This window comes from Burkholderiales bacterium, assembly GCA_035560005.1.
Classification (GTDB): Bacteria; Pseudomonadota; Gammaproteobacteria; order Burkholderiales; family Eutrophovitaceae; genus DASRFY01.
In genome coordinates, this window is sequence record DATMAN010000047.1 from 1 (window position 1) to 55,151 (window position 55,151).

The following is a 55,151-nucleotide window of genomic DNA, read 5'->3' on the forward strand; positions in this document are numbered from 1 at the left end:
GCAGGCGCAGCAGCTGCGCGACCCGACGCGCCCGCCTGCGTTCGTCGCGCCCTCGGGCCAGGCCGCGGCGCCCGATGGGCAATCCGGCCTTGTGTTGCAGACGGTGCTCATTTCGCAGCAGCGACGCAACGCCACGATCAGCGGCCGGCTGTTGCAGGTGGGCGAGAGCATCGGTGGCCTGCGCGTGGTTGAGATCCGGGAGAGCGCGGTCGTCCTGCAGAACGGCGGCGAGCGCCGCACGCTGGAACTGTTTCCGGCGGTGGGCAAACGCAGGGTCGAGGAAAGCTCACGGGAAGTGCAAGCGAGGCCGCAATAAGGGTGCGCGGACGCGCCCGTTGGACGACAGACGAAGGGACCACATGCCAAGAACTGCGTTGGTGATACTGGCGATGCTGGCTGCGGGCTGCTCCACGAGCGCCCACCGGCCGCCTTACGAGTCGGCGCAGCGCGAATTGGACAAGGCGGCCGGGCAACCGCTTCCCGCCGCTCAGCCGCCGGCCGTATCCGAAGCGCTCCTGCCGCCGATCGCAGTGCAGATGCCGAGCGTGGATGGCAAGCCGATCGAGCCGCGCTTCGATCTAGAGGTCAACAACGCACCGGCCAGCCAGGTCTTCATGGCGATCGTTTCGGGCACGCGCTACAGCATGGTCGTGCATCCGAGCGTCAAGGACGCGATCTCGCTCAATCTGAAGGACGTCACTGTGTTCGAGGCGCTGGATACGATCCGCGATCTCTACGGCTACGAGTACAAGGTGCAGGGCACCCGCATCCTGATCCAGCCGCTGGGGCTGCAGACCCGCGTGTTCGAGGTGAGCTATCTGCTCAGCCAGCGCAAGGGGCGAACCGAAGTACGGATCACTTCCGGCGCGATCTCCGATTCGACCCCGAGCGGCGTGCAGGGCTCGACCAATGTCCAGCTGCCCGGCACCACCACCAGCCGCGCGCTGGAGAGCAGCCGCGTGACCACGACCTCGGAAGCCGATTTCTGGGCCGAAATCGGCGCCGCCGTGCGCGCCTTGATCGGGACCGAAGGCGGTCGCAACGTCGTGGTCAGCCCGCAGGCGGGCGCGCTCGTGGTGCGCGCTTACCCGGCCGAGCTGCGCAGCGTCGAGGAGTTTCTCAACAGCATGTCCAGCGTCGTCGAGCGCCAGGTCATGCTCGAGGCGAAGATCATCGAAGTCCAGCTCTCCGACGAGTTCCAGACCGGCATCAACTGGGCGGCTTTCCGCTCCGGAGACAACAGCCGCGCCGCCGGCGGCGTGCTCGCTCCGGGCACGACCTTGCGGCCGACGGGCAGCTTGTCCGGATTTACCGCCTCCAACCCGGACGGCACGGTGAACGTGAACTCGGCGCTCACTTCCACACCCGGCGCGATCACCGGTTCGATTACGGCCGGCACCGGCACGCCCGGCACCTTGTTCGGGCTCGCCTTTCAGACCAGCAATTTCGCCACGCTGCTGTCGTTCCTCGAGACGCAAGGCAAGCTGCAGGTCCTGTCCAGCCCGCGCATCGCCACCATCAACAACCAGAAGGCCGTGCTCAAGGTCGGCACCGACGAATTCTTCGTCACCAACGTCACGACCAATGTGACCACGACCGGAACCACCAGCACCCAGTCGCCGACCATCACGGTGCAGCCGTTCTTCTCTGGCGTGGCGCTTGATGTCACACCCCAGATCGACAAGGACAACTTCATCACCCTGCACATCCATCCTTCGGTGAGCAACGTGATCGAGCGCACCAAGGACATCGATTTGGGCACGGCCGGCAATTTCCGCTTGCCGCTGGCTTCGAGCACCATCAGCGAGACCGACACCATCGTGCGCGTGGCGGATGGAAACCTGGTCGCGATCGGCGGCCTCATGAAAGAAACGCAGGTGCGCGACAAGGGTCAGGTACCGGGGCTGGGCGACGTGCCGATCGCCGGCAATCTGTTCCGCAATCAGCGGCGCCAGTCGGTGAAGAGCGAGCTGGTCATCCTGTTGAAGCCGACCGTAATCCAGGGCCCGGCGAGCTGGCGGCAGGATATACTCGACACCAAGCAGCGAATCGACTCCATCCAGCGCGGTGACTCTCCCGGCTCCGGCCCGAACGCCCCTGCGTCCAGTCCCGACGCCCGCTGACAGGCGCGGACTTCGCCCGCGCCTGTTGCCGCTGCAGTTGCGGGCGGCATGAACATGTATCGCGCCCATTTCGGACTGCGCGAACCTCCTTTCGGACTGACTCCGGACACCGCGTTTGCCTTTGCCTGCACGCCGCACCAGGAGGCGCTCAACGTGCTGCTGGTGGCGATCGAGAACGGCGAGGGCTTCATCAAGATCGTGGGAGAAGTCGGCCTGGGCAAGACGCTGCTCTGCCGGCGCTTTCTCGCCACCCTCGGCGCGGGATACATCACCGCGTACTTTCCCAATCCGATGCTCGACCCGCGCGGCCTGCTCCTGGCGCTGGCGGAAGAACTTCGGGTGCCGGTGGACCGTGAGGCCGATCAGCACGCGCTTATCAAGACGCTGAATCACGCACTGCTCGACTTCGCACGCTGCGGCAAGAAGGTCGTGGTCTGCCTGGACGAGGCGCAGGCGATTCCGGCGCAGACGCTGGAGGCGCTGCGCCTGCTCTCCAACCTCGAAACGGAAAAGCGCAAGCTGCTGCTGGTCGTGCTGTTCGGACAACCCGAACTCGATGCCAAGCTGTCCCAGCCCGACGTGCGTCAGCTCCTGCAGCGCATCACCTTCCACTACAACCTCTCGGCCCTCTCTGCAAAGGAGACCGAGTACTACGTCGCGCACCGCCTCAGGGTGGCCGGCTATGTCGGCGACCGCCTGTTCGACCGCGGCGCGGCTGCCGCCCTGTATCGGGCGACGCGCGGCGTGCCCAGGCTGATCAACATCGTGGCCCACAAGGCGATGCTTGCCGCGTACGGCGAGGGCAGCCACTACGTTGCGGCGCGCCACGTGCGCCGCGCGGTGAAGGACACACCGGCTGCCGCGCAAACGGCGCGCTGGCCATTCGCCGCCGTGACGGTCGCCGTCCTGGCGGTGGCCCTGGCGGCGTTCTGGTACGCGCTTACGTGAGCCTCATCAACCAGCTGCTGCAGGACCTGGAGCGGCGGCGGGCGATCGGACCCGAGAACCGCTCGCTTGCGCCCCCGGTGCGCGCGCTGCCGGCCCGCTCGCGTCGCGCCGTCGCGCTGCTGACGCTCCTGCTCAGTGCCGCGGTTGCGGCGGCGGGCGGCTGGCTGGTGCATACCGAGTTCTCCAGAGGCCGGAGGGCAGAGTCCGCGACGCAGTCCGTCGCGCCCCCCCGGGTCGCGCCACCCGCGCCTTCGGGGGTGCCGCCGGTTGCGGCGGCAGCGAGCGGTGCGCTGCCCGAGGAGGAAGCGGCGGCGCGCGCTGCGCTCACGGTGCCTGTCTTTCAGTTCGCCCAGGAACTGCGATTCGCGCCCAGCGTGGCGCCGAAAGGTGCGACTTCGACGCCACGGCGCGGCCAGAGGATGGCGGCTGTGCGCCCACCCGCCGCGTCAACCGCGTCGCTCGCTCGCGAGCGAGACCCTTCCCGGGCGGCACAGGCGGCAGCGCCTGCTTCCGATGCCGCGGTTGCTGCAGAGGCGAGCCCGGCAAGCGCGCCGGAAATTCAAGAGGTCGTGATCCCCGAGCTGCGAGCACCGGTGCCGGTGGAAAAACAGCTGCGCGAACCCACGGCTTATGAGCGCGCGGAGCTGGAGTTTCGCAACGCGGTTTCGCGGCTGCGCCAGGGCAGGGTCGGGGACGCCGAAGCCGGGTTGCGCGCCGCGTTGAATGAAGACCGCTCGCACTCCGCCGCGCGCCAGGCGCTGATCGCGCTGCTCATCGACTCGGGGCGCAACGCCGACGCCGAGCAGGTGCTGCGCGAAACGCTGGCCGTCAACCCGCGCCAGCCGCGCCACGCAATGCTGCTCGCGAGACTCGAGCTCGAGCGCGGCGATGCGGCTGCCGCGGCCGGCACCCTGGAAGCCGCCCGGCAGTATGCCGGCGTGGATGCCGAGTACTTCGCTTTTCTCGCCGCGGTCTATCAGCGTCTGGGACGCCATGAACCGGCGGTGCAGCTCTACACCGACGCACTCTCGGTCGCACCCGGCAATGCGATCTGGATGATGGGGCTCGGAATCAGCCTGCAGGCCCTGCAGCGCGCGGAGGAGGCGCGCAGCGCGTTTCGCAGCGCGGCCGAATCGAAAACCCTCAACCCCGAGCTGCAGGCGTTCGTCGAAGGACGCATTCGCGAACTGTCGGCGCTCAAGCGCTGAGCTGACTTCCGGTGCCGGGCTACAAAGTCCGGGCCGCGATCCAGCCGACGACCTCGATGGCGCCGCAGCGCTTCAACTCGGCAGCGAGCGCATCGAGGGTCGCACCGGTGGTCAGCACGTCATCGACCACCGCCACGCGGCGGCGCGCCAGGTCGGAGCTGCACAGGAACGCGCCACGCACGTTGCGCGCCCGCTCTTTCCAGGGCAGGGAAGCCTGCGGGACACCGGGGCGTACGCGTTGCACGACATCGTTTGCCGCCGCGATGCCGAACTCGCGGCAAACCAGGCGCGCGATCTCCGCGGCCTGATTGAATCCGCGGGCCGCGAGGCGCGACGGCGCGAGCGGCATGGCGAGAACCAGGTCCGGATAGGGTTCGGGCTCCAGCGCATAGGCCAGCGCCCAAGCCAGCGGTCGCGCGCTGGCCAGACTGCCGTCGTATTTCAGTGCCTGCACCAGGCTGTCCACCGGATGCGCATAGGCCAGGGCGGCAACCACACGGTCGAACCGCGGCGGGCTTTTGAGGCAGCGCCCGCAGACCTGTCCGGCGGGGGCCGGCGCGGCACAGATCGGGCAGCGCGCGCTGTCGAGGCGCGGGACAGCGCGCTCACAGCCCGCGCACAGGCCGGATTCGCGGGCGCGATCACCGCACAGCAGACAGGCGGGCGGCATGACCCTGCGCAACGCGGCGAAGCAGCTGTCAATCAATCCGGCGGGCAAGTTTGACAGACCTCCGGCTTTCTTCGACCATGCGCTGCGTCCTGCGCTGACATGTTCGACGACTCAAGGATTCCCATGACGCCTCCGCGGGCCGCGATCGACCACGCTGTCTCTGCGCGCTGGAGCGCAGAGCAGGTCGAAGCGCTGTTCGAACTGCCCTTTGCCGACCTGCTGTGGCGTGCCCAGCGCACCCACCGCGAGCATTTTCCCTCCAACGCGGTGCAGCTCTCGACGCTGCTGTCGATCAAGACCGGCGGCTGCCCGGAGGACTGCGCCTATTGTCCGCAGGCGGCGCGCTATCACACGGGCGTGGCGGACGAGCCCTTGCTCTCGCTCGAAGCGGTTGTCGGCGCCGCGCGCGCGGCCAAGCAGAAAGGTGCAACGCGCTTTTGCATGGGCGCGGCGTGGCGCGGCCCGAAGCAGCGCGACCTGGACAAGGTCGTCGAACTGGTCCGCGCCGTCAAGGCGCTCGGCCTGGAGACCTGTGCCACGCTGGGGTTGCTCAGGGACGGCCAGGCCGAGCAGCTCAAGGCTGCAGGGCTGGACTACTACAACCACAACATCGATACCGACGCGCGCTACTACGGCGAGATCATCCACACGCGCACCCAGGCCGACCGGCTCGACACGCTGAGGAAGGTGCGCGCCGCGGGAATCCGCGTTTGCTGCGGCGGAATCGTCGGCATGGGCGAGTCGCGCCGGTCGCGGGCCGCGCTGATCGCGCAGCTCGCGGCCATGGACCCTCAGCCGGAGAGCGTACCGATCAACAATCTGGTGCAGGTTCCGGGCACGCCGCTGCACGGCACGGAAAAACTCGATCCGTTCGAGTTCGTGCGCACCATCGCCTGCGCCCGCATCACGATGCCGAAGTCGATGGTGCGCCTTTCGGCCGGGCGCGAGGCGATGTCGGACGAGTTGCAGGCGCTGTGCTTTCTGGCGGGCGCCAATTCGATCTTCTACGGCGAGAAGCTGCTCACCACGGGCAATCCCCAGGTCACGCGCGACAGGGCGCTGTTCGACCGGCTGGGAATGCGCCCTATGCCGGCCGGGGAGCACTCTGGCGATCCCGGCGATTGTTGCTGACGGGCGCGTTCGCCCTTTCGCGCAGGGTCTGATCGTCGATGCGCGATCTGCATTCAGAGCTGCGGGAACTCGAGCGCAAAGGCCTGTTCCGACAGCGTCGCGTCCTGGAAAGCGCGCAGGGCGCGCGGGTCGAAGTCGACGGCCGCGAGTTTGTTTCCTTCGCCAGCAACGACTACCTGGGGCTCGCGTCCGATCCGCGGCTGGTCGAGGCGCTCGCCGAGGGCGCGCGCCGTTACGGCGTGGGCGCGGGCGCGTCGCACCTGCTGAGCGGGCACCACCGCCTGCATCAGCGCCTGGAAGAAAGACTCGCCGAGTTCACCGGCTTGCCGCGTGCGCTGCTCTTCGGTAGCGGGTACGCGGCGAATCTCGCGGTCGTGACGGTCCTGGCTTCGCGCCCGGCCGAGGTATTTGCCGACCGGCTCAATCACGCCTCGCTCAACGACGCCATGCTGCTGAGCGGCGCGCGCTTCCACCGCTATCGCCATCTGGATCTGTCCGCGCTTGCTCGCTTGCTGGAACGCTCGCGAGCACCATCGCGCGTGGTGCTGACCGACTCGGTGTTCAGCATGGACGGCGACCTCGCGCCGCTCGACGCGCTGGCGCGGCTGTGCGCCGCGCATGACGCCTGGCTGGTGGTCGACGACGCACACGGTTTCGGTGTGATCGGCCCCCAGGGCCGGGGCGCCGCGGCGCGCTTCGGCCTGTCGGGCGAGCGTGTGGCCTGCGTTGGCACGCTCGGCAAGGCAGCCGGGGTCAGCGGGGCCTTTGTCGCAGGGTCCACGGCCTTGATCGAAACCCTGGTGCAGCGTGCCCGCAGTTACATCTACACCACCGCCAGTCCGCCGGCGCTGGCGAGCGCGCTGCTCGCCGCCATCGACATCATCGAGCGCGAGGAGTGGCGGCGCGAGCGGCTTGCGGCGCTGATTGCACAGTTGCGCAAGGGGCTCGCCGGATGCCGCTGGCCGCTGGCGCCCTCCGAGACCGCCATACAGCCGCTGATGGTCGGCGAACCGGCGGCCGCCGTGGCGCTCGCAGCCGCACTTTCGGCGCATGGCTTGCTCGTGCCGGCAATCCGTCCGCCGACTGTGCCCGCCGGTTCTGCCCGGCTGCGCATCTCACTGTGCGCCGGGCATCGTCCGGAGGACGTCGAGCGGCTTGTCGCGACGCTCCACGCCATCGCGCGCGCCCGGCCGTGAACGACGCTTTTGCCTTCGACAAGCGCCAGCTGCGCCGCTCCTTCGAGAAGGCCGCGCGCAGCTACGACAGCGCGGCGGTGCTGCAGCGCGAAGTGTGCGATCGACTGCTGGAGCGGCTGCCGCTGCTGAAGATCGATCCAGAGCGCATCCTCGATGCCGGCAGCGGCACCGGGTACGCGGTGCCCGGCCTTCGGCGGCAGTTTCCCCGCGCTTCGGTGATCGAGCTGGACCTCGCAGTGTCCATGCTGCTCGCGGCCCGTGCCAAGGTTGCCTGGTGGCGCCGAGTGCTCGGCGCTGCGGGCGGCCGCCCGCAGGTGTGCGGCGACCTCGAGCACCTGCCGCTGCAGGCGGCTTCTATCGATCTCGTCTGGTCGAACCTCACGCTGCAGTGGTCCAACGATCTGCAGGCTTGGCTCGGCGAGTGCTTTCGCGTTCTGCGGCCAGGTGGAGTGCTGGCGTTTTCCTCCTTCGGCCCGGACACGCTCAAGGAACTGCGCACCGCCTTCGCTGCGGTCGACCGCGCGGTGCACGTCAATCGCTTCGTCGACATGCACGATGTCGGAGACTGCCTGGTGCAGACCGGATTCGCCGAGCCGGTCGTGGACATGGAACTCGTGACATTGAGCTATCGCGAACTGGGCGACCTGATGCGCGACCTGAAGGCGATCGGCGCGCACAACGTCAATGCCGGACGGCCCCGCGGGCTCGCCGGCCGCGCGCTGTTCCGGCGCGTGGCCGAGGAGTACGAACGCTGGCGCGATGCCCGGCACGGCCTTCCGGCAACGTTCGAGGTGCTCTACGGCGTGGCCTGGAAGCCGCAGCCGCGCACCGGGCCCTCCGGCCGTCCGGTGATCGACATCCGGCCAGCCATCTGAGGCAGCGCATGCGCGAGCCTGCGGTGCGCACGTCTCGCGGCCTGTTCGTGACTGGCACCGACACCGGCGTGGGCAAGACGCGGGTTGCGTGCATGCTGCTGCGCGCTTTCGCGGCGCGCGGCGAACGCGTGGTGGGCATGAAACCGGTGGCGACCGGCGCACAGTGGACCGGCGCGGGATTGCGCAACGAAGATGTCGCGCAGCTGTGCGCGGCATCCAATGCCGCCGCGCCGCTCGAGCTGGTCAATCCTTACTGCTTTGCCCCGGCCATCGCTCCGCATCTGGCCGCGGCCGAGGCTGGAGCGCGGATCGAGCTTGGCAGGATCGTCGACGCCTGTTCGAAGCTCGCCGCCCTCGCGGACCGCGTCGTCGTGGAAGGAGTGGGGGGCTTCGCCGTGCCGCTGGGCGAGGATTACGGGACAGCGGACCTTGCGCGCATGCTCGGCCTGCCCGTGGTGCTCGTGGTGGGCATGCGGCTGGGCTGCCTCAACCATGCGTTGCTCACCGTGCAGGCGATCGAGCGCTGCGGCCTGCGCCTGGCAGGATGGGTCGCCAACTGCATCGATCCCGAAATGCAGCGGCTCGAGGGCAACGTCGAAACGCTGCGCACGCGGCTATCGGCGCCCTTGCTTGGACTGGTGCCCCATGACCCGGTGCCCGGCGAGGCGGCGATGCCGGGTCTAGCGATCGAGAGGCTCTCTGCGTAGTGCGTCGGGCTGGCGCGAAACGCACCGCGCGACGTGCGCGGCTGTTTCCTTGCTAGCGTCCGGCGCGCTGTGCTACATTTCGGCCCGCGAAAATGAGGGTTGCACGTTCGCGGTCGACCGCGACTGCGGGCGCAGAACAGCATCTGCCATGTACGGCGGCGAGAGCGAGGAAGGGGGAGCGTTTCGGTGGTTCTCTCGACGGACCAGTTCTTTGTCCGCAACCGGCAGGCTTCTGGTGTTTGCTTCCCTGGCACTCGTCACTCTCGCAATCTCCCTCGGCTTTGCACTTCGCGGCGCCTGGCCCGTGCTGCCGTTCGCCGGCCTGGAGTGCGTGGGACTGTGGCTCGCGTATCGGTGGTTGAAACGGCACGAAGGGGACTACGAGTGCGTGATGGTCGATTGCGACAAGGTCGTGGTAGAGATCCGCGACGGGGGCGCGCTCGATAATCGCGAGTTCGTTCGACCGTGGGCCCAGGTCGTGGTCGAGCGCGGTCGAGACGGACGCCCGGCGATCTTCCTGCGGTCGCATGGGCGCGCGGTGCAGATCGGCAAGTGGCTGACCGACGAGGCGCGGGTGCAAACGGCGCAGCGGCTCAGACGGCAGATCTCGGAAGGCAGAACTCGAATTCAGGATTGAGAGCATTGGGGGGAAGTATGGGGTTTCTCACCTTTCTGCGTGCGGCGGGTTTCGGGGTGATCCTGGGCGCGTCGGGCGCCGCGGCCGCCGCCTGGCAGCTGAACCTGCAAACGCCCGCTACCGCTGTAGGGCAGGATATCTACGATCTGCACACGCTGATCATGTGGATCATCACGGTGATCTTCATCGGCGTGTTCGGATTCATGTTCTACGCGATCTTCAAGCACCGCAAGGCGGCGGGGCATCGGGCGGCGCATTTCCACGAGAACACGACGGTCGAGATCATCTGGACGATCGTGCCGTTCTTCATCTTGGTGGGCATGGCCTGGCCGGCCACCAGGACCCTGCTGGCCATGCGCGACGCCAGCGAGCCGGACATGACCATCAAGGCGACCGGCTACCAGTGGAAATGGGGATACGAATACTTGGACGAGGGCATCAAGTTCTACAGCGTGCTTGCCACCCCGCGCGATCAGATCGAAGCGGGTGCACCCAAGGCAGAACAGTATCTCCTGGAAGTGGACAACCCGGTCGTGGTGCCGGTCGGAAAGAAGGTCCGCGTCCTCACCACGGCGAACGACGTCCTGCACGCCTGGTACGTCCCCGCGCTGGCGGTGAAACAGGATGCCATTCCCGGTTTCATTCGGGATGCCTGGTTCCGCGCGGAAAAGACCGGCGTCTATCGCGGACAGTGCGCCGAGCTGTGCGGCAAGGAGCACGGCTTCATGCCCATCGTCGTCAAAGTCGTCACCGAGGACGAGTATCGGGCCTGGGTCGCGGAACAAAAGCAGAAGGCTGCGGCCGGAGAGGCGATCCAGGGCGCAGAGATGAAGACCGCGCGCAAGTAGGCGAGCGAGAAGCGAGCACCGGACAGAAATCCCAAGGAGACAGCTCAATGGAAGCGGTACACGGCCAGGCTCACGATCACAGCCACGAACACCATCCCGCCGGGATCATGCGCTGGGTGACCACGACCAACCACAAGGACATCGGCACGATGTATCTGTGGTTCAGTTTCATCATGTTCCTGGTCGGCGGCGTCATGGCGCTCACCATTCGGGCCGAGCTGTTCCAGCCCGGATTGCAGGTGGTCCATCCGGACTTCTTCAATCAAATGACCACGCTGCACGGGCTCATCATGGTGTTCGGCGCGATCATGCCGGCGTTCGTCGGGTTTGCGAACTGGCAGGTGCCGATGATGATCGGCGCGCCCGACATGGCCTTCCCGCGGCTCAACAACTGGAGCTTCTGGCTGGTGGTCCCGGCCTCCATCCTGCTGGTGCTGTCGCTGTTCGTGCCGGGCGGGGCCCCGGGCGTGGGCTGGACCATGTACGCGCCGCTCACCGTGCAGCAAGGAATGGGGATGGACCTGACGATCTTTGCCGTGCACCTGCTGGGCATGTCCTCGATCCTGGGCTCCATCAACATCATCACCACGATTCTGAACATGCGTGCGCCCGGCATGACGCTGATGAAGATGCCGCTGTTCGTGTGGACCTGGTTGATTACCGCCTATCTTCTGATCGCGGTGATGCCGGTCCTCGCCGGCGCGGTGACCATGACGCTGACCGATCGTCACTTCGACACACACTTCTTCAACGCGGCCGGCGGCGGCGATCCGGTTCTGTTCCAGCATATCTTCTGGTTCTTCGGTCATCCCGAGGTCTACATCATCGCCATTCCGGCCTTCGGGGTGGTCTCGCAAGTGATCCCGGCCTTCTCCAGAAAGCCGCTGTTCGGCTACACCTCGATGGTCTACGCCACCGCTTCGATCGCGATCCTCTCCTTCCTGGTGTGGGCGCATCACATGTACACAGTCGGGATGCCGGTCGAGGCCCAGCTCTACTACATGTTCGCCACCATGCTGATCGCAGTGCCGACCGGCGTGAAGGTGTTCAACTGGGTGGCCACCATGTGGAAGGGATCGCTTTCCTTCGAGACGCCGATGCTGTTCGCGATCGGCTTCCTGTTCCTGTTTACCCTGGGCGGGTTCACCGGCCTGGTACTGTCGCTCGTCCCGGTGGACGTGCAGCTGCACGACACCTACTACGTGGTGGCGCATTTCCATTACGTCATGGTGGCCGGCGCGTTGTTCTCGGCTTTCGCCGGGGTGTACTACTGGCTGCCGAAGTGGACCGGCCGGATGTATGACGAGCGGCTCGGCCAGTGGCATTTCTGGCTGTCGATCATCTTCTTCAACGTCACCTTCTTCGTGCAGCACTTCCTCGGGTTGGCCGGCATGCCACGCCGCATTCCGGACTACGCGTTGCAGTTCACCGACTTCAACATGATTTCTTCGATCGGGGCGTTCGGCTTCGGCCTGTCGCAGATCCTGTTCCTGTACATCGTGCTGAAGGCGATTCGCAGTGGAGAGAAGGCGCCGCAGCGGCCCTGGGAGGGCGCTGACACGCTCGAGTGGACGCATCTGCCCACCCCGGCTCCCTACCACAGCTTCGAGACGCCGCCGGTGGTGAAGTAGGGGGACGCGCGCGCCGTATCCGTCGACATGAATAGGAAGGAACTTGCATCCAGGAACACGCGCACCGCGCTCATCCTCGCCAGCGTGGCGGCCGCGTTCTTTCTAGGGTTCGTGCTCAGACGTTACCTTTTCGCATGAACGAGTCGACTCGGGCCAGGAACCGCGTGACGCTGCGCAAGCTGTCCGTCGTGGCGCTGGCGATGTTCGGCTTCGGTTTCGCCCTAGTCCCGCTCTACGAAAAGATCTGCCAGGTGACCGGGATCAACCAGCTGGTGAAGAGGGACGAGCCGAGCAGCACGCAGGTGGACACTTCGCGCCTGGTGACGGTCGAATTCGATTCCAATGTGCGCGGCGAGATCGCGTGGGAGCTGGTGCCGCTGGAGCGCAGGATCAAGGCGCATCCGGGCGAACTGATCCAGGTGGTCTACGAGCTGAAGAATCCAACTGCGATCTCGGCGGAGGGTCAGGCGATTCCGAGTTACGGCCCGCAGGTCGCCGCGCAGTACGTGAAGAAGCTCGACTGCTTCTGCTTCAGCAAGCAGTCGATTCCGGCGGGGCAGACGCGCCGGCTGCCGGTGGTGTTCGTGATCGATCCCTCCCTGCCGCGCGAGGTGAGCACGATCACCCTGTCCTACACCATGTTCGAGGTGGGGGGAACGCGCCGGCCGGCGCCGGGCGCAGTCGCAGGTTGAGATGGCCGGTGAGCGGGGTGCGCGGCCCAGCCCGCTCAGGGCCTTCAAGGCCGTGCTCTGGGCGTTTCTGGGCATCCGCAAGGGCGCGGCCTCGGAGCGCGATCTGGCCACCCTCAGGCCGTGGCAGGTCGTGCTGGCGGGCGTGATCGGCGCCGCGCTGTTCGTGACCGCGATCGTGACGCTGGTCCGGATCATTACGGGTTAGGCTGGACGAAGAACAACTTCAAGTCAGGATCAAGGAGAGGAGTGAAACTATGACCTCGCAACCGGGCGGCTACTATCTGCCGGCACCGTCGCACTGGCCCATCGTCGGATCGACCGGGCTGTTTTTCATGGCCATCGGCGCCGTGCTCCTCATGAACGGCGCGGGCGGCGCGGGCACCGCGATCCTGCTGATCGGTGCCGCGATCCTGGTGTACATGATGTTCGGCTGGTTCGGCACCGTCATCCGCGAGAGTGAAAGCGGCCTGCACAACAAGCAGGTGGACCTCTCGTTCCGCTGGGGGATGAGTTGGTTCATTTTCTCCGAAGTGATGTTCTTCGCCGCGTTCTTCGGCGCGTTGTTCTACATGCGCGTGCTGTCCGTGCCGTGGCTCGCCGAAGCCGAGACCGGCCAGTTGCTTTGGCCAGGCTTCTCGCCGGAATGGCCGGCGGCGGGACCGGCGATCAAGGAACAGTTCACCCCGATGGCGGCGTGGGGCATCCCGGCCATCAACACGCTGATCCTGCTCAGCTCGGGCGTGACAGTGACGATCGCGCACTGGGGACTGAAGAACAATAATCGCACGCAGCTCAATGTCTTCCTGTTCCTGACGATCGCGCTCGGCGCGCTGTTCCTCGGCCTGCAGGCCTACGAGTACGGACATGCCTACGCCGATCTCAATCTGACGCTGGAGAGCGGAGCCTACGGCGCCACCTTTTTCATGTTGACCGGTTTTCACGGCTTCCACGTCACGATCGGCACCATCATGCTGATCGTCATCTGGCTGCGCTGTCTGAAGGGGCATTTCAGTCCCGACCATCACTTCGGGTTCGAGGGCGTGTCCTGGTACTGGCACTTCGTCGACGTGGTCTGGCTCGGCCTGTTCGTGTTCGTCTACTGGCTCTGAAAACGACAGGAACGGCAAACAACGAGAATGGGAGGAGGGGCCCCGCGCGAGCGGGGAGACTGTCGCCGCACGCGCGATGCCGTGCGGCGAATTTTTTTGCGGAACGGGTGCGGGGCTACAGGCCCTGTCGCGGGATGATGCCGAAGTAGTAACCGGCCATCAGCAGCAGGAACAGCGTCACCGAGAGGCCGACTCTAAGGGTGAGCGCGCGCACGGTGCGGTTCGAACCGCCCCGGTCGCGCACCAGATAGAACAGGGCCGAGCCCAGACTGCCGACGATGGCGATCAGGAACAGAACGACGATGATCTTCATCACGGACCGCAGTGTAGCGCAGGCGTCCGCGCGTGGCCACGCACGAGGTTACGCGGCTCCGTGAGGTTGCGATGGCCGGGATGGCCCCTGACCGCGGCGGCGGTGGCCGGATTGGTGCTGACGCTATCGGCTGCCCACTGGCAGTTCAATCGCGCCGTTTACAAGAGCGAGCTTGCCGCCCGGTACGCCGCCCGCCAGGCGCAGCCGCCGATCCTCGTGGGGCGCGACGGCGAGCCGCGGGATATGGCGTACCGGCGCATCGAAGCCTTCGGCGAGTTCGACGCCCTCAGGGCGGTGTTGGTCGACAATCGGGTACGCGCCGGCCGAGCCGGGTTCGAGGTCATCATGCCCCTCAAGCTGGCAAACGGCTCCGGATTCCTGCTCGTCAATCGTGGTTGGGTGGCGGCGAGCGGCGACCGGCGCAGCCTCCCGCGCGTGATGACGCCGGCCGGCGTGGTGCGCGTGGCTGGAACCGCCGTGATTCCGAGCGAGCATCCGTACGAGCTTTCGTACCAGACCGTGCAGGGCCGTGTCTGGCAGAACTTCACGCTGTCGCGCTACCGTGCGGCCTACGACATCGCGGTGCGCGACTACCTCGTTCGGCAGGAGAACGACATCGGCGATGGGCTGGCCCGCGACTGGAGCGCGCCCGGGTTCGGCATTCAACGGCATCGCGCTTATGCGGCACAGTGGCTGATATTCGCCGCTTTGATCGTGGTCTTCTATGTCTACTTCGGTTGCGTCCGAGCGCGCGCGTCGCAGTAAGCTCACCCTCTGGCTCATCCTGACGGTGTGCCTGGCGCCGCTTGTCCTGTCCTATGCCCTGTATGCCTTGTGGCGCCCGCACAGCTTCGTCAACTACGGCGAGCTCATCGATCCGCCGATCGCCCTGGCCGGCGTCTCGCTACCGCGCGCGGCGGGTGCGCCACTGCGCTTTTCCGAGCTCGCCGGAAAGTGGGTCTTCCTGATCGTCGATTCGGGCGCTTGCGACGCGCGCTGCCGACGCAAGCTCTACTATGTTCGCCAAGTGCGTCTGGCGCAGGGCAAGGACCAGTCCCGCGTCGAGCGGCTTTGGCTTATCAGCGACCAGCAGGCGCCGGCCGCCGAGCTTGAACGGGAGTATCACGGAACCATTGCGGTGCGCTTGGCGGCAACCGACTTCCTGTCGCGCCTGCCTGCCCGGAACAGCGCCGCCGATCACATCTATCTACTCGATCCGCTTGGCAATCTCATGATGCGCTATCCAGCCGAACCTGATCCGAGCGCAATGAAGAAGGATCTGACCCGGCTGCTCAAGCTGTCGGCCGGCTGGATCCAGGCGAAATGACACTGCCGCTTTGCTGGTCGAGACAGCGCCTCCGAGCGCGGGCGGCACGCGCGTTACCGCCGCGTTCACCCGTGATGCTAAACTTCGCCCTTCCTCGACACCCCGCACTGATGTCGATCTCGGTTCAGCCCCCACTCAGTTCCTCGCGCGTTCAGCAGTTCTGGCTGCTTACCAAGCCGCGCGTGGTGTCACTGATCGTGTTCACCGCCATCATCGGCATGCTGCTCGCCGTTCCAGGCATGGTGCCGATCGACCGGCTGATTTTCGGCGCGCTCGGCATCTGGTTGGTGGCGGGGTCGGCGGCGGCCGTCAACTGCCTGGTCGAGCAGAGAATCGACGCGGTGATGGCGCGCACCCGGGCAAGACCCCTGCCCATGGGTACCATCAGTGCCCAGGAAACGCTAGTCTTCGCCGGCCTCGCCGGCGGGAGCGGACTTCTGGTCCTCTGGCTCTTGGTCAACCCGCTGACGATGTGGCTCACGCTCGCCACCTTCGTGGGCTACGCAATCATCTACACCGTGGTGTTGAAACCGCTCACGCCCCAGAACATCGTGATCGGCGGCGCTTCGGGGGCGATGCCCCCGGTGCTCGGCTGGGCGGCGATCACTGGACAGGTATCGCACGAGGCGCTGCTGCTGTTCTTGATCATCTTCGCCTGGACCCCGCCGCACTTCTGGGCGCTCGCCCTCTACCGCAAGAACGAGTACGCCAGGGCCGGGGTGCCGATGCTGCCGGTCACGCACGGCGACCGTTACACCCGGCTGCACGTGCTGCTCTACACCATCATCCTGTTCGCGGTGAGCTTGCTGCCGTTCGCCACGCGCATGAGCGGCGGGATCTATCTGGCGGGGGCGCTTCTGCTCGGCGGAGTTTTTCTGGGCTACGCGATCCGCATCCTCGTTGCGTACAGCGATCAGCTGGCGAGGCGCGTGTTTCGGTACTCGATCGTCTATCTTTCCGCGCTCTTCGGCTTCCTGCTGATGGATCATTACTGGTACGTCTGAACGAGCCATGCGGCTGCTGCGGCTCGTTCTTGTTGCCGGGCTTGTGTTGTTTGGCGGCTGCCAGAAGCCGGCCGAGGGCTTCCGCTCCACCGACGTGACTGGCGCCTCCTTCGGGCGCGATTTCGAGCTTGTGGGTCACGACGGCAAGCTGCGCCGGCTGGCGGACTTCCGCGGCAAGGTGGTTGTCGTGTTCTTCGGCTTTACCCACTGTCCGGACGTGTGCCCGACCACGCTCGCGGAACTGGCCGCGGCGCGCAGAATGCTGGGCGAGAGAGGCGAGCGCGTTCAAGTGTTGCTGGTGACGGTCGACCCGCAGCGCGACACCCCAGAGCTGTTGTCGCGCTACGTGACGGCGTTCGATCCGAGCTTTCTCGGCCTGACCGGCTCGCCGCAGCAGATCGCCGCGGTGGCTCGGGAGTTCAAGGTCATCTACCAGAAGGTGGCCGGCAAGAACCCCGCGGATTACACAATGGATCACTCCGCCGGCACCTACATCTTCGACCCGGCGGGGCGGCTGCGTCTGTACGTCGGTTACGGCCAGGGTGCGGAGGTGTTCGCCCACGACATCGGGCGCCTGCTCGAGGCCGGATAACACAACGCCCCGCAGCGCGGGGCGTTGTCCGTTGGCGGCGCGTCGGACCTCAGGCTTGAGCCGGCGCCATCAGAGCGCGCATTTTCTTCATCGACTGGGCCTCGATCTGGCGGATCCGTTCGGCAGATACTCCGAACTCGCTCGCCAGCTCGTGCAGGGTGGCGGGGTCCTTCTCACGCAACCAGCGCGCCTCGATGATGCGTCGGCTGCGCGGGTCAAGCGCTTCCAGCGCCCGCTCCAGGCCCTGAGAACGCACTCGCTCGTCTTCCTCGTGCTCGAGGATCCGGCCCGGCTCGTCTTCGGCGTTGGAAAGATAGGCGATCGGGGCGAAGCCGTCGTCTTCCTCCTCCGTCATCGGGTCGAGCGCGATATCCTGCCCGCTCATGCGGGTTTCCATCTCGACCACGTCTTGCGCCTTGACGTTGAGCTGTTTCGCGACCGCGTCCACTTCCTCGGGCGACAGGGTGTGGAACCCGGACTTCAGGCTGCGCAGGTTAAAAAACAGCTTGCGCTGAGCCTTGGTGGTGGCGACCTTGACCATGCGCCAGTTGCGCAGGATGAATTCATGGATTTCGGCGCGGATCCAGTGCACGGCAAAAGAAACCAGCCTCACCCCCCGATCCGGGTCGAAGCGTTTGACCGCCTTCATCAGGCCGATGTTGCCCTCCTGGATCAGGTCGGCATGGGGCAGGCCGTAGCCCAGATAGTTGCGTGCGATCGCGACCACGAGACGCAGATGCGACAGGACCAGCGTGCGGGCTGCCTCCAGGTCATTGTGTTCCCGGAAGCGCCGTGCCAGCCGCTGCTCCTCTTCCTGGCTCAGGATCGGAAAGCGGTTGGTCGCCTGGATGTACGCATCCAGGCTCGATGCCGACGGCAGCGGCATGGAGATAGTCAAAGCGTTGGACATACCCTCTTGGCCTCCTTGAGCGCGGATGATATTAGCACTTACAGCTTGAGAGTGCTAATCCCGAACAAAGTTTCGGCCCGAGAAGGCACTGCGCTACCGTGGCTCGATGTGCCACAAGTGGCGACTCACTGACAACCAAGCCCCTACCCAGCCCAAGCCCGCGGACAGCCCCAAAAGGAAACCCAACGCGCGCCCGGACAGCCCTGGCAGGTGCAGGCCGGAGCCATACAGCGCGGCCACTTCGGCCAGTCCCCAGTTCAGCACATGCACCCCAGCGCTGACCAGCGCCCAGGCAGCCAGGCCCCCTGCCAGCCCTTGCAGGGCACCGAAGTACAGGAACGGCCTGCGGATAAAGGGGTTGGTGGCTCCGATGAGCTTCGACACTTCGATCTCGTCGCGCCGCGTCAGGATCTGCAGCCGAATGGTGTTGAAAGTGATCGCGATCAGCGCCAGCCCCAGCAAGGCGCCGAGCATCAGGACCACCAAGCGCCCCAGGCCCAGGATGGCGTCGAGCTTGCGGGCCCAGTCGGAGTCGAGCTGAGCGCGCTCGACCTCCGGCCACTGGGTGGCCTCGGTCGCCAGCCGCTCGAGGCCGTCGGCCCCCCGGCGACGCACGGTGATCACGAAGGCGTCGGGTAGCGGGTTTTCCTGCAGCTCGTCGATCAGGTCGCCCAGCCCGGCGCTGCGCTGCAATCGTGCCAGCGCCTTGTCGCGCCCCACGAACTCGAACCGGGCCACGTCAGGATGGCTGCGCAGCCGCTCCTCGATGAGCATCACGTCCTGTTCGGTGGCGTCGAGGTTCATGAAGATGCTGACCTGTGGGTCGGCGGTGAACTGGCGCGAGAACCCGGCGATGCCTTCCAGCGCGACATAGAAGCCGGCCGGCAGCGCCAGCGCGATGCCGAAGACTGCGACGTTGAACGCCGTAGCCAGCGGCTGGCCGGCCAGCCGCGCCAGGGTTTCGCGCAGCGTGTCGAAATGGGCGAGCAGCCAGTTCATTCGGCGAGCCTGCCCTGTTCGAGGTGCAGCCGGCGCGCGCCCAGGCGGTCGATCAGGGACAGATCGTGGGTGGCGATCAACACGGTAACACCCACCTGATTGAAGGCTTTGAACATGCCGATGATCTCGTCGGCATAGGCGGCGTCCAGGTTGCCGGTCGGCTCGTCGGCCATGAGGATGGCTGGCCGGTTGACGATGGCGCGCGCGATACAGAGACGCTGCTGCTCGCCACCGGAGAGCGTGATGGGTCGTGCCCTTTCCCGGCCCAGCAGGCCTACCTTGTCCAGCGCCGCACGCACGCGGCGCGCGATTTCGCGGCGCGGGAAGCCGCTGATGGTCAGCGGCAGCGCCACGTTGTCGAACACGCTGCGGTCGAACAGCAGTTTGTGGTCCTGAAAGATCAATCCGAAATTGCGCCGCAGGAACGGGATCGCTCCCGCTCTCATGGCGCTGACGTTCTGGCCGTTGATGAGCACGCTGCCAGCGCTCGGCCGTTCGATGGCGGCGATCACCTTCAACAGAGTGCTTTTGCCGGCGCCGGAGCGACCGGTGACGAACACCATTTCCCCGGATTCGATGCGCAGGCTCACGTCCTGCAGCGCCTGATATCCGCCAAGGTAGCGCTTGGATACGTGGCTGACCGTGATCATGCGCTCAGTTGCGCGTCCTCCGGGCGACACGGCGCAAGAGCCGGCACCGTGCGGGCGTCATTCGAACAGCGCGTCGACGAATGCCCTGACGTCGAACGGCTGCAAGTCGTCGATACCCTCGCCCACGCCGACGAAGCGCAGGGGGATCGGCTTGTGGCGCGCAATTGCCGCGATCGCGCCGCCCTTGGCGGTACCATCGAGTTTGGTCACGATCAGCCCGGTCACGCCCAGCGCGGCATCGAATGCCTTGACCTGCGCGACCGCGTTCTGGCCGTTGTTGGCGTCGAGCACCAGCAACACTTCGTGCGGCGCGCCGGGCAGCGCCTTGCCGATCACGCGCTTGACCTTCTTGAGCTCCTCCATCAGGTGCGGCTGCGTGGGCAAGCGCCCGGCGGTATCGGCGATCACCACATCGATGTTTCTTGCCACCGCGGACTGTACCGCGTCGAAGATCACGGCCGCCGTATCGCCGTTGGTCTGCGCGACCACCGAGACGCCGCTGCGATCGCCCCACGCCTCGAGCTGTTCGCGTGCCGCCGCGCGGAAGGTGTCGCCGGCAGCGAGCAGCACCGACAGGCCCTGCGCGCCGAAGCGCCTGGCCAGCTTGCCGATGGAGGTCGTCTTTCCCGAGCCATTGACTCCGGCCATCAGGATCACGAACGGGTGCGAAGCCGCAACGTCGAGCGGCTGCTGCAACGGCGCGAGCAGCTCCAGCAGCACGGACTTCAGCGCCTCGCGCACCCGGACGGCATCATCCGTTCGATCGCGCTTGACGATCTCGCGTGTGCGTGCCAGCAAATAAGCGGTGGCGTCCACGCCGACGTCGCAGCTCACCAGCACGCTCTCCAATTCCTCGAACAGCGCTTCGTCGATGCGGCGACCGCCGGCGAGCAGCGTCGACAGTTGCCGGGACAGCCGGGCCCGAGTGGCGGCCAGTCCCTCGCGCAAGCGCGATGTCCAGTCGGTGGCGCGCTCCTGCTTGTCACGTTTCTGGAAACTAAACATACTGCGGCGCTGTCCACAAGAGCGCCCGCCATTCATGGAAGACCCGCGAATTCTAGAGCCTCCATCGATGATGGTCACGCGCCTCCTGCGCTGTGCGCACCTGCTTTGCGCCGTGTGGGCGATGGCAACCGCGAGGGCGGCAGCACCAGCGCCAGAAGTTCCGGTTCACCGGCACACGCTCGCCAACGGCCTTCAGGTCCTGGTGAAAGCCGACCGCCGCGCGCCGGTCGCGGTATCGATGATCTGGTATCGGGTCGGCAGCGCCGACGAAGGCAACGGCCAGACCGGAATTTCGCATGTGCTCGAGCACATGATGTTCAAAGGCACGAGCACGCTCGCGCCGGGCGAATTCTCCAGGAGAATCGCGCGCGCCGGCGGCCGCGACAACGCCTTCACCTCGAGGGACTACACCGTCTATCACCAGCGCTTGCCCAAGGAGCAGCTGCCGCTCGCGCTCTCTCTCGAAGCCGATCGCATGGCGAATCTCAGAATGAGTGAAGAGGAGTTCGCGAGGGAGATGCGCGTGGTGATGGAAGAGCGGCGTCAACGCGTGGAGGACAGCCCTCACGCGCTGCTGTTCGAGCAGCTTCTGGCAACCGCGCTGCTGGTGAACCCCGAGCGCCAGCCGATCATCGGCTGGATGCACGATCTGGAAAATCTGAGGCTTTCCGATACACAGCGCTGGTACGACAGCTGGTACGCTCCGAACAATGCCACGCTGGTGGTGGCGGGCGACGTCGATCCGGACGCGGTGTTCGATCTGGCCGAGCGGCACTTCGGCGCCCTTGCACCACGCACGCTGCCGCAACGCAAGGCCAGGCACGAGCCGGTCCAGCGCGGCATCCGGCGCATCGCGGTCAAGGCAAGCGCCGAGCTGGGGCAGGTGGTGCTGGCCTATCGCGTGCCGGTGCTCCGGGATCTCGACGGCGGTCAGGAGCCTTACGCGCTTTGGATGCTGTCGGAGATTCTGGACGGCCATGACGCCGCGCGTCTGCCGCGTGCGCTGGTGCGCGAAGCGCAGATCGCCAATCAGGTGAGCGCCAGTTACGACGGACTCGGGCGCGCCAGCGGGCTCTTCGTGGTGAGCGCCACGCTCGCACCCGGGCGCAGTCCACAGGAGTTCGAAGCAGCCTGGCGCGCCCAGTTGCGCCAGGTGATCGAGGCGGGCATTTCGCAGGCAGAGATGAAACGAGTCAAGGCGCAGGCGGTGGCCTCCCAGATCTATCAGCAGGATTCGGTGTTCGCCCAGGCCTCGCAGATCGGCCGTTTCAACGCGCTCGGCCTGCCGCTTGACGCCGCCACTCGTCTGATCCGCAAGCTGGAAACGGTGTCGCCCGAGCAGGTGCGCGAAGCCGCGCGCAGATACCTGCTCGACGACGTGCTGACCGTGGCCGTGCTCGAACCGCAGCCGATCGATCAGCCGCGCGCGCAGACCCTGCCCGAGCCAACCGATGAGCATCGCTGACGCAGCCCGATGCGCGCTCCTGGCGATCTTCTGCGGCCTCGCTCTGGAGGCACCGGCGGCATTGCCCATCGAGACCTGGCGTGCAGACAGCGGTGCCAAGGTTCTGTTCATGGAAGTGCGCGATCTGCCGATCATCGACGTTTCGGTGGAGTTTGCCGCCGGCACGAGCCGGGACCCGCGCGACAAGGCCGGGCTCGCGCGGCTGACCGTGCACATGATGCGATTGGGCGCGGGTTCGCTGAGCGAGTCGGGCGTTTCCGATCGCCTGGCTGACGTCGGGGCCCGGCTGGTGTCGCGACTCGATGTGGACCGTGCCGGCTACGCGTTGCGCACGCTGTCCGCACCGCAGGCCCGCGAAGCGGCTGTGTCCGTGCTCGAGGCGATCCTGGCCGAACCGGCTTTCGACGCCGGAATCTTCGAGCGCGAGAGAACACGCGCGCTGGCGGGACTGCGCGAAGCGCTGAGCCGTCCCGGCACGATCGCAGAAAGGCAGTTGCAGGCGCGCCTGTATCCGGGACACCCCTACGGTTTACCCGCGAGCGGCGATTTGGATTCGCTGGCCCGGCTCACGCGCGAGGACCTGCTCTGGTTCCACCGCCAGCACTACGTGGCCGACCGGGCGGTAGTGGCGATCATCGGCGATCTGTCGCGAACGCAGGCGCAGCACCTGGCACAGCGCTTGACCGCCCGCTTGCCGACTACCAGTGGCGTGCCGCGCGCCCTGCCGCCAGTGCCGCCGCTGGAAGCCGCCGTGGAAGCCTGGGTGGAGCATCCGGCCAGCCAGGCCTATCTGCGCATCGGCGCGCTTGGATTGCGACGCGGTGATCCGGACTTCTACGCCCTGTGGCTTGCCAACCAAGTGCTGGGCGGAGGCGGATGGACGTCACGGCTTACCGCCGAGCTGCGCGAGAAGCGCGGACTGACCTACAGCGCCGGCAGCTACTTCGCGCCCTCCGCGCTGGAAGGTCCGTTCGTGCTCGTGGCGCAGACCCAGCGCGCGCAGGCGGCCGAGGCCTTGGCGGTGATGCGCGAGACTTTGCGGCGTTTCGTGGAAGAAGGCCCGGGCAAGGAGGAGCTGGAGGCCGCGAAGCAAAACGTCATCGGCGGCTTCGTTTTGCGAGTGGACAGCAACGAGAAGATCCATGAATACCTCGGGCTGATCGGCTTCTACGATCTGCCGCTCGACTACATCGAGCGCTTTCCGCGAGAGATCGGCAAGCTTACCGTGCAGCAGGTGCGCGAGGCGGTGCGCCGGCGCATCGATCCGGCGCGCATGGTCACCGTGGTGGTGGGACCGCCTGCCGGCGGCTGAAGCTTGGGCGCGCATCGCATCCGCATCATCGGCGGGGCATGGCGAAGCCGGCGGCTGCGCTTCCCCGACTCGGGCGACCTGCGACCCACGCCCGATCGCATCCGTGAAACGCTGTTCAACTGGCTAAACCAGCGCCTCGACGGGCTTGCTTGCCTGGACCTGTTCGCGGGCAGCGGTGCGCTGGGGTTCGAGGCAGCTTCCCGCGGCGCGCGCGCGGTCACGATGGTCGAGCGCGACCCGCTCGCGTTCCGCGCGCTTCAAGAAAACAGCCGGTTGCTGGGGGCGGCGCATGTCGAGCTGCTGCGCGCGGACGCGCTGGCATTCCTGCAGTCCGATGCGCGCCGGTTCGACGTGGTGTTTCTCGACCCGCCTTACCGGCTGAAGCTGCTGCCCGTCCTGCTGCAGCGACTGCCCGCCCATCTAGAGCAGGGCGCCAAGGTCTACCTGGAAGCGCAGCGGCTACCCGATATGCCGCAGGGTTACGAGGTGCTGCGGCGCGCACGCGCCGGGGCCGTGCAATGCGCGCTGGTACAATGGCGGCCGCATGAAAGCGCGCTATAGCCGCGTGGTCTATCCCGGAACGTTCGACCCGCTGACGCGCGGCCACGAGGATCTGGTGCGCCGCGCGGCCAATCTGTTCGACGAGGTGATCGTCGCAGTGGCCGACAGCCGTGGCAAGCAGCCGTTCTTCTCGCTCGAGGAAAGGGTGGCGATGGCGAAGGACGTGCTCGCCGGGCACGACAACGTGCGGGTGGAAGGCTTCGCCGGGCTGCTGATGGATTTTCTGCGCCGCCAGGATGCCAAGGTCATCTTGCGCGGCCTGCGCGCCGTGTCGGACTTCGAGTACGAGTTCCAGATGGCGGGGATGAACCGGAATCTGTATCCCGACGTGGAAACCTTGTTCCTGACGCCAGCGGAGCAGTATCAGTTCATTTCCGCGACGATAGTGCGGGAAATCGCTTCCCTGGGCGGCGACATCTCGCCGTTCGTGAACCCGCGCATCGTCTCGCGCATCAAAGCCAAAGTCCGGGCCTGAGTCTTGCCGTCATGGCGCTGCTGATCACCGATGAATGCATCAACTGCGACGTCTGCGAGCCGGAATGTCCCAACGGCGCGATCTCGCAGGGCGAGGAGATCTACCAGATCGACCCGGCGAAATGCACCGAGTGCGCGGGGCACTTCGATCGTCCGCAGTGCCAGGAGGTCTGTCCGGTGGACTGTATCATCGTCGATCCGCAGCACGTCGAGTCGAAGGAGCAACTGCTGCTCAAATACAACGCGCTGACCGCGGCGAAGGCGCCGGCCGGTTGACCGCGCGCCTTCAGGGCACGCGATGCTCGACGTGATAGCGCGTGTAGATCTGCGCGAGCGTCCCCTCGGCGAGCAGCCGTTCCAGCACCCGATCGACCTCGCCACGCAACGCCTCGTCGGCGTTGCGCAGGGCCACTGACACCTGCCAGCTCAGCTCGGGCGTCGTCTCGTAAGCGTGCACCAGGCGCAGGCCGGCATCCGGGCGGCGCGCAGCGTGGTACGCGAAGGTGGCCGGGTTGACGGCGACGGCATCGAGCGCGCCACGCAACAGATCTTCGATCATGTCTTGCTCGAACGCGTACGGCGAGGTCCGGATTCCTTTCTTGCCCAGAACGACGCTGGCGAGCGAGCCTACCATCACGCCGACCTTGCGCCCGTCGCGCAGATCGTCGAATCCTAGGACCGCGGACGCATCGCCGCGCAGACCGAGCGCCACGCCGGTGCGGTGATACGGACGCGAAAGCAGCAACCGGCCCTCGTATACGGCCGGATCGTTGACGCTGTCGAGCAGCATGTCGCAGTTGACCTGCGAGATCCGGCGCCGCGCCACGATCCATTCGGTGGTCAGACCCACGCCCAGTCCCTCGGCGATCTTGCGCGCCAGCTCGAGCTGGAAGCCGGGCTCGTCAGGTCTGTTCGCCGCGTAAGGCAGCGCGTCGGGGTTGGCGCACACCGAGATCGTCCCGCGCGCCTTGATTTCCTCCAGGGTCCTGGCGTGCAGCAGCGGCGCTGCGAGCAGCAGCGCGGCAGTGCTGAGCCATAGCAGGATACGCGTGCTCATGGATGCTCCTCGGGTTTGAGGTTGCGGATGAATTTCACGATCTCCCAGATCTGTTCATCGGTGAACACACCGCCGAACGCCGCCATGCGGCCGGGTTTGCCGTTCTTGATCATGTTGAACAACTGCTGGTCGGTGCTGGACGAGTTCATCAGCTGCGGCCCCTTGCCCGCCTTGCGCCCGTAATCCTCGTGGCAGAAGCCGCAGATATTGCGGAAGGTACCCTTGACGTCGAACGGCTTCTTCGCCTCGTCAGCCCGGGCCGGCGTGGCGCCGGCCATGACCGCCAGCAACGCCGCCGTCGCCGCGGCCAACCTGAATCTTGTTGCGCTACTCGTCACTCGTCAGTCCTCTTGTTGCTCTGATAGATGCCATGCTGCGCTGGTTTCCTGGCGCAAGGCGCCGCTCATAACGCGCTGCACGCCGGTTGCGCCGACAAAAAAACGAGGGCGGGAACCACGGTTCCCGCCCTCTTGTTGTGGAGCGCCAGTATAACCGCTTTCGGCGCTCTTATGGCAGAGCGAACACCTTCAGCACGCCCGCGTCCTTGGGCATGCTGACCCAGGGCTCGCCCCACAGGTCGCCATAGCCATCACCGACCAGCGAGCCCCAGCCAGTCATGACCGCGACGTACTGCTTGCCCTTGGCCATGTAGCTGATGATGCCGCCGTTGTGGCCCGTGCCGTTGTTGTGGCTCCAGAGCTTGCGTCCGCTGCGGGCATCGTAGGCAACCAGCATGCCGTCGGCCTCGGGCACGAACAGCAGATCGCCGGCGGTGGTCAGCAGACCGGCGTGCGGCGGCACCCGATAGGGGATTTCGAACTTGATCTTGCCGGTGATGGGATCGCGCGCGCGGATATGCCCACGGGCGGGCTTGCCGTCCGGCGTGGTCTTATTGAAGGTAAAGTTCGCGCCGATGTTGAGCTGGGCAAAGGGCTCCAGGATCGGTTCGGTGCGCACCACCTCGAGATCCATGCACCATTCGAACCCGACCTTGTAGAGTAACCCCGTCTTGGGGCTGTAGGTGCCCGCGTTCCAGCTGTAGCCGCCGGCGATGGCCGGGCACAGGTCCTTGTGCTTTCCTTCCGCCAGATCGCGACGACCGACCAGCTCGCCGGTGCGCGGGTTGATGCTCTCGACAAAGTTGATGTTGTCAACGCCGGGGTAGACGTTGACGACCTTCATGTTGCGATCGAACACGTAGACGAACCCATTCTTGCTCGGGTGCACCACGTAGGTCTTGCCGCCCTTGTCGATGAACATCAGCTCGCCCGAGGCCGGGTCGAAGTCCCAGGCGTCGTGCGGCAGCACCTGGAAGTACATCTTCAGCTCGCCGCTGTCCGGGTCGAGTCCGATGATCGAAGACGTGTACAGATTGGTGCCCGGACGCGGGCCCTCGGTCATCCACTTGTCGCCGGCCCAGTCGTAGAGCGGCGCCGGGTTGCCAGTGCCCCACCACACGGTGTTGGTTTGCGGGTCGTAGCTGCCGGCCATCCAGCCGCCGCCGCCGCCGGTGCGCCAGGACTCGCCGCCCCAGGTGTTGCGCGCATCGGACTTGGTGCCCTCGTTGCCGGCCACGGTGAAAAACTCCCACACTTTCTCGCCGGTCTTGGCGTTCACACCGAACATCGGCCCGCGATAAGGCCACTCGCCGCCCTGCGCGCCGATAACGACCTTGTCCTTGACGAGCAGGGGCGCTCCGGTGAACCCGACGGTGAGCTTTTCCGAGTCCACCAGCTTGGTTTCCCAGTTGAGCTTGCCGGTCTTGGCATCGACCGCAACCAGTTTGCCGTCCAGCGTGCCCATGTAGATGTTGCCGTAGCCGGCCGCGATGCCGCGGTTGTACGGTCCGTGGGTCTGGCGCGCCACCAGGTCTTCGTTGAGCTTCTGCTTGTAGGTCCAGAGGACTTGACCGGTCGCGCCGTCCAGCGCGTAGAGCTGGTTGTAAGGGCTCGAGTAGTAGAGCACGCCGTCGATGGCGAGTGGGAACCCCTGCAGGCCGCGATTGGCGCGCGAGGCCACGTGCGACCACGCTTCCTTCAGGTTCTTCACGTTGCCGGTGTTGATCTGATTGAGCGGGCTGTAGTGCCACGACTTGTAGGTGCCATGGTAGGTCATCCAGTTGCCCGGCTCCTTTTCTGCATTGAGCAAACGGTTGCCGTCGACCTGCGCAGCGTGCACCGGTGCTGCGAACAGCACCGCGGACATGGCCGCGGCGGCCGCTCCAGTCACCCATACGTGGCTGCGACGCTTCGGAATTCGCATCTTGAAACTCCCCCTAAGAACCATCGCCGATCGGAAAGACAAGAACGCCGGGAGGCCGGCGAGTTCACCCGCCCGGCGTGGGTACGCCACTGCCTGTTGTCGCGCACGCGCGCGACAACGGCAAAGACGCGTCAAAAACGCTGACAGCGCGGGCAGTAGAAAGTTGCGCGCTGCCCCTGGCGCAGGCTGCGGATGCGCGTGCCGCACACACGGCAACGCTGGCCCGCGCGCCCGTAGACGTAGTACTCCTGCTGGAAATATCCGGGCCGCCCGTCGGCCGCGACAAAGTCGCGCAGCGTGCTGCCGCCGGCGGCGATCGCGGCCTGCAACGTTTTGCGAATCGCTTCCACCAGCCTGGCGCAGCGCGCGGGACCGAGCCGGCGTCCGGGCGTGGCCGGATGAATGCGGGCGCGGAACAGGGCCTCGGCGGCGTAGATGTTGCCTACGCCGGTGACGATATGCCCGTCCATCAGCAGGCTCTTGATCGCGGCCTTGCGCCCGGCCAGCCTCGCGTGCAACCACTCGGCGGTAAACGCGGCCTCCAGCGGTTCGGGCGCCAGGTGGGCGAGCAGCGGGTGCGACAGCGGGTCGGAGCCCGCCCACAGCACGGCGCCAAAGCGGCGCGGATCCGTGAGTCGCAGCAGCTGTCCATTCGCCAGCAAGAAATCGACATGATCGTGCCTGCCGGCCGGCGTGCCCTGCGGCAGTATGCGCAGGCTGCCGGACATCCCCAGGTGCAGGATCAGCCAGCCGCCGCCGCAGTCGACGAGAAGGTATTTTCCACGCCGCTCGATGGCGCGGATCCGCGCGCCGCGCAGCCGGACGGAAAGCTTTCGCTCGACCGGCCAGCGCAACCTGCGTTCGCGCACGGCCAACTCGGTAATCATTGTCCCGCACAGGCGGGCGACCAAGCCGCGCCGCGTGGTTTCCACTTCGGGCAGTTCCGGCATCAGCTCATCGGCTCAGCGCGCAACATGCAGCGACACGCCGCGCGGCGCATCATGTCTTCTCGGCTACCGCCCAGGGGTCGAGCAGACGTCGGCCCGCCTCCGCGCCGAGCTTGTAGAGCACGTTCTCGTCGGTGCGCAGCAATCTGACTTCCGGTTCGCGCGCGAGGATCTCGAACACGATCGCCTTGTCCGCGCCCAGCCTGACCGACACGCGTTCGCGCGCGCGCGCGCCGCGATGCGGCTCTGCGGCCAGGCTGCTGACGATCTTCCACTCGTCGGCCCAGCGGTTCAGATCGTCCTGCGAAAGCGCATCCTGCCTGGGCAGCGCGCCGCTCAGCGACCATTTGCCCTGCCCGTCCTTGATCGCCTTCCAGCGCCCGAAATCGAAACCCGACGGCGCCTCCCCCGGGCCCAGCAGGCGATGGCTGATGAGCTTGCTGGCATCGGTGGGAATTCCATAGCCGAGATACGGCGGCACCAGGTAGACGGCGTCACCCAAGGCCATGTACTGCTCGTTGGTGACTTCGTTGACCGCACCGAACGCGAAACTCTGATCGTTCAGCGTCACTACCACGCGCGGTGGATCCAGCTCGAAGCGCGCGAGATCCGTGCGCGGCAGTTTCTGCTTGCTGGTGGCGGCGGCGACGTCCAGCAGGCGGTCGACCTGGAAAACGTCCGCGCGGGTCTTGAACGGGGCGCGCAGATACCATTCCCCGCCGCGCTTGTCCAGCTCGATGGTCGGGGAACCGCGGCGCTCGACGCGGATGCGATCGACCTGTTCGCGTTTGAGCGTCGTGATGGCGCTGTCCGGCGCCGTCTCCGACTCGGGGCGCAGATAGACGTAGAGCCCCAACGCGACCAGCGCCGCGAGCAGGATCAGGTTGACGATCAGCCGCGATTTCACGCGCGCCGCCGGCGCCACCAGATCAGGCTGCCGGCCATGAGAAAGCCGAGCGGCAGGATGACCAGGAAGCCGTAACTGATGGCCACTGTGGCCAGCCACGGCAGTTGCAGGTTCAGATCGGCGCGCACGCGCGGCTGGATCGTGATCAACGTGTCGTCGCCGGCGAGCCAGTTGATCATGTTGACGCCCAGGTCGAGGTTGCCCACGTTGCCGAGGTACTGGTTGGAGAGGAAGCGGCCGCTGCCGGCCACGACCACACGCTGCTTTCGCTCTCCCACTTCGCGCTCCAGCGCACCCGCCACCACAATCGGCCCGCGCAGGTCGCGGTTCGCATCGAAGCGGGCGTTGGTCAGGCCGCCGGTCTCCAGCCAGCCGCGCGCGGCAGCTTCCACCAGCGGCGTGAAGCGGAACTTGCTCTGCGCGTGGGCGGCGACGCGCCGCGCGTAAGGAAACAGCGTGATCATCGGCGAGCGCTCGGTGATCGGGTGCCCGCCCGCCGGCGAGCCCAGCGCAAACGCGGCGGGCATGCCCATCGCGCCGGCCTGGGGGTCGAGCACTACCCCGTCGAGCAGTTCCAGCCCGAGATATTCGGCGAGCGCGCCCATCCCGCGCAGCGAGTCCGGATCCATCAGCCAGAGCAGGTTGCCGCCGCGTTCGAGATGCCGCTTGATGCGGTTTACTTCGCCGGGGAGCAGATCGGCGCGCGGGCCCGCGATTAGCAGCACCGACACGTTGTCCGGGACATCCTGCGCCACGGCCAGGTTGAGGGCCCCGATCTTGAATCCCTTGGCGATGAGCTGATTGCCGAAGTCGCCCAGGTCGAGGTTGCCGCGGCCGTCGAGCTTGCCCTCGCCGTGGCCGTCGAGGTACATGACCATGCGCTCGCTGGAGCGCATCAGCCGCACGAGCAGGTTGGTGAGGTCCTGCTCACTCAGATTGGTCAGATTCTCCCTGCGCCCGCCGTACTCGACCACCAGCTCTCCGTTCAGCCGTACGCCCGCCTCCTGCGCGCGCTTGGGTTCCTCGCGCGGATCGACGAAAGACAGAGAGAAATCATGCTTGACCCGCTGGTAGGGCGCGATGAAATCCTGGATGGTCTTGCGCAGATCGCCCTCGGTGTCCTGGCGGGTGGCAAACGCCGTGACGCTCACCGCTCCGCGCATCTGGCGCAGCACGTCCGCCGAGGCTTCGCTCAGGGTGTTGCGCTTGCCCTGGGTCAGGTCCCACTGCGTCTTGATGTCCTTGGTGAGGTAGAGCACGACGCCGACGATGCCCACCAGCAGGACCACGAACAGGCTGTTCTGCACCAGCAGGGCGAGGCGCAGTTTGCGGCTCATCTTCATGCCTGCATCCGGTCGGCGTCGAGGCGGCGGATCGACAATGCGAGAAACATCGCGATCAGCAGCGCGAAGTAGATCAGGTCGGTCAGCGCGACGGTCCCGTTGGTGAAACGCTCGAAGTGGCGCAGCAACGACACCAGATGCAGCGGGCTGTCCGGATCCGAGGCGGCGATGTTGATGATCCACAGCCCGAGGAACACCGCCAGAGACAGCACGGCGGCAACCACCGGATGGCCGGTCAGGCAGGACACGAACAGCCCGATGGCAGCGAAGGTCGCGCTGAGCAGCAGCAGTCCCACCGCGTTGGCCGCGACCATCCCCAGATCCAGCTTACCGCCCGCCAGCAGCGACAGGCTCATCGCCAGGATGAGCAACAGCACCAGGAAGAGAAAACCCAGGGTAGCGAAAAACTTGCCGAGCACGATCTCGGTCATCGACAGCGGCGCCGACATCAGCAGGGTCATGGTCTGGTTGCGCCGCTCCTCGGCGATCAGCCGCATGGTCAGCAGCGGCACCGACATCAGCAGGACGAAGGAGGCCACCCCGAATACCGGTGCGACCACAATGTCGGTGAGGCCCGGCGGGTTGGGCAGGCGCGACAGCTGCGCCTGGATGTTCATGAAGTAGTCAAGGCGGGCGAGAAAGATCCAGGCCAGAACGAGCTGCAGGAAGGCGAGCACCACCCAGGCGAGCGGCGAGGCGAACATGGATCGCAGCTCCTTGGCCGCGATGGTGAGAATCATGCGTGGGCTCCGTTCAGGGCGTCTTCGCTCATCTCCTCCCGGGTGAGCTGGACGAACACTTCCTCCAGTGTGGTCTGCGCGGGCAGCAACTGGTACAGACCCCAGTCGCGCTCGACCGCCGCGCGCACGATCGCCTCGGTCGGGTCGGCGCTGTCGGCGGGGACCACGCGAAACAGATGGGCATTGACCTGCTCGACTTGCGCGCGGCCGGCCGCGGCGGCAAGTTCATGGACTGCGGGCGGTCTGCGCAAACCCACCTGCAGCACGTTGCCGCCCCGGAACTGGCGCAACGCGCCGATAGTGTCCGAGAACACCACCTCGCCCCGGTGCAGGATCTGTACGCGGTCGCAGATCGCTTCCACTTCCGGGAGAATGTGGGTCGACAGGATCACGCTGTGCTCGTTGCCCAGTTCGCGGATCAGGGCGCGGATTTCGCGGATCTGGTTGGGGTCGAGCCCTACGGTGGGCTCGTCCAGGATGATGACGTCCGGGTCATGGATGATCGCCTGCGCGATCCCTACCCGCTGCTGATAGCCTTTGGACAGCGAGCCGATCAGGCGTCGGCCCATGTCGACGAGGCCACAACGACGCTTGGCGCGCTCCACCGCGCCCGCCAGGGCCGAGCGCTTCACCTTGTGCAACCGGCCCGCCAGGCGCAAATACTCGTCCACGCGCAACTCGCGGTACAGCGGGGGAACCTCGGGCAGATAGCCGACGCGGGTCTTTGCCGCCGTCGGCCGGTCGATGAGGTCGATGCCACAGATGCTCACCGAGCCGCTCGAGGGCGCCAGGTTGCCGGTGATCATCTGCATCGTGGTGGTCTTGCCGGCCCCGTTGGGTCCCAGCAGGCCCAGCACTTCTCCGCGCCGCAGCTGCAGCGTGATGTCGCTGACCGCGCGGTTGGCGCCGTAATAGCGCGACAGGCCGGCCGCGGACAAGGTGACCTCGGAGCCGGCCGACGTGGTCATGCTCGCCTCGTTCATCGAATGGAAAGCTCGACTCGTTGTTCGATGACCCCTCGGTCGAAGACTGCGCCGCCGCGCCGCCCCCACGCGGTGAGTCGCGTGGGACGGCCGGCGAAGACGGGGTCACTTGTGATGGGCGCCAAATATACCTAAACTGCGCTGGTGATTGAAGAACTCCCGCGCGTCGCGACGAGGCCGTCGCCTGCAGCGCGGCGGGCATCCTTCTGATGCGCCTTCCTCTCCTTTCCCTCGCCTTGCTCGCGTGCTCCGCGGCCGCAGGTTCGGGCTGCGCCCAGACTTCGCACGGGCGCGGCGCCCAGGCCTATTCCGGAGCGCAATGGACGGCGCAGGCGGAGGAGGGCAGCCTCGAAGAACGCGCGCGGCGTGTCTTCGCCGACAGCGCGCTGCCGGCCCGCAATTTGGACGAGGAGGTGCTCTACAAGTTTCTGCTGGCCGAGATCGCTGCGCAACGCGGCAACATGCAGGTGGCGGCCCAAGCCTACCTGGACCTGGCCAAGACCACGCGCGATCCGCGCGTGGCGCGGCGTGCCACCGAGGTGGCGCTGTCGGGCAAGCTCAACGACGTGGCCTTGCAGGCGGCCCGCATCTGGCTCAACGTCGAGAAAAACTCCGCTGCGGCGCGCCAGACCATCGCCACGTTGCTAATCAACGCGCGCGACCTGCAGGCCGCCAAACCCTTGCTGGCCGAAGTGCTGGCGTCCGAGAAGAAGAACGTAGGCGCGAGCTTGATGCAGCTGCAAGGCGTGCTGGGCCGCCACCCGGACAAGGCAGCGGTCTACGAGCTGGTGCGCGAGCTGGTGCAGCCTTATGCCCGGCAGCCCGAGGCCCAGTTGGTCTTGGCGCAAGCCGCTCAGGCGGCCAACCGCAACGAGGCTGCGCTCGCCGCCAGCCGCGAGGCGCTGCGTCTGCGGCCGGACTGGGAACAGGCAGCCCTGCTGCACGCGCAGATTCTGGCGCGCGAATCGCGCGGCCAGTCGCTCGATTTCCTGAAGGAATTCCTCGTGCTGAACGCCCAGGCGCAGGAGGTACGGCTCAACTACGCCCGCGGACTGATCGCCGAGAAGCGCTATCCGGAAGCACGCGCGCAGTTCCAGACGTTGCTCGCTGCGCATGCCGACAACGCCGATCTCGCCTTCACCGTCGCCTTGCTGTCGATGCAGATGAGCGACTACGAGGCGGCGGACCTGCAGTTGCGCAGAGTGCTGGAGCTGGGTTACAAGGACCCGGACACGGTGCGCTTCCAGCTTGGCCAGGTCAACGAGGAACTCAAGCGCAAGGAGGAGGCTGGACGCTGGTACCGCACGGTGGAGGGTGGCGATCAATACGCCGCCGCGCACGCCCGCTACGCGCTGCTGCTCGCGCGTGACCAGAAGGTCGCGGAGGCGCGCGAGTATCTGCGCGCTCTGAAGCCGCAGAACGAGACCCAGCGCATCCAGATCGTGCAGGCCGAAGCGCACGTCCTGCGCGAGGTCAGGCAGTACCAGGCCTCCTACGACGTGCTCAGGCAGGCGCTGGAACAGCAGCCGGATCACCTCGACCTGCTCTACGACATCGCGCTGGCCGCCGAAAAGCTGGACCGGCTGGACGTGGTCGAGAGCAGCCTGCGCCGGCTGATCGCGCTCAAGCCCGATCATGCCCAAGCCTGGAATGCGCTCGGCTATACCCTGGCCGATCGCACCGATCGCCTCACCGAAGCGCGCGAATACATCGAGAAGGCGCTGCAACTTGCGCCCGACGATCCCTTCATACTGGACAGCCTGGGCTGGGTGCACTACCGTCTGGGCAACCATCAGCAGGGGATCGAGTATCTGCGCCGCGCATTCGAGCAGCGTCGCGATCCCGAGATCGCCGCCCATTTGGGAGAGGTGCTGTGGGTGCAGGGGCGGCGCGAGGAGGCGGAAAGGATCTGGCGGGAGGCGCTCTCCGAGCATCCGGACAGCGAAGAACTGCACAAGGTCATGCGTCGCTTCAAACAGTAGGCGCAAGCGCGATGCGACGCTGCTGCGCGCTCGGCTTGATTGCTCTGCTCGCCGGTTGCGCCATGGCGCCTCGCGTGCCGCTGCCGGCAGACACTGCCGCCATCCGGGATTTCGAGCTGAGCGGGCGGGTGGCGGTGCGCATGGAAGGCCGCGGCTACGCCGCGCGGCTGCGCTGGCAGCACCGCGACAGCCGCGATGCGCTGTGGCTCTATTCTCCGGTCGGTTCGGTGCTGGCGACGCTTACTGTCGCCGCGAACGGCGCCGTGCTCACGACCGCCGACCAAGCGACTTTTCGCTCCAGCGATGTCCAGGAGCTGACCCGCGAGGTGTTGGGCTGGGATCTGCCGCTTGAAGGGCTGCAACACTGGGTTGTCGCGCGTCCCGATCCGCATGTCCCCATCGAGGACGCGCGGCGCGACCCGCGCGATCGCCTGCAGAGCCTGCGGCAGCGCGAATGGACCATTTCCTATCTGGCCTACGCCGCCGACAGCGGCCTGCCCTCTTCGATGGCGCTGCGGTACGGCCAACTGCAGCTCAAGCTGGTGATCGACCGCTGGCACCACGCCGCTCCCGCGCCATGAGCGCGAAATGGTGGCGCTTTCCGGCGCCGGCCAAGCTGAACCTCTTCCTGCACGTGCTCGGGCGCCGCGCCGACGGCTACCACCGCTTGCAGACGGCGTTCCGCTTCATCGACTTGTGCGACGAGATCCATGTTCGGGTGCGCACCGACGGGGTGGTGCGCCGTATCACCGAGCTTGCCGGCGTGCCGGAGGATGCCGATCTCGCGGTGCGCGCCGCGCGACTGCTGCAGGCTTGCAGCGGCTGCCGGCTCGGCGTGGACCTGCGCGTGGACAAGCGCATACCGCTTGGCGCAGGCATGGGCGGAGGAAGCTCGGACGCCGCCACCGTGCTGCTCGCCCTCAACCGGCTCTGGCGCCTGGGATTGACGCGCGCCCAGTTGCAGCGGCTCGGCCTTCAACTGGGCGCCGACGTGCCGGTGTTCGTGTTCGGTCGCAATGCCTTCGCGGAAGGCGTTGGCGAGCGCCTCACGGCGCTCGATCTGAAGCCCGCGTGGTATCTGGTCCTGCAGCCGCAAGTCGCGGTTTCCACGGCGGAAATCTTCTCGGACCCGGAATTGACACGCAACAGTCGAGCCATCACAATAGCGGCCTTTTTGGAGGGCCAGGGTCGCAACGATCTCGAGCCGGTCGCGTGCCGGCGCCATCCCGAGATCGCCCGCCATCTGGTCTGGCTCCGGCAGTACGCAAACGCAGCGATGACCGGCTCCGGCGCATGTGTCTTCAGCGCGTTCGAAACCGAATCCGAAGCGCGGCGAGTCCTGGGTGAATTGCCCGGCGGCATGCGGGGCATGGTCGCGCGAGGGCTAGAGCGTCACCCGCTGTATCGTGAGGACGCTGAATAGGATTCTGGGGAGTCGCCAAGCTGGTTAAGGCAGCGGATTTTGATTCCGCCATTCGAGGGTTCGAATCCTTCCTCCCCAGCCAGATTTGACAGTTCCGGCGCCGGCACTTGTGCGGCGTCATAACCGAAGGAGACCGCAACACGCCGCAGCGCGGCGTGTTGCTTTTTTTGGCGACGCCCGTCTAGCAGCGAAGGTTCGGCGATGGCTTACGACAGCTTGATGGTGTTCACCGGCACGGCGAATCCGAAGCTTGCCGAGGACGTCGTCAGACATCTGAACATCCCGCTCGGGCGCGCCACCGTCGGTCGCTTCAGCGACGGCGAGGTGATGGTCGAGTTGCTGGAGAACGTGCGCGGAAAGGACACGTTCGTGCTGCAGTCGACCTGCACGCCCACCAACGACAGCCTGATGGAGGTGCTGCTGATCGTGGATGCGCTCAAGCGCTCTTCGGCCGGGCGCATCACCGCGGCGATTCCCTATTTCGGCTATGCCCGGCAGGATCGCAGGCCGCGCTCGGCGCGCGTGGCGATCAGCGCCAAGGTCGTGGCGAACATGTTGCAGGCGGTGGGCGTCGACCGGCTGCTGACCATGGACCTGCACTCCGACCAGATCCAGGGATTCTTCGACATCCCGGTGGACAACATCTACTCGGCGCCGATCCTGCTGGGCGATCTGTGGAAGAAGGACTACGAGGACGTGGTGGTGGTGTCACCCGACGTCGGGGGCGTGGTCAGGGCCCGCGCGCTGGCCAAGCGCTTGGAGTCGGACCTGGCGATCATCGACAAGCGCCGCCCGAAGCCCAACGTGGCCACGGTGATGAACATCATCGGCGAGGTGGCCGGTCGCACCTGCGTGATCATGGACGACATGGTCGATACCGCCAACACGCTGTGCGAGGCCGCGCAGGCGCTGAAGGAAGAGGGCGCGAAGATGGTGCTCGCCTACTGCACGCACCCCGTGCTGTCGGGCAAGGCGGTGGAACGGATCGAGAATTCCGTGCTCGACGAAGTGGTCGTCACGGACACGATTCCGCTGCGCGAGGAGGCGAGACGCTCCAGGCGCATCCGGCAACTGTCGATCGCCGAACTGCTGGCCGAGACCATGCGGCGCATCAGCAACGAGGACTCGGTGAGCTCACTGTTCATGGACTGATTCTGCGACGGCACGCCTGCCGGCGTGCCTTTTTCGAAGACCGGTGGCTGGTCGCGGCCGCCGCTCGGACTTGACTGGAGAGAGCAATGGCAAAAATCGAAGTGACCGCCGCGCCGCGGTCGGTGCAGGGAACGGGTGCGAGCCGCCGCCTGCGCCGGGCCGGACGAGTACCCGGCATCGTCTACGGCGCGGACCTGCCCGCACAGGTGATCGAACTCGACCACAATGCGCTTTATCTGCAGCTTCGCCAGGAGGCGTTTCACGCGTCGATCCTGAACATGAATCTGGAGGGCCGGACCGAGCGCGTCCTGCTGCGCGGCGTACAGATGCATCCCTGGAAGCCGCAGGTGCTGCACGTGGATTTCCAGCGCGTCTCGGCCAACCAGAAGATCCACATGAAAGTTCCGCTGCATTTCAAGAATGCCGAGGTCTCGCCTGGGGTCAAGGCCGGGGGCATCGTCGCGCACGTCATGAGCGACATCGAGATCAGCTGTCTGCCCGATGACCTGCCGGAGTTCATCGAAGTCGATCTGTCCACCCTGCAGCTCGGGCACTCGGTGCACATTTCCGACCTGACGTTGCCGAAGGGCGTGGAGTCGGTGCAGCTGGTGCGCGGTGACGATGCGGTGGTCGCCACGGTGCAGATACCCAAGGTGATCGAGGAAGTCGAAGCGGTCACGGCGGCGCCGGCCGAAGGTGCGGAAGTTCCGGTGGAAGGTGCGGCGCCGGCGGCCGCGCCGGCTGCGGCGGCAGGCGAGAAGAAAGAGGGCGAAAAGAAAGAAGGCGAGAAGAAGTAACCGCTTCCCGGCATCGCGGGCCCGCTGGTTGGCGATCCGGCCAGCGGGCTTTTTCTTTGTGACGGGTATCCAATGAAGCTCGTCGTGGGACTCGGCAATCCGGGGCGGCAATACGCGGCCACCCGGCACAACGTGGGATTCTGGTGGATCGATCGCCTCTGCGCGCTCGACCGCGTGGCGCTGCGCATGGAAGCGCGCTTCCACGGCGAGATCGGCCGGCTCGCGCGGGGTGGACGCGAGTGCTGGCTGCTCAAGCCAGCGACCTACATGAACGCCAGCGGGCGAGCGGTGCAGGCGCTGGCGCACTTCTACAAGTTCGCGCCGGAAGACGTGCTGGTGGTTCACGACGAGCTGGACCTGCCGCCGGGCGCGGCGAAACTCAAGAAAGGCGGCGGTGTGGCTGGCCACAACGGCTTGAAGGACATTGCCGCGGTTCTGGGCCAGGACTTCTGGCGGCTGCGCATCGGCATCGGTCATCCCGGCGACCGGGCGCTGGTGACTGGTTACGTTCTCGCGCCCCCGCGCAAGGAGGAAGCCGAGCAGATCGAAGCCGCGATCGCTCGCAGCCTGGAGGTCTGGCCGCTGCTGCTGGAAGGACATACCGAGCGCGCGATGCATCGTCTACACACCAAGGTATGAGGCGAGAAGCCTCGGGCGTAAGGTGCAGGACGTTTTCGACCCGGCTGCCTTACGCCTCACGCTTTGCTCCTCACCCGAACTCATGAGCCTGAAATGCGGAATCGTCGGGCTGCCCAACGTCGGCAAGTCCACGCTGTTCAATGCGCTGACCAGAGCCGGAATTGCTGCGGAAAACTATCCGTTCTGCACCATCGAGCCCAACGTCGGCGTCGTCGAGGTCCCCGACCGGCGTCTTGCGGCGCTGGCGGCCCTCGTGAAGCCGCGGAAAGTCATCCCGGCCATCGTCGAGTTCGTCGACATTGCCGGGCTGGTGGCAGGTGCGTCCAAAGGCGCCGGACTCGGCAACCAGTTTCTCGCCAACATTCGGGAAACCGACGCGATCGCCCACGTGGTGCGCTGCTTCAGCGACCAGAGCGTGATGCACGTGACCGGCAACATCGACCCGGTCTCCGACATCGAGACGATCAACACCGAGCTGGCGCTCGCCGACCTCGCCACGGTGGAGAAGCAGCTGGCGAAGTACGCCAAGGTGGCGCGCGCCGGCGGCGACAAGGAGGCGCAGCGCCTGGTCGCCGTGCTGGAAAAGGTGCAGGGAGCCCTCAATCAGGTCCGGCCGGCACGCGCGTTGACGCTCACGCGGGAAGAGCGTGCGCTGCTGCAACCCCTGTTCCTGCTCACCTTGAAGCCCGCCATGTACGTGGCCAACGTCGGCGAGCGGGGCTTCGTCGGCAACCCTTTGCTCGATCGCGTCTTGGCTCGCGGGAATGCCGAAGGCGCTCCGGTCGTGCCGATCTGCGCCGCGCTGGAAGCGCAGATCGCCGACCTCCCTGAGGAAGACAAGCGGGTCTTTCTGGCCGATGCCGGACTGGAGGAGCCGGGGCTTAACCGCCTGATCCGCGCCGCCTACGACCTGCTGGGCTTGCAGACCTTCTTTACCGCGGGCGAAAAGGAAGTGCGCGCCTGGACGATCCACAAGGGCGACGCCGCGCCCAAGGCAGCAGGCGTGATCCACACCGATTTCGAACGCGGCTTCATCCGCGCAGAAGTCATTTCCTTCGCAGACTTTATCGCCTATGGCGGGGAGCAGGGAGCGAAGGAGGCGGGGCGCATGCGGCTGGAAGGCAAGGAATACGTCGTGCAGGACGGCGACGTGATCCATTTCCGCTTCAACGTCTGAAACGGTATGGGACACGCGCGAGAGATTGGATTAAAGACACTGCGCAAGTCCTTCTGTAAAAACAATTTACAGGACAGCAGCATTCCGGTACATTGACCGCGCCTGAAGGCCCTCTTTCTAAAAGGAGACTTGCGTGAGCAAACACATTTCACTGGGAGTTGCCGCGTTACTGGCCGTCGGATGGATGGGCCCGGTTCTGGCGCAGGACGCAGAGGATAACCAAGGCGCTTCACCCTGGTACGTCGGTCTCGGAATCTCGCGCAACGACGGCACCATTCCGGGCAATGTGGTCAGTGGGATCGGCGCACTGGCGGCGCCCGGTGGGACGACTTTCACCAGCACTACGGTCGATGACCGCTTCGCCGGCTCGAAGCTGTTTGTCGGCTACCGGTTCTTCGATTTTCTGGCGCTCGAATTGGGCGCCACCCGCCTTGGCACCGCCCGGGTCAACTACAACTATCTGGCGGGCTTGACCAGCATCGGTACGCTCGAAATGGCCTATTCGCTGAAAGCGCTTTATCTGGACGCGGTGGGCATGTGGTCGCCGACCGCCCGATGGACGCTGCTTGGGCGCGTGGGTCTGAGCGTGGGTCAGTCCACCGTGAAGTTCGACGGCAACCCGATCACGCTGGTGTTTGCCAGCAACGAAGATCAGGACGATACCAAGACCCGGGTGAAGTTTGGCGCGGGCGTTCAGTACAACTTCACGCCCGCGTGGGGCTTTCGCGGCGAGTGGGAACGCTACAAGCTGCCCGAGCCGGTCGTGGCCGACGAGTTGATCAAGATCGATTCCTTCACCGGCTCGGTTGTCTACCGCTTCTGAAGCGGGTGCGCGGGCTGCCGGTTACCTCCCCTGGCGGACGGGTGCCGCGAGTCGCTCGACGCCGAAGCGGATTCCCTGCGCCAGTGGAAGTTCGCCGCTCCAGTTGATCGTATTCGCCTGGCGGCGCATATAGGCCTTCCAGGCGTCGGATCCGGCTTCGCGCCCGCCGCCGGTTTCCTTTTCGCCCCCGAAAGCGGCACCGATTTCCGCGCCGGAGGTGCCGGTATTGATGTTGGCGATGCCACAATCGCTGCCCAGCGCGGAAAGGAACTGCTCGGCATGGCGCAGGCGCTCGGTGAACAGCGCCGAGGACAGGCCTTGGGGCGCGGCGTTGTTGAGCGCGATCGCCTGCTCGAAATCCCGATACCCCATCACGTACAGGATCGGCGCGAAGGTTTCTTGCTGCACCACGTCCCAGTGGTTCTCGGCGAGAGCCAGCGTGGGCTGAACGAAGAAGCCGGGCCGCTCCAGGACTTCGCCCCCGTACAGGATCTTCCCGCCCAGCTCGCGCAGGCGGGCGAGCGAGCCCCGGAAGCGGTCGCGCGCGGGCTCGTCGATCAGCGGCCCCATCAGGGTTTGCGGATCGAGCGGATCACCGATGCGCACCTGAGCATAAGCGGCGGCGAGTCGCTGCGTCAGCTCGTCGAAGCGCGATTGGTGCACGATCAGCCGCCGCGTGCTGGTGCAACGCTGGCCGGCGGTGCCCACTGCGCCGAAGAGTACTGCCTTGACCGCGAGGTCGAGGTTCGCGGTCTCGTCGACGATCACGGCGTTGTTGCCGGAGCATTCTAGCAGGCAGCGGCCCAGCCGCTGCGCGACCAGCTGCGCGACTTCGCGGCCGACCGCGCTCGACCCGGTGAACGACAACAGTGCCACCCGGTGATCGGCAACGAGGCGCCGCGCGATTTCGTCCTCGTCGGTGAGCAGCAGCGAGAAAACGCCAGGATGATCCGACTCACGCATCACGCGCTCGACGATGCGCTGGATCGCGACCGCGGTGAGTGGCGCCTTGGGAGAGGGTTTCCATACCACGCTATTGCCGGCCACCGCGGCGATGAAGGCGTTCCAGGCCCATACCGCGGCCGGGAAATTGAACGCGGTGATGACCCCGACCACGCCGAGCGGGTGCCATTGTTCGCAGAGCCGATGGCGCGGCCGCTCGGAAGGCATGGTCACGCCATAGAGCATGCGCGAGAGCCCGACCGCGAAGTCGGCGATGTCGATCATCTCCTGGACTTCGCCGTCGCCTTCCTGCTTGATCTTTCCAGTCTCGAGCGAAATCAGGCTGCCGAGTGCGTCCTTGTGATGGCGCAGTTCGTCGGCGATGCGGCGCACCCATTCGCCGCGTTCGGGCGCCGGCACCTCGCGCCAGCGCGTGAAGCTCTCCACGGCTGCGGCCATGACCTGCTCGAGTTCGACCGCACTGGCGCGCCCGACCTCGGCGATCGGCTCACCGCTGGCCGGGTTGATCGAAGCGAACGAGCGCGGGGAAGCGAGCCAGGCGCCGCCGCAATACGCGGCCGCATTGAGCGGAGCGATTTCGAGCGCACGCACAAAGTCCATGACGATCTCCCTGCCGCCGGCCACTACGCCGGCGGCGCTTGGTCCAGCTCGGTCAGCACCGCGCGCAGCGCCGCGACCGCTTCGTCGATCTGTTCGCGCGTGATGATGAGCGCCGGTGTGAAACGCAGCACCCGGCCGTGCGTGTCCTTGGTCAATACCCCGCGCTCGAGCAACCGTTCGCACAGCACGCGCGCCGGAACGCGCTCGGTGTCGATCTCCACGCCGATCAGCAGGCCCTTGCCGCGCACTTCGCGCACGAGCGGGCTCGAGATCTCTTGCAGCCGGCGCATGAAATAGCCGCCCAGCTCGGCGGCGCGCTCGGGGAGCCTGCGTTCCACCAGAACGTTGAGCGCCTCCAGCCCCACCGCGGCGGCGAGCGGGCTGCCGGCAAACGTACTGCCATGGTCGCCCGGGCGGAAGACTTCCATCAAGTCACGCCGGCCGACCAGGGCCGAAACTGGGAGCACGCCCCCGCCGAGCGCCTTGCCCAGAATGACCGCGTCCGGTCGCACGCCTTCGTGCTCGCAGGCGAGCATCCGGCCGGTGCGGCCGAGCCCGGTCTGCACCTCGTCGCAGATCAGCAGCACGTTGTGCGCGCGGCAGATCCGGGCGCAGCGCGCGAGATAACCGGGCGGCGGCACGATGATCCCACCTTCGCCTTGGATCGGCTCGACGAGAAATGCTGCGGTGTCGGGAGTGATCGCGCGCTCCAAGGCATCCGCGTCGCCGAATGGCACCAGCTCGAAGCCCAGGGGATAGGGGCCGAAACCGTCGCGGTATTGCGCTTCGGAAGACATCGCCAGGATGGCGATCGAGCGTCCGTGAAAATTGCCCTCGCAGGCGATGATCTGCGCCCGGTCGGGCGCCACGCCCTTCACCGTGTAGGCCCACTTGCGCGCGGCCTTGAGCGCGGCCTCCACGGCCTCCAGCCCGGTGTTGGCCGGAAGTGCCATCGGCAGTCCGGTGATCTCGCAAAGGCGCCGCAGAAACAGCGGCAGGCGGTTGTTGTAGTAGACGCGCGAAGTCAGCGCGAGCGTGCGCGCCTGCTCGGCGAGCACGCGCGTGATGCGCGGGTGGCAATGCCCATGGCTCAGCGCCGAGTAGGCGCTCATCATGTCGAGGTAACGCCGCCCCTGCTCGTCCCACAGGTACGCGCCTTCGCCGCGCACCAGCACCAGCGGTAGCGGATCGTAATGGTGAGCCCCGTAGCGATACTCGATCTCGGCAAACGCGGGTACGGCCTCACCCACGAGCAGGGCTTCGGCCAGGCTCGCGGCGAGCATGCCTGTCACGCCTTCCCGATCGCGCTGCGGGTCGTACTCCACGATCTCGCCGCCGAGCAGCGTTGGCAGCGTGGCAAGACGCGCCAGCGCCGGCCGCAATGCGGCAGCGGACAATCCGCCGGGAACCGGCGTGCCGACCGCCGGTGCCTCGACCGGGTCCAGCGCGTCCAAGTCGAGCGTCACGCCAAATCCCACCGTCCCGCACTGCACGATCTGCAGCGCGTCGCGCATCACGGCCTCCAGCCCGCGCTCCTGGATCTCGCGCATGAAGAACACGCGCACACCCAGGCGCTGCAGCAGCGCGGCCTCCGAGGGCTCGAAACTGCGCACCCCGATCAGACACACCCGGCCGGGTTCAAGGCGAGTGCCGCCGGCGATCGCAGTGAGCGCCGGGTCGCCGTGCCCGAGCAGGCAGGCGAGCGGCATGCCGTGCAGCGCTCCGCTCGGGGTGGTGTGCGGCGTGTGAGCATCCATGTGCGCGTCGATCCAGAGGAGGCCGATCGGCCCGCGGCTGCGCAGCGCGCGGGCCGCGCCCTTCCACGTGCCGATCGCACAGCTGTGGTCACCGCCGAGCACGAGTGGCAGCTCCGCTTGCCGGACTGCCGACTCGACCTGCTGCGCGAGGTACTTGCAGATGTCGACCACCGCCTCGAGCGTACTGCCGTCACGATACGGGCGGATCGTTTCCACCCAGCGCACGCGACGCCCGCGCGCCCGCAGTCGCTCTATCAAGTCGAGCGCGCGCAGGGCATCGGGAGCGGATTCGCAGCCGCGATCCGCGGCGCCGAGCCCGCTCGCGACACCGATGATGTGAATCGTTCGGGGAAACTGCTGGACTTGAACCCTGGGATCGTTCATCTCCCGGGTCTCCGGAGTGCTGAACCGTGACTTGCCAGCGTTAGAGCGCGAGACGGCGTGCTTTGTTCAACTCTCAATCCGTGCCGAGTCGCCGGTGGCCGCCAGAAGGCGTGTTCAGCGCCTGCGGGCGCTCCCGCCGAGAATCGAGCCCAGGACGCCGCGGATGATGCGGCGGCCGACCTCCGCGCCGATCGCGCGCGCCGCGCTCGTGACCAGCGCTTCGCCTGCACCTTGACGGCGCCCGCCGCCGAGCACGCTCCCGAGCAGTCCTCCACCCGCGGGGGCTGAGGGGGCCGCAGGCGCAGTCGCCGCTTCGAGCTGTGCGCGGCGCGCCCTGAGCACTTCATGCGCGGATTCGCGATCCACCGGCTGATCGTAGATACCGGCCACCAGGGAGTCTCTTATCAACGCGGCGCGCTCGGCAGCAGTTATCGGGCCGATGCGGCCTCCGGGCGCGAGAACCCAGGCGCGCTCTACCATGGATGGAGTGCCTTTTTCGTCGAGCAGCGAGACCAGCGCCTCGCCCACCGCGAGCTCCATGATCGCCTTCTCGACGTCCAGCCGTGGATTGGCGCGCAGCGTCGTGGCGGCGGCCTTCACCGCTTTCTGGTCACGCGGGGTGAAGGCGCGCAGCACGTGCTGTACGCGATTGCCGAGCTGACCGAGCACCGCATCGGGAATGTCGAGCGGGTTCTGGGTGACGAAGTACACACCCACGCCCTTGGAACGCACCAGCCGAACGACCTGTTCGATCTTCTCCAGCAGCACCGGCGGGGCCTCGCTGAACAGCAGGTGCGCCTCATCGAAGAAGAACACGAGCTTTGGCTTGTCCGGGTCGCCGACCTCGGGCAGCTCCTCGAACAGTTCGGAGAGCAGCCATAGCAGCAGCGTGGCGTAGACTTTCGGATAGGCCATCAACCGGTCGGCCGCGAGGACGTTCACTACGCCGTGACCCTGCCCGTCGGTCTGCATCAGATCCGCGATGTTGAGGGCCGGTTCGCCAAAGAACCGGTGAGCGCCCTGTGCCTCGATGGCGAGCAGGCCGCGCTGGATCGCGCCGATGCTGGCGGCGGAGACGTTGCCGTACTCGATGGTGTACTGTCTTGCGTTCTCGCCCACGTGCTGCAGCATCGCGCGCAGATCCTTCAGGTCGAGCAGCAGCAGGCCGTTGTCGTCGGCGATCCTGAAGACGATCTGCAACACGCCGGCCTGCGTGTCGTTCAGATTCAGCATGCGCGCCAGCAACAGCGGCCCCATTTCCGAGACCGTTGTGCGCACCGGGTGGCCGTGCTCGCCGAATACATCCCAGAACGTGACCGGACTGGCCGCGAAGCGCGGCGCCGGCAAGCCCAGCCGGTCGAGCCGCTCTTTGAGCTTGGGCGACATCGCGCCGGGCTGCGACAGCCCCGCAAGATCGCCTTTCACGTCCGCGGTGAACACCGGCACCCCGATCGAGCTGAAAGCTTCGGCCATGACCTGCAGCGTCACGGTCTTGCCGCTGCCGGTGGCTCCCGTGATCAGCCCGTGACGGTTGGCCATGGCGGGCAGGAGGCAGAGATCGTGGTCAGAGCGGGCGATCGGCAGAGGTTGCAGCATGACGGGCATCGAGAGGGTCTTGGCGCATGTTAGAATTTACGAAGTATATCAGCCGCCTACGCTGAATCTCGCATCGCATCACGGGCGTTGTGCACAGCGCAGCAGGCCACATCGAGCACATCCGGAAAGCGCTATGGCAGGCCACAGCAAATGGGCCAACATCCGACACAAGAAGGCCGCGGCCGATGCCAGGAAAGGCAGGATCTTCACGCGGCTTATCCGGGAAATCACCGTCGCCGCGCGCCTCGGCGGTCCCGACCCGCACAGCAATCCGCGGTTGCGCCTGGCGATGGACAAGGCCTTCGACCAGAACATGCCAAAGGACACGGTGGAGCGCGCGATCAAGCGCGGCAGCGGCGAGCTGGAAGGCGCGAGTTACGAGGAGGTGCGCTATGAAGGGTACGGCATCGGCGGCGCGGCGGTGATGGTGGACTGCATGACCGACAACCGCACGCGCACGGTGGCCGATGTGCGCCACGCGTTTACCAGGCACGGCGGAAATCTCGGCACCGACGGCTCGGTCGCATTTCTGTTCAAGCACTGCGGCCAGCTGGTGTTCGCGCCCGGCACCGACGAAGACAAGCTCATGGAGGCCGCGATCGATGCGGGTGCCGAAGACGTAATCAGCAACGACGACGGCTCGCTGGAGGTCATCACCGATCCCGCCCAGTTCTCCAGCGTGCGCGAGCGGCTCATCAAGGCCGGTTTCAAGCCCGCCTTCGCCGAGGTGACCTTCAAGCCAACGATCGAGAACGTCCTCACCGGTGAGGACGCCGCGCGCATGCAGAAGCTGCTCGACGCGCTCGAGTCGCTCGACGACGTGCAGGAGGTCTACACCACGGCCGTGTTCGACGCGCGCTGAGCCGCGACCGGAGACTTGCCATTCATCCTTTGCGCGCTCACCTCCCACCCGTCGCAAGGCCGCCGCGGGCGCGCCGCCGTTGTGGACTGGCGGCGTGAGGATTCTCGGCATCGATCCGGGATTGCGGGTCACGGGGTTCGGGCTGATCGAGAAGTCCGGGCACTCCCTGAACTACGTGACGAGCGGTTGCATCCGCACACCGGAGGCCGAACTGCCGGAGCGCATCAAGGCGATCCTTGAGGGCCTCAGCCAGGTAATCGCCGAGGGTCGGCCGCAGCACGTCGCGCTGGAGCAGGTGTTTGTCAACGTGAATCCAGCCTCCACCCTTCTGCTGGGACAGGCGCGCGGGGCGGCCATCTGCGCCGCCGTGAACCACCGGCTGCCGGTCTCGGAGTACACGGCGCTGCAGGTCAAGCAGGCGGTGGTCGGCAACGGCCACGCCAGAAAGGAGCAGGTACAGGAAATGGTGCGACGTTTGTTGCGGCTGCCGGGCTTGCCCAGCGCGGACGCCGCGGATGCCCTGGCCTGTGCGATCTGCCATGCGCACGGCGGGCTCGGGCTTGGGGTGCTGTCCACGGGCGGGTACCGGATGAAGCGCGGGAGATTGCGGTGATCGGCAAGATCACCGGGACGCTGCTCGAGAAACGCCCGCCGATGGTAATGGTGGACGTCAACGGTGTGGCCTACGAACTGGATGTTCCGATGAACACGCTCTACCAGCTGCCGGCTACCGGCGCGAGGGTTACCCTCTACACGCATCTCGTGGTGCGCGAGGACGCCCACCTGCTGTTCGGCTTCGCCACCGAGGAAGAGCGCCAGGCGTTCCGGCAGCTGATCAAGGTCAACGGCGTGGGCGCGCGCACGGCCTTGGCGGTGCTTTCGGGACTGTCGGTGCAGGACCTCTCGCAGGTGATCGCGGCCCAGGACGGCTCGCGCCTCATGCGGATTCCGGGTGTGGGCAAGAAGACCGCCGAGCGTCTGCTGCTCGAACTGAAGGACAAGCTGCACGTCCCGGGCCAGGCCGTGCCCGACCCCGCATCGCGGCACGACGACGCGTTAAACGCCCTGCTCGCGCTCGGTTACAGCGAAAAGGAAGCAGCCCGCGCGCTGTCTGCATTGCCGCCGGGGCTGAGTACCTCCGAAGCCATCCGCCACGCTCTGAAACTCCTGTCGAGAGTCGTGTGATGAACCAGAGCCTGTTGCCGTGGCCGGGGATCCTCGGCCTCCTCATGCTCTGCGCGGCAGCGGGCGTGCCGGCGGCTGAAGAGGATGCCGCCACGGCCAAGGCCGATGCCGTCTCGCGCATTATCGAAAGCCATGACCCCACGCTGTCGGTGAGAATCGGGCGGGTCTATGTCAAGCAGGCTGCACTGCGGGCGGCGCGCGAACTGCTGGTCGAGCGCGGGCGCGCGTCGGGCGTCGGTGCCGAGTGGAAACTCGATCATCCGACGTGGGTGGCGGCGGAACGCGAACTGATGGAAGGGATCGATGCACTGATCGAACGCAAGGTGTCGCACCCGGCATGGGTCAAGCAAGCCTGGTCCGAGTCGGTCATGCGCATCGTCAGCGGCGAGGAAGCGGACGAGATCGCGGTGCACTTCGCCAGCGAAGGCGGAGAGCTGCAGCGGCGCGTGATCGAATGGTTTGTCGGCGAGCTGACCCTGCAGACCTACACGTTCACCGAGCGGCTGCGCTACGGCGTGCCGGGGTCGGAGGCGGAGATGCGCGACCTGCAGCAGGCAACCTACGAGCGTGCCATGCTCGACCGCATCTACGATCTCAGCGAGTATCCGGGCGCCCTGCGCTTTGCCAGCCGCGACCCGGGCGTGAAGTACTTCAAGATGATGGTCACGCAGGGCGTGCATGCCCTGCACGTGCATCTGGAAACGGTGGCCGAGGAAGCGCGACGGCTTATCCGGTCACGGGCCGATCGCGCCGATGCGCACATCGCCCGCGCGCTCGGCGCGGCCCGGCGCAGCTAAGAGCGCCACCGATTTGCCGTCAGAGGGAGGAACGTCGATGTCGATTCGTTGCCGGCTGGGAGTGTGCGCGCTGCTCGTGGCGTTCGCAGCGCCGGTTTCCGCGCAGGAGGCCGCCCAAGAGGACGAGACTCAACGCTATCGGGGCGAGGCGATCGATCGCTTGATCGACAGCCACGATTTCACCCTGATCGCCGGCGCGGGGCGACTGTTCCTGAAGCAGTCGGCGATCAAGGCGGCAGACCGGCTAATAGGTCAATGGGGACGCGAGGCGGGGCTCGGGATGGACTGGGATTCCCGGCAACCCGCCTGGCAGCAGGCGCGCGGCGTGCTGCTCGAGCGCGCCGAGCGGCTGCTCCTGCGCCGATTCGACAGCCAGATATGGGTACGCGACGCATGGTCGGCGTACCTCGGCGCGGCGTTCTCGGGGGAGGAGGCGGACCACATCGCAGACCATTTCGCCACCGAGGGCGGGCGCGAGCAGCGCCGGCTGATGGACTGGTTTCTCGGCGAATTCGTTCTCTTCAACTATACCTTCACCGAGCGCATCCAATACGACATGCCGGGGGCGCAGGAAGAACTGCGCCGCCTGCAGCGTGCCGCGCAGGAACGGCTGCCGCGGGAGGACGTGCATTTCACCACGCGCTTCGAGGACACCCTTGCCTTCATCGGCCGCGATCCGGGGTTGAAATACTGGAAGATGCTCGCCATCCCGCTGCTGGGCGAGATCTTGCGCCGCATCGATTCCATGGCGCGCGAGATCGAGACCGAAATGCAGAGCGGCCGCAGCGAGGTGCAACCCTTGATCGACGGCTTCGCCGCCGCTTCGTGATCCGGCGTGCGCGCAGCGCGCACCGATGTCGCTCCGGGACGACAGGAAAATCAGGCCTCTAGGTACTTGGTGCGCGAGTCCCGTAGGTATAATGCCGCGGGTGTCGATGCGCCTTGGGGACGGAAAGAACATGAACGTTGCGCATGGGTGGGCGCTATGCCTTGCCGGCTCGATGGCAATGGCAGCGGGATCGCCGGGGGTCGCGCAAACCGAGCCGACGCACAAGATGGAAGCGCTGATCGCAATGCACGATCTGAGGACCTCCGTCTCCATCGGGCGCTATTATCTGAAGCAGGAAGCGCTGCTTGCCGTGCGCGAGCGTCTGGTGCGACTGGGCGCGGAGCACGGGCTGGGAGCCGGCTGGAATTCCGCCAGCCCGTACTGGCGGCAGGCCGAAGAGGCGGTGCTGGAACAGGTCATGTCGCGCATCGATGCGGAATTCGACAGCCTGCAGTGGCTGAAACCCCTCTGGATGGAGCTGACGCGCAGCGAGTTCAGCGACGAGGAGATCGACGCCTTGCTGGCGCATTTCCGCTCCGAGGTCGGGCGCAAACAGGTGCGCATCGTCGATCACACGGTTTCCACCCACGTCATGATGCGGTTGTCCTTTGCGGGCAGACTGAAGGAGGTCCCCGGCGCCGACGAAGAGCGCAGCCGCATGCAGCAGCTCTGGAATGACGAGGATCGCGAGATGCGCTTCTCGATCGAGGGCGCAGCCAACGCTGAAGGCCAGCGCTTCGCCCTTTCGCCGCTCGGCAAGAAATACTTGGTCACGGCCGTGCTCAAGCTCACCGGCCTGCTGAGCCGGCGCATCGAGGACCTGGCCGCGGCGGTCCCCGGCGAGGTGGACGCCGGCATCGGGCGTGTGCAGCCCCTGGTGGAAGAGTTCAAGCATGCGCGCGGCTGACGCTCGCCACGCTCGGCGCAGCCGCGCGCGCGGCGCCCCATGATCGAGACCGACCGGCTGATCGCCACGGCGCCGATTTCGCCTCAGGAAGAGGCATTTGAGCGGGCCCTGCGTCCGCGACACCTCGACGAGTATGTCGGGCAGGAGAAGATCCGGTCACAACTGGCCATCTTCATCACCGCGGCGCGCAAGCGCGCCGAAGCGCTCGACCACGTGCTGCTGTTCGGCCCGCCCGGGCTGGGAAAGACCACGCTGGCACACATCATCGCGCGCGAAATGGGCGTGAACCTGCGGCAAACCTCGGGGCCCGTCCTGGAGCGTCCGGGCGATCTGGCGGCGCTGCTGACGAACCTCGAACCCAACGACGTGCTCTTCATAGACGAGATCCATCGCCTGTCGCCGGTGGTTGAGGAAATTCTGTATCCGGCGCTGGAGGACTATCAGATCGACATCATGATCGGCGAAGGTCCGGCCGCGCGTTCCGTCAAGCTGGATCTGCCGCCCTTCACCCTGATCGGCGCTACCACCCGTGCGGGCATGCTGACCAATCCGTTGCGCGACCGCTTCGGGATCGTGTCCCGGCTGGAGTTCTACAACGCCGCCGAGCTGCAGCGGATCGTCGAGCGTTCGGCGCGCCTGCTCGAAATCCAGACTACGCCCGACGGGGCGCTGGAGATCGCTTCGCGCTCACGCGGCACGCCGCGCATCGCCAACCGGCTGCTGCGCCGCGTGCGCGACTATGCGCAAGTCAAGGCGGGCGGAGTGGTCGATCGCGCTACGGCCGACGCGGGCCTGTCGATGCTCGACGTGGATGCCTGCGGCCTGGACGTCATGGACCGCAAGCTGCTGCTGGCGGTGATGGACAAGTTCGGGGGCGGTCCGGTCGGCATCGACAGCTTGGCCGCAGCCATCGGTGAAGAGCGCGATACGATCGAAGACGTGCTCGAGCCGTTTCTCATTCAGCAAGGCTATCTGCAGCGCACGCCACGCGGGCGCGTCGCCACGGTCAGCGCGTACCGGCATCTGGGGCTGGCGCCCGCGGCGCCGGTACCGCAGGGCAGCGGCGACTTGTGGCGGGGGAACTAGCGATCGCCTTCTCGGTTTCAGTTCGGGTGTACTTTCGGGACACCGATGCGGGCGCAGTGGTGTATCACGGAACCTATCTGGATTACCTGGAACGGGCACGCACCGAATGGCTGCGCAGCCTCGGATTCGACCAGCGCGCGCTCATGCACGAGCACGGTGTCGTGTTCATCGTGCGCGCGCTGCAAGTCGACTATCTCCGTCCGGCCGTCCTGGAGGACGTGTTGCAGGTGAGTGCGGCGCTGCGGGACCTGGGACGGGTGCAGCTCACCCTGGATCAGCAGGTGCGGCGCGGGACGGAACCGCTGGTGCGCGCGTCGGTCAATCTCGCGTGCGTCAGCGCAGGTCAGTTGCGCCCGATGCCGATCCCGCCCCCTTTGCGCGCCGCCTTGTCCGCGGCCGGCGGCGCCGGCGAGCATAGCCGGTTCGCGGCTCGGGAGAGGCACTAGGTGGCCCGTCGGCTCGAACGTCTGTCAACAGGGCCGGCGCTCGCCGTGTTCGTGTTGCGGCTTCGCAGCCGACCCGGCATGCGGGTCGGTCTCCAGTTTCTTAGAGAGGTGTCATGAACCTCAGCCAGGATCTTTCGCTATTGTCCCTCGTGGCCAATGCCAGCGTGCTGGTTCAGCTGGTCATGGCGGTGCTACTGGTGCTGTCGGTGGCTTCGTGGTGGTTCATCTTCCGCAAGATGTTCGTCGTACGTCAGGCGGTCCGGCGTACCGACGATTTCGAGCGCAGCTTCTGGTCCGGCGCCGACTTGGGCACGCTCTATCAGGCCGCGACCAGCGCACGCGCCAGCTCGGGCAGCCTGGAGCGCGTCTTCGAATCCGGTTTCCGCGAGTTCGTCAAGCTGCGCAAACAGCCCGGCATCAGTCTCGCCGTATTGATGGACGGGACGCGGCGCGCGATGCGGGCGACCTACCAGCGGGAGATGGACCACCTGGAGTCGCACCTGTCGTTCCTCGCCACAGTCGGCTCGGTGAGCCCGTACATCGGCCTGTTTGGCACCGTGTGGGGCATCATGAACGCGTTCCGCGGACTGGCCAATGTCGGCCAAGCCACGCTGGCGCATGTCGCGCCGGGCATCGCCGAGGCGCTCGTGGCCACCGCAATGGGACTGTTCGCCGCGATCCCGGCGGTGGTGGCGTTCAACCATTACGTGCGGCACATCGAGCGGCTGTCGACCCGCTTCGAGAGCTTCATGGAAGAGTTTTCCAACATCCTGCAGCGCCAGGCCAACGCTGCGGTGCTGGCGCAGACTCAGAACATGCCGATGATGCAGGGGGTAGCCTGACCATGCTGCGCCGCCATCGCCGGTTGATGAACCAGATCAACGTCGTGCCCTATATCGATGTCATGCTGGTTCTGCTGGTCATCTTCATGGTTACCGCGCCCCTGCTCAATCCTGGAGTCATCGAGCTGCCCACGATCGGCAAGGCTTCCAATCCGCCCGTGCAACCCATGGAGGTCATCGTGCGTGCGAGCGGTGCGCTCTCGGTCGTGGACCGCGCCGTGTCCGCAGTGGAGCGCCCGGTCGCCCGCGAGGAGCTGGTGCAGATCGTCAGGACGAAACAGAAGAACCGGCCCGATCAGGCGGTGGTGATCTCCGCCGACCGGAACGTGAGATACGAAGCTGTACTGCAGGTCATGGATCTGCTGCAGCAGAACCAGGTGAAGAGGGTGGGATTGCTGGCGAATCCCAGGAGCTGATGCGACGTGCGGGTTCAGAACCTGGACGTGTGGCTTCCGGTGTCCTCGCACTGGCGGTGCACGTGATCTTCTTCGCGCTGCTAGTATTCGGAATCAGCTGGCAGAAGAAGGTCACCTTGCCGGTCGTCGCCGACCTTTGGGAGGAACTGCCCGAACCGCGCCCGGAGCCCGCGCCGGCGAAGAGCGAGCCCAAGCCAGCGCCCCCTGAACCGAAACCGAAGGTTGCGCCTGCGCCGCCGAAGGTGGAGACCCCGCCCAAGCCCACGCCCGCGGACATCGAACTGAAGGAGAAACAGCGCAAGCAGCACGAGGAGGAGGCAAGGCGGCTGGCGGAGCAGAAGCGGGTCGAGTCCGAAAGGCGCCGCCTCGAGGAAGAAGAGCAGAAGCGCACCGAGGCGCAGCGGCTCAGGCAGGAGGAGGAAGCGCGCAAGCGCGCGGAAGCGATCCGCCTGGCTGAGGAGCTGCGCGAGGAAGAAGAGGCGGCGCGCAGAGAGCAGTTCCGGCGTGAGGAGGAGGCGAAACGGCGCCAGGAAGAGGAGCGGCAGCGCATGGCCGCCCTGGAGGAGCAGCGCCGCCGGGAGGAAGCCGCGCGCCGGCAACGGGAAGCGGAGGAGGCGCGGCAGAAGGCGGAGGCCGACGCTCGGGCGGCGCGCGACCGCGAGGTTGCCGACTATGTTGCCCGCATCCGCGCCAAGATCCAGGGCCGAGTCGTCATTCCGCCCAACCTGCAGGGCAACCCGCAGGCGGTCTATGAGGTCGTGCTGCTTCCCGGGGGGGACGTGCTGCACGCGGTATTGAAGCGCTCCAGCGGCTCGCCGGCCTACGACGCCGCGGTGGAGCGCGCGATCCTGGCGGCGCAACCGCTGCCGGTGCCAAGCGACCCCAACCTGTTCCAGAGCAGCTTCCGGGTACTGGAGCTGAAGTTCAAACCCAGAGAGTAAGCGAGGATGACAAGACTGCTGGCCCACATCGTACTGTCCGCGACCGCTGCACTGATTTTCAACGGCGCTGCGCGCGCCCAATTGACGATCGAAATCATCGGCGGAGGCGCGCAGCAGATCCCGATCACCGTGCTGCCCTTCGGCGGGGAGGATCGCTTCACCCAGCGTGTGAGCCAGGTCGTCTCCGCGGATCTCGCGCGCAGCGGCATGTTCCGGCTGGGCAGCCACGGCAGCGTGCGCCCGTTCCCGACCGAAGCCCCGGAGGTCGATTACCGCTACTGGAAGAACGAAGGCACGCAGACGCTGGTGATCGGGCGGGTCATCGAGCGCGCCGACGGCAAGCTCGAGGTCCGGTTCCGCATGCTCGACATCGCCAAGCAGTCGCAGGTGCTCGGCTATTCCTTCACCGTAGCCGTGCCTCAGCTGCGGCTCACGGCGCACAAGATCGCCGACCTGATCTACGAGAAACTGACCGGCGACATTGGCGTGTTCGCGACCAAGATCTGTTACGTGGTCAAGAGCGGAGAGTTGTTCGAGCTGCAGGTGGCCGATGCCGACGGCTTCAGCCCGCAGGTGGTTCACCGCTACAAGGAGCCGATCATCTCCCCCCAGTGGTCACCGGACGGATCGCGCATCGCCTACGTTTCCTTCGAGCAGAAAAAACCCATCGTGTATGTGCTCAACGTCTTCGACGGCACGCGCAAGGTGGTGGCCAACTTCGAAGGCTCCAATTCCGCGCCGGCTTGGTCACCGGACGGCAGGCGCCTCGCCGTGACGCTGACCAAAGACGGGACCTCGCAGATCTACCTGATGCACGCGGATGGCAGCGGCCTCGAGCGGCTGACCTTCAGCAACTCGATCGACACCGAGCCGAACTTCTCGCCGGACGGACGCTATCTGCTCTTCACTTCGGATCGCGCC

At 66.4% G+C, this 55,151-nt stretch carries 59 protein-coding genes, 1 tRNA gene and 3 pseudogenes (1 of these 63 running past the window's edge); 45 read left to right on the forward strand and 18 right to left on the reverse strand.

Annotated features, from left to right (window positions below):
• From VNM24_06565 to VNM24_06580, 4 genes are all read left to right on the forward strand, one after another.
• On the forward strand, positions 1–316 hold a 316-nt coding region (locus tag VNM24_06565; GenBank protein HWQ38266.1), incomplete at its 5' end, for a hypothetical protein.
• Positions 317–359: 43 nt separating this feature from the next.
• Positions 360–2,123 (forward strand): pilus (MSHA type) biogenesis protein MshL, encoded by a 1,764-nt coding sequence (mshL, locus tag VNM24_06570; GenBank protein HWQ38267.1) that lies wholly within the window; start codon positions 360–362, stop codon positions 2,121–2,123.
• A 48-nt stretch (positions 2,124–2,171) separates the two neighbouring features.
• A complete protein-coding gene (locus VNM24_06575) occupies positions 2,172–3,071 on the forward strand; it encodes an AAA family ATPase (GenBank protein HWQ38268.1) in 900 nt (299 codons plus the stop codon).
• Positions 3,068–4,279 (forward strand): tetratricopeptide repeat protein, encoded by a 1,212-nt coding sequence (locus tag VNM24_06580; GenBank protein HWQ38269.1) that lies wholly within the window; start codon positions 3,068–3,070, stop codon positions 4,277–4,279. Before VNM24_06575 ends, VNM24_06580 begins: the two co-directional genes overlap by 4 nt.
• A gap of 19 nt (positions 4,280–4,298) precedes the next feature.
• Here the strand turns inward: VNM24_06580 and VNM24_06585 are convergent, their stop codons facing one another.
• Positions 4,299–4,985 carry a ComF family protein gene (locus VNM24_06585; protein HWQ38270.1) on the reverse strand — a complete coding sequence of 229 codons (687 nt, stop codon included), beginning with the start codon at positions 4,983–4,985 and terminating at the stop codon, positions 4,299–4,301.
• A gap of 87 nt (positions 4,986–5,072) precedes the next feature.
• Here VNM24_06585 and bioB point away from each other — a divergent pair, with 87 nt between their 5' ends.
• From bioB to VNM24_06640, 11 genes and pseudogenes are all read left to right on the forward strand, one after another.
• Positions 5,073–6,080, forward strand: a complete 1,008-nt coding sequence (gene bioB, locus VNM24_06590; GenBank protein HWQ38271.1) for a biotin synthase BioB — start codon at positions 5,073–5,075, stop codon at positions 6,078–6,080.
• Positions 6,081–6,118: 38 nt separating this feature from the next.
• Positions 6,119–7,255, forward strand: a pseudogene (gene bioF / locus VNM24_06595) (8-amino-7-oxononanoate synthase).
• A 17-nt stretch (positions 7,256–7,272) separates the two neighbouring features.
• Positions 7,273–8,151, forward strand: coding sequence for a malonyl-ACP O-methyltransferase BioC (bioC, locus tag VNM24_06600; GenBank protein ID HWQ38272.1), 879 nt, complete (start codon positions 7,273–7,275; stop codon positions 8,149–8,151).
• 8 nt (positions 8,152–8,159) lie between these two features.
• Positions 8,160–8,858: a dethiobiotin synthase gene (gene bioD / locus VNM24_06605; protein HWQ38273.1), complete on the forward strand. Its 699-nt coding sequence runs from the start codon at positions 8,160–8,162 to the stop codon at positions 8,856–8,858.
• 148 nt (positions 8,859–9,006) lie between these two features.
• Complete coding sequence (locus VNM24_06610; GenBank protein ID HWQ38274.1) at positions 9,007–9,495, forward strand: DUF2244 domain-containing protein; 489 nt, start codon at positions 9,007–9,009, stop codon at positions 9,493–9,495.
• 95 nt (positions 9,496–9,590) lie between these two features.
• A pseudogene (coxB, locus tag VNM24_06615) lies at positions 9,591–10,301 on the forward strand (cytochrome c oxidase subunit II).
• 89 nt (positions 10,302–10,390) lie between these two features.
• Positions 10,391–11,974: a cytochrome c oxidase subunit I gene (gene ctaD / locus VNM24_06620; GenBank protein HWQ38275.1), complete on the forward strand. Its 1,584-nt coding sequence runs from the start codon at positions 10,391–10,393 to the stop codon at positions 11,972–11,974.
• Positions 11,975–12,001: 27 nt separating this feature from the next.
• Positions 12,002–12,112 (forward strand): cytochrome oxidase small assembly protein, encoded by a 111-nt coding sequence (locus tag VNM24_06625; GenBank protein HWQ38276.1) that lies wholly within the window; start codon positions 12,002–12,004, stop codon positions 12,110–12,112.
• Entirely contained in the window at positions 12,109–12,666 is a 558-nt protein-coding gene (locus VNM24_06630; GenBank protein HWQ38277.1) for a cytochrome c oxidase assembly protein, read from the forward strand. The genes VNM24_06625 and VNM24_06630 overlap by 4 nt, the downstream gene beginning before the upstream one ends.
• A gap of 1 nt (position 12,667) precedes the next feature.
• On the forward strand, positions 12,668–12,871 hold the full coding sequence (locus VNM24_06635) for a DUF2970 domain-containing protein (protein ID HWQ38278.1): 204 nt from the start codon (positions 12,668–12,670) through the stop codon (positions 12,869–12,871).
• 49 nt (positions 12,872–12,920) lie between these two features.
• Entirely contained in the window at positions 12,921–13,775 is an 855-nt protein-coding gene (locus VNM24_06640) for a cytochrome c oxidase subunit 3 (GenBank protein ID HWQ38279.1), read from the forward strand.
• 115 nt (positions 13,776–13,890) lie between these two features.
• Here VNM24_06640 and VNM24_06645 read toward each other — a convergent pair whose 3' ends face one another.
• On the reverse strand, positions 13,891–14,088 hold the full coding sequence (locus VNM24_06645; GenBank protein HWQ38280.1) for a twin transmembrane helix small protein: 198 nt from the start codon (positions 14,086–14,088) through the stop codon (positions 13,891–13,893).
• Positions 14,089–14,148: 60 nt separating this feature from the next.
• On the opposite strand from VNM24_06645, the gene VNM24_06650 reads away from it, so the two are divergent.
• The 4 genes from VNM24_06650 to VNM24_06665 all read left to right on the forward strand — a co-directional run bounded on the left by VNM24_06650 (position 14,149) and on the right by VNM24_06665 (position 17,011).
• Positions 14,149–14,853, forward strand: a complete 705-nt coding sequence (locus VNM24_06650) for an SURF1 family protein (GenBank protein ID HWQ38281.1) — start codon at positions 14,149–14,151, stop codon at positions 14,851–14,853.
• On the forward strand, positions 14,813–15,415 hold the full coding sequence (locus tag VNM24_06655; protein ID HWQ38282.1) for a cytochrome C oxidase subunit I: 603 nt from the start codon (positions 14,813–14,815) through the stop codon (positions 15,413–15,415). Before VNM24_06650 ends, VNM24_06655 begins: the two co-directional genes overlap by 41 nt.
• Before the next feature lie 110 nt (positions 15,416–15,525).
• Entirely contained in the window at positions 15,526–16,419 is an 894-nt protein-coding gene (cyoE, locus tag VNM24_06660) for a heme o synthase (GenBank protein HWQ38283.1), read from the forward strand.
• A 7-nt stretch (positions 16,420–16,426) separates the two neighbouring features.
• Positions 16,427–17,011, forward strand: coding sequence for an SCO family protein (locus tag VNM24_06665; GenBank protein HWQ38284.1), 585 nt, complete (start codon positions 16,427–16,429; stop codon positions 17,009–17,011).
• A 49-nt stretch (positions 17,012–17,060) separates the two neighbouring features.
• Here VNM24_06665 and rpoH read toward each other — a convergent pair whose 3' ends face one another.
• The 4 genes from rpoH to ftsY all read right to left on the reverse strand — a co-directional run bounded on the left by rpoH (position 17,061) and on the right by ftsY (position 20,575).
• Positions 17,061–17,921, reverse strand: a complete 861-nt coding sequence (gene rpoH / locus VNM24_06670) for an RNA polymerase sigma factor RpoH (protein ID HWQ38285.1) — start codon at positions 17,919–17,921, stop codon at positions 17,061–17,063.
• A 93-nt stretch (positions 17,922–18,014) separates the two neighbouring features.
• Positions 18,015–18,920: a permease-like cell division protein FtsX gene (ftsX, locus tag VNM24_06675; GenBank protein HWQ38286.1), complete on the reverse strand. Its 906-nt coding sequence runs from the start codon at positions 18,918–18,920 to the stop codon at positions 18,015–18,017.
• Complete coding sequence (ftsE, locus tag VNM24_06680) at positions 18,917–19,570, reverse strand: cell division ATP-binding protein FtsE (protein ID HWQ38287.1); 654 nt, start codon at positions 19,568–19,570, stop codon at positions 18,917–18,919. The genes ftsX and ftsE overlap by 4 nt, the downstream gene beginning before the upstream one ends.
• Before the next feature lie 57 nt (positions 19,571–19,627).
• A complete protein-coding gene (gene ftsY, locus VNM24_06685) occupies positions 19,628–20,575 on the reverse strand; it encodes a signal recognition particle-docking protein FtsY (protein HWQ38288.1) in 948 nt (315 codons plus the stop codon).
• Positions 20,576–20,642: 67 nt separating this feature from the next.
• On the opposite strand from ftsY, the gene VNM24_06690 reads away from it, so the two are divergent.
• The 5 genes from VNM24_06690 to VNM24_06710 are packed head-to-tail and all read left to right on the forward strand — an operon-like array spanning position 20,643 to position 24,663.
• Positions 20,643–22,040: a pitrilysin family protein gene (locus VNM24_06690; protein HWQ38289.1), complete on the forward strand. Its 1,398-nt coding sequence runs from the start codon at positions 20,643–20,645 to the stop codon at positions 22,038–22,040.
• Entirely contained in the window at positions 22,027–23,352 is a 1,326-nt protein-coding gene (locus VNM24_06695) for a pitrilysin family protein (GenBank protein ID HWQ38290.1), read from the forward strand. Before VNM24_06690 ends, VNM24_06695 begins: the two co-directional genes overlap by 14 nt.
• A gap of 3 nt (positions 23,353–23,355) precedes the next feature.
• Positions 23,356–23,913 carry a 16S rRNA (guanine(966)-N(2))-methyltransferase RsmD gene (rsmD, locus tag VNM24_06700; GenBank protein ID HWQ38291.1) on the forward strand — a complete coding sequence of 186 codons (558 nt, stop codon included), beginning with the start codon at positions 23,356–23,358 and terminating at the stop codon, positions 23,911–23,913.
• The gene (gene coaD / locus VNM24_06705; GenBank protein HWQ38292.1) at positions 23,897–24,388 is read left to right on the forward strand and encodes a pantetheine-phosphate adenylyltransferase; all 492 of its coding nucleotides are present in this window, start codon (positions 23,897–23,899) and stop codon (positions 24,386–24,388) included. Before rsmD ends, coaD begins: the two co-directional genes overlap by 17 nt.
• A gap of 11 nt (positions 24,389–24,399) precedes the next feature.
• The gene (locus VNM24_06710) at positions 24,400–24,663 is read left to right on the forward strand and encodes a YfhL family 4Fe-4S dicluster ferredoxin (GenBank protein ID HWQ38293.1); all 264 of its coding nucleotides are present in this window, start codon (positions 24,400–24,402) and stop codon (positions 24,661–24,663) included.
• A gap of 10 nt (positions 24,664–24,673) precedes the next feature.
• Here VNM24_06710 and VNM24_06715 read toward each other — a convergent pair whose 3' ends face one another.
• From VNM24_06715 to VNM24_06750, 8 genes are all read right to left on the reverse strand, one after another.
• On the reverse strand, positions 24,674–25,444 hold the full coding sequence (locus VNM24_06715) for a transporter substrate-binding domain-containing protein (GenBank protein ID HWQ38294.1): 771 nt from the start codon (positions 25,442–25,444) through the stop codon (positions 24,674–24,676).
• The gene (locus tag VNM24_06720; protein HWQ38295.1) at positions 25,441–25,782 is read right to left on the reverse strand and encodes a cytochrome c; all 342 of its coding nucleotides are present in this window, start codon (positions 25,780–25,782) and stop codon (positions 25,441–25,443) included. Before VNM24_06720 ends, VNM24_06715 begins: the two co-directional genes overlap by 4 nt.
• Positions 25,783–25,951: 169 nt before the next feature.
• On the reverse strand, positions 25,952–27,706 hold the full coding sequence (locus tag VNM24_06725; GenBank protein HWQ38296.1) for a PQQ-binding-like beta-propeller repeat protein: 1,755 nt from the start codon (positions 27,704–27,706) through the stop codon (positions 25,952–25,954).
• A gap of 131 nt (positions 27,707–27,837) precedes the next feature.
• A complete protein-coding gene (gene mutM / locus VNM24_06730; GenBank protein ID HWQ38297.1) occupies positions 27,838–28,656 on the reverse strand; it encodes a bifunctional DNA-formamidopyrimidine glycosylase/DNA-(apurinic or apyrimidinic site) lyase in 819 nt (272 codons plus the stop codon).
• A 49-nt stretch (positions 28,657–28,705) separates the two neighbouring features.
• Positions 28,706–29,560, reverse strand: coding sequence for a DUF4340 domain-containing protein (locus VNM24_06735; protein HWQ38298.1), 855 nt, complete (start codon positions 29,558–29,560; stop codon positions 28,706–28,708).
• Entirely contained in the window at positions 29,557–30,903 is a 1,347-nt protein-coding gene (locus VNM24_06740; GenBank protein ID HWQ38299.1) for a GldG family protein, read from the reverse strand. Before VNM24_06740 ends, VNM24_06735 begins: the two co-directional genes overlap by 4 nt.
• The gene (locus VNM24_06745; protein ID HWQ38300.1) at positions 30,900–31,643 is read right to left on the reverse strand and encodes an ABC transporter permease subunit; all 744 of its coding nucleotides are present in this window, start codon (positions 31,641–31,643) and stop codon (positions 30,900–30,902) included. Before VNM24_06745 ends, VNM24_06740 begins: the two co-directional genes overlap by 4 nt.
• A complete protein-coding gene (locus VNM24_06750) occupies positions 31,640–32,611 on the reverse strand; it encodes an ATP-binding cassette domain-containing protein (protein ID HWQ38301.1) in 972 nt (323 codons plus the stop codon). Before VNM24_06750 ends, VNM24_06745 begins: the two co-directional genes overlap by 4 nt.
• A 224-nt stretch (positions 32,612–32,835) precedes the next feature.
• On the opposite strand from VNM24_06750, the gene VNM24_06755 reads away from it, so the two are divergent.
• From VNM24_06755 to VNM24_06795, 9 genes are all read left to right on the forward strand, one after another.
• Positions 32,836–34,608, forward strand: coding sequence for a tetratricopeptide repeat protein (locus VNM24_06755; protein HWQ38302.1), 1,773 nt, complete (start codon positions 32,836–32,838; stop codon positions 34,606–34,608).
• Between the two features lie 11 nt (positions 34,609–34,619).
• Positions 34,620–35,189, forward strand: coding sequence for a lipoprotein insertase outer membrane protein LolB (lolB, locus tag VNM24_06760; GenBank protein HWQ38303.1), 570 nt, complete (start codon positions 34,620–34,622; stop codon positions 35,187–35,189).
• The gene (gene ispE, locus VNM24_06765) at positions 35,186–36,031 is read left to right on the forward strand and encodes a 4-(cytidine 5'-diphospho)-2-C-methyl-D-erythritol kinase (protein HWQ38304.1); all 846 of its coding nucleotides are present in this window, start codon (positions 35,186–35,188) and stop codon (positions 36,029–36,031) included. Before lolB ends, ispE begins: the two co-directional genes overlap by 4 nt.
• Before the next feature lie 5 nt (positions 36,032–36,036).
• Positions 36,037–36,113: transfer RNA gene (locus VNM24_06770), tRNA-Gln, on the forward strand.
• A gap of 119 nt (positions 36,114–36,232) precedes the next feature.
• Positions 36,233–37,183 carry a ribose-phosphate pyrophosphokinase gene (locus VNM24_06775; protein HWQ38305.1) on the forward strand — a complete coding sequence of 317 codons (951 nt, stop codon included), beginning with the start codon at positions 36,233–36,235 and terminating at the stop codon, positions 37,181–37,183.
• A 95-nt stretch (positions 37,184–37,278) separates the two neighbouring features.
• Positions 37,279–37,980: a 50S ribosomal protein L25/general stress protein Ctc gene (locus tag VNM24_06780; GenBank protein ID HWQ38306.1), complete on the forward strand. Its 702-nt coding sequence runs from the start codon at positions 37,279–37,281 to the stop codon at positions 37,978–37,980.
• A gap of 72 nt (positions 37,981–38,052) precedes the next feature.
• Complete coding sequence (gene pth, locus VNM24_06785) at positions 38,053–38,619, forward strand: aminoacyl-tRNA hydrolase (protein HWQ38307.1); 567 nt, start codon at positions 38,053–38,055, stop codon at positions 38,617–38,619.
• An 82-nt stretch (positions 38,620–38,701) separates the two neighbouring features.
• Positions 38,702–39,796, forward strand: coding sequence for a redox-regulated ATPase YchF (gene ychF / locus VNM24_06790; protein HWQ38308.1), 1,095 nt, complete (start codon positions 38,702–38,704; stop codon positions 39,794–39,796).
• A gap of 133 nt (positions 39,797–39,929) precedes the next feature.
• Positions 39,930–40,619, forward strand: coding sequence for an outer membrane beta-barrel protein (locus VNM24_06795; protein ID HWQ38309.1), 690 nt, complete (start codon positions 39,930–39,932; stop codon positions 40,617–40,619).
• 21 nt (positions 40,620–40,640) lie between these two features.
• On the opposite strand, the gene VNM24_06800 is transcribed toward VNM24_06795, so the two are convergent.
• The 4 genes and pseudogenes from VNM24_06800 to VNM24_06815 form a co-directional block, all read right to left on the reverse strand.
• Positions 40,641–42,182 carry an aldehyde dehydrogenase family protein gene (locus tag VNM24_06800; GenBank protein HWQ38310.1) on the reverse strand — a complete coding sequence of 514 codons (1,542 nt, stop codon included), beginning with the start codon at positions 42,180–42,182 and terminating at the stop codon, positions 40,641–40,643.
• A gap of 23 nt (positions 42,183–42,205) precedes the next feature.
• Positions 42,206–43,465 carry an ornithine--oxo-acid transaminase gene (gene rocD, locus VNM24_06805; GenBank protein ID HWQ38311.1) on the reverse strand — a complete coding sequence of 420 codons (1,260 nt, stop codon included), beginning with the start codon at positions 43,463–43,465 and terminating at the stop codon, positions 42,206–42,208.
• Positions 43,445–44,323 (reverse strand): annotated as a pseudogene (locus VNM24_06810) (arginase). The gene rocD and the pseudogene VNM24_06810 overlap by 21 nt, the downstream one beginning before the upstream one ends.
• Positions 44,324–44,437: 114 nt before the next feature.
• On the reverse strand, positions 44,438–45,919 hold the full coding sequence (locus tag VNM24_06815; protein ID HWQ38312.1) for a helicase HerA-like domain-containing protein: 1,482 nt from the start codon (positions 45,917–45,919) through the stop codon (positions 44,438–44,440).
• 133 nt (positions 45,920–46,052) lie between these two features.
• On the opposite strand from VNM24_06815, the gene VNM24_06820 reads away from it, so the two are divergent.
• The 12 genes from VNM24_06820 to tolB all read left to right on the forward strand — a co-directional run.
• On the forward strand, positions 46,053–46,781 hold the full coding sequence (locus VNM24_06820; protein ID HWQ38313.1) for a YebC/PmpR family DNA-binding transcriptional regulator: 729 nt from the start codon (positions 46,053–46,055) through the stop codon (positions 46,779–46,781).
• 94 nt (positions 46,782–46,875) lie between these two features.
• Complete coding sequence (gene ruvC, locus VNM24_06825; protein ID HWQ38314.1) at positions 46,876–47,394, forward strand: crossover junction endodeoxyribonuclease RuvC; 519 nt, start codon at positions 46,876–46,878, stop codon at positions 47,392–47,394.
• The gene (gene ruvA / locus VNM24_06830) at positions 47,391–47,966 is read left to right on the forward strand and encodes a Holliday junction branch migration protein RuvA (GenBank protein ID HWQ38315.1); all 576 of its coding nucleotides are present in this window, start codon (positions 47,391–47,393) and stop codon (positions 47,964–47,966) included. The genes ruvC and ruvA overlap by 4 nt, the downstream gene beginning before the upstream one ends.
• Positions 47,966–48,763 carry a hypothetical protein gene (locus VNM24_06835; protein HWQ38316.1) on the forward strand — a complete coding sequence of 266 codons (798 nt, stop codon included), beginning with the start codon at positions 47,966–47,968 and terminating at the stop codon, positions 48,761–48,763. The genes ruvA and VNM24_06835 overlap by 1 nt, the downstream gene beginning before the upstream one ends.
• A 37-nt stretch (positions 48,764–48,800) precedes the next feature.
• On the forward strand, positions 48,801–49,592 hold the full coding sequence (locus VNM24_06840) for a hypothetical protein (GenBank protein HWQ38317.1): 792 nt from the start codon (positions 48,801–48,803) through the stop codon (positions 49,590–49,592).
• A 130-nt stretch (positions 49,593–49,722) separates the two neighbouring features.
• A complete protein-coding gene (locus VNM24_06845) occupies positions 49,723–50,499 on the forward strand; it encodes a hypothetical protein (GenBank protein HWQ38318.1) in 777 nt (258 codons plus the stop codon).
• A gap of 39 nt (positions 50,500–50,538) precedes the next feature.
• Complete coding sequence (gene ruvB, locus VNM24_06850) at positions 50,539–51,585, forward strand: Holliday junction branch migration DNA helicase RuvB (GenBank protein HWQ38319.1); 1,047 nt, start codon at positions 50,539–50,541, stop codon at positions 51,583–51,585.
• Complete coding sequence (gene ybgC / locus VNM24_06855; GenBank protein ID HWQ38320.1) at positions 51,570–52,031, forward strand: tol-pal system-associated acyl-CoA thioesterase; 462 nt, start codon at positions 51,570–51,572, stop codon at positions 52,029–52,031. The genes ruvB and ybgC overlap by 16 nt, the downstream gene beginning before the upstream one ends.
• 113 nt (positions 52,032–52,144) lie before the next feature.
• Positions 52,145–52,873: a protein TolQ gene (gene tolQ / locus VNM24_06860; GenBank protein HWQ38321.1), complete on the forward strand. Its 729-nt coding sequence runs from the start codon at positions 52,145–52,147 to the stop codon at positions 52,871–52,873.
• A gap of 2 nt (positions 52,874–52,875) precedes the next feature.
• Entirely contained in the window at positions 52,876–53,289 is a 414-nt protein-coding gene (locus VNM24_06865; protein HWQ38322.1) for an ExbD/TolR family protein, read from the forward strand.
• 29 nt (positions 53,290–53,318) lie between these two features.
• Positions 53,319–54,230 carry a cell envelope integrity protein TolA gene (locus VNM24_06870; protein ID HWQ38323.1) on the forward strand — a complete coding sequence of 304 codons (912 nt, stop codon included), beginning with the start codon at positions 53,319–53,321 and terminating at the stop codon, positions 54,228–54,230.
• 6 nt (positions 54,231–54,236) lie between these two features.
• On the forward strand, positions 54,237–55,151 hold the 5' portion of the coding sequence (gene tolB, locus VNM24_06875) for a Tol-Pal system beta propeller repeat protein TolB (GenBank protein HWQ38324.1). It continues 396 nt past the right edge of the window; the window shows 915 of its 1,311 coding nt (coding positions 1–915); it begins with the start codon at positions 54,237–54,239; the stop codon falls past the right edge of the window.

What these genes read in the sequence shown, in the direction of transcription:
- mshL (HWQ38267.1), top strand. Translation starts at nt 360, where the DNA reads ATGCCAAGAACTGCGTTGGTGATACTGGCGATGCTGGCTGCGGGCTGC.
- VNM24_06575 (HWQ38268.1), top strand. Translation starts at nt 2,172, where the DNA reads ATGAACATGTATCGCGCCCATTTCGGACTGCGCGAACCTCCTTTCGGA.
- bioB (HWQ38271.1), top strand. Translation starts at nt 5,073, where the DNA reads ATGACGCCTCCGCGGGCCGCGATCGACCACGCTGTCTCTGCGCGCTGG.
- bioD (HWQ38273.1), top strand. Translation starts at nt 8,160, where the DNA reads ATGCGCGAGCCTGCGGTGCGCACGTCTCGCGGCCTGTTCGTGACTGGC.
- VNM24_06610 (HWQ38274.1), top strand. Translation starts at nt 9,007, where the DNA reads ATGTACGGCGGCGAGAGCGAGGAAGGGGGAGCGTTTCGGTGGTTCTCT.
- ctaD (HWQ38275.1), top strand. Translation starts at nt 10,391, where the DNA reads ATGGAAGCGGTACACGGCCAGGCTCACGATCACAGCCACGAACACCAT.
- VNM24_06625 (HWQ38276.1), top strand. Translation starts at nt 12,002, where the DNA reads ATGAATAGGAAGGAACTTGCATCCAGGAACACGCGCACCGCGCTCATC.
- VNM24_06630 (HWQ38277.1), top strand. Translation starts at nt 12,109, where the DNA reads ATGAACGAGTCGACTCGGGCCAGGAACCGCGTGACGCTGCGCAAGCTG.
- VNM24_06635 (HWQ38278.1), top strand. Translation starts at nt 12,668, where the DNA reads ATGGCCGGTGAGCGGGGTGCGCGGCCCAGCCCGCTCAGGGCCTTCAAG.
- VNM24_06640 (HWQ38279.1), top strand. Translation starts at nt 12,921, where the DNA reads ATGACCTCGCAACCGGGCGGCTACTATCTGCCGGCACCGTCGCACTGG.
- VNM24_06645 (HWQ38280.1), bottom strand. Translation starts at nt 14,088, where the DNA reads ATGAAGATCATCGTCGTTCTGTTCCTGATCGCCATCGTCGGCAGTCTG.
- VNM24_06655 (HWQ38282.1), top strand. Translation starts at nt 14,813, where the DNA reads ATGTCTACTTCGGTTGCGTCCGAGCGCGCGCGTCGCAGTAAGCTCACC.
- cyoE (HWQ38283.1), top strand. Translation starts at nt 15,526, where the DNA reads ATGTCGATCTCGGTTCAGCCCCCACTCAGTTCCTCGCGCGTTCAGCAG.
- VNM24_06665 (HWQ38284.1), top strand. Translation starts at nt 16,427, where the DNA reads ATGCGGCTGCTGCGGCTCGTTCTTGTTGCCGGGCTTGTGTTGTTTGGC.
- rpoH (HWQ38285.1), bottom strand. Translation starts at nt 17,921, where the DNA reads ATGTCCAACGCTTTGACTATCTCCATGCCGCTGCCGTCGGCATCGAGC.
- ftsX (HWQ38286.1), bottom strand. Translation starts at nt 18,920, where the DNA reads ATGAACTGGCTGCTCGCCCATTTCGACACGCTGCGCGAAACCCTGGCG.
- ftsE (HWQ38287.1), bottom strand. Translation starts at nt 19,570, where the DNA reads ATGATCACGGTCAGCCACGTATCCAAGCGCTACCTTGGCGGATATCAG.
- ftsY (HWQ38288.1), bottom strand. Translation starts at nt 20,575, where the DNA reads ATGTTTAGTTTCCAGAAACGTGACAAGCAGGAGCGCGCCACCGACTGG.
- VNM24_06690 (HWQ38289.1), top strand. Translation starts at nt 20,643, where the DNA reads ATGATGGTCACGCGCCTCCTGCGCTGTGCGCACCTGCTTTGCGCCGTG.
- VNM24_06695 (HWQ38290.1), top strand. Translation starts at nt 22,027, where the DNA reads ATGAGCATCGCTGACGCAGCCCGATGCGCGCTCCTGGCGATCTTCTGC.
- coaD (HWQ38292.1), top strand. Translation starts at nt 23,897, where the DNA reads ATGAAAGCGCGCTATAGCCGCGTGGTCTATCCCGGAACGTTCGACCCG.
- VNM24_06710 (HWQ38293.1), top strand. Translation starts at nt 24,400, where the DNA reads ATGGCGCTGCTGATCACCGATGAATGCATCAACTGCGACGTCTGCGAG.
- VNM24_06715 (HWQ38294.1), bottom strand. Translation starts at nt 25,444, where the DNA reads ATGAGCACGCGTATCCTGCTATGGCTCAGCACTGCCGCGCTGCTGCTC.
- VNM24_06725 (HWQ38296.1), bottom strand. Translation starts at nt 27,706, where the DNA reads ATGCGAATTCCGAAGCGTCGCAGCCACGTATGGGTGACTGGAGCGGCC.
- mutM (HWQ38297.1), bottom strand. Translation starts at nt 28,656, where the DNA reads ATGCCGGAACTGCCCGAAGTGGAAACCACGCGGCGCGGCTTGGTCGCC.
- VNM24_06740 (HWQ38299.1), bottom strand. Translation starts at nt 30,903, where the DNA reads ATGAAGATGAGCCGCAAACTGCGCCTCGCCCTGCTGGTGCAGAACAGC.
- VNM24_06745 (HWQ38300.1), bottom strand. Translation starts at nt 31,643, where the DNA reads ATGATTCTCACCATCGCGGCCAAGGAGCTGCGATCCATGTTCGCCTCG.
- VNM24_06750 (HWQ38301.1), bottom strand. Translation starts at nt 32,611, where the DNA reads ATGACCACGTCGGCCGGCTCCGAGGTCACCTTGTCCGCGGCCGGCCTG.
- VNM24_06755 (HWQ38302.1), top strand. Translation starts at nt 32,836, where the DNA reads ATGCGCCTTCCTCTCCTTTCCCTCGCCTTGCTCGCGTGCTCCGCGGCC.
- lolB (HWQ38303.1), top strand. Translation starts at nt 34,620, where the DNA reads ATGCGACGCTGCTGCGCGCTCGGCTTGATTGCTCTGCTCGCCGGTTGC.
- ispE (HWQ38304.1), top strand. Translation starts at nt 35,186, where the DNA reads ATGAGCGCGAAATGGTGGCGCTTTCCGGCGCCGGCCAAGCTGAACCTC.
- VNM24_06775 (HWQ38305.1), top strand. Translation starts at nt 36,233, where the DNA reads ATGGCTTACGACAGCTTGATGGTGTTCACCGGCACGGCGAATCCGAAG.
- pth (HWQ38307.1), top strand. Translation starts at nt 38,053, where the DNA reads ATGAAGCTCGTCGTGGGACTCGGCAATCCGGGGCGGCAATACGCGGCC.
- ychF (HWQ38308.1), top strand. Translation starts at nt 38,702, where the DNA reads ATGAGCCTGAAATGCGGAATCGTCGGGCTGCCCAACGTCGGCAAGTCC.
- VNM24_06800 (HWQ38310.1), bottom strand. Translation starts at nt 42,182, where the DNA reads ATGGACTTTGTGCGTGCGCTCGAAATCGCTCCGCTCAATGCGGCCGCG.
- rocD (HWQ38311.1), bottom strand. Translation starts at nt 43,465, where the DNA reads ATGCTCGCCGCGAGCCTGGCCGAAGCCCTGCTCGTGGGTGAGGCCGTA.
- VNM24_06815 (HWQ38312.1), bottom strand. Translation starts at nt 45,919, where the DNA reads ATGCTGCAACCTCTGCCGATCGCCCGCTCTGACCACGATCTCTGCCTC.
- VNM24_06820 (HWQ38313.1), top strand. Translation starts at nt 46,053, where the DNA reads ATGGCAGGCCACAGCAAATGGGCCAACATCCGACACAAGAAGGCCGCG.
- VNM24_06835 (HWQ38316.1), top strand. Translation starts at nt 47,966, where the DNA reads ATGAACCAGAGCCTGTTGCCGTGGCCGGGGATCCTCGGCCTCCTCATG.
- VNM24_06840 (HWQ38317.1), top strand. Translation starts at nt 48,801, where the DNA reads ATGTCGATTCGTTGCCGGCTGGGAGTGTGCGCGCTGCTCGTGGCGTTC.
- VNM24_06845 (HWQ38318.1), top strand. Translation starts at nt 49,723, where the DNA reads ATGAACGTTGCGCATGGGTGGGCGCTATGCCTTGCCGGCTCGATGGCA.
- ruvB (HWQ38319.1), top strand. Translation starts at nt 50,539, where the DNA reads ATGATCGAGACCGACCGGCTGATCGCCACGGCGCCGATTTCGCCTCAG.
- tolQ (HWQ38321.1), top strand. Translation starts at nt 52,145, where the DNA reads ATGAACCTCAGCCAGGATCTTTCGCTATTGTCCCTCGTGGCCAATGCC.
- VNM24_06865 (HWQ38322.1), top strand. Translation starts at nt 52,876, where the DNA reads ATGCTGCGCCGCCATCGCCGGTTGATGAACCAGATCAACGTCGTGCCC.